This window comes from Haladaptatus salinisoli, assembly GCF_020614375.1.
GTDB lineage: Archaea > Halobacteriota > Halobacteria > Halobacteriales > Haladaptataceae > Haladaptatus > Haladaptatus salinisoli.
Map to the genome: position 1 here is coordinate 928,669 of NZ_CP085327.1, position 57,100 is coordinate 985,768.

52 protein-coding genes and 3 pseudogenes (2 of these 55 running past the window's edge) are annotated in these 57,100 nt (G+C 62.7%); 40 read left to right on the forward strand and 15 right to left on the reverse strand.

Going from position 1 to position 57,100, the window contains the following annotated elements; all coding sequences use genetic code 11:
• The 16 genes from LIX00_RS05185 to LIX00_RS05260 all read left to right on the forward strand — a co-directional run.
• On the forward strand, positions 1-1,377 hold the 3' portion of the coding sequence (locus LIX00_RS05185) for a flippase activity-associated protein Agl23 (RefSeq protein WP_227355140.1). It extends 375 nt beyond the left edge of the window; 1,377 of the gene's 1,752 nt are visible here — the last part of the coding sequence; its start codon lies off the left edge, out of view; it ends in the stop codon at positions 1,375-1,377.
• A 64-nt stretch (positions 1,378-1,441) separates the two neighbouring features.
• Positions 1,442-2,641: a 5-(carboxyamino)imidazole ribonucleotide synthase gene (locus LIX00_RS05190; RefSeq protein WP_227355141.1), complete on the forward strand. Its 1,200-nt coding sequence runs from the start codon at positions 1,442-1,444 to the stop codon at positions 2,639-2,641.
• The gene (purE, locus tag LIX00_RS05195) at positions 2,638-3,258 is read left to right on the forward strand and encodes a 5-(carboxyamino)imidazole ribonucleotide mutase (protein ID WP_227355142.1); all 621 of its coding nucleotides are present in this window, start codon (positions 2,638-2,640) and stop codon (positions 3,256-3,258) included. The genes LIX00_RS05190 and purE overlap by 4 nt, the downstream gene beginning before the upstream one ends.
• 186 nt (positions 3,259-3,444) lie before the next feature.
• Entirely contained in the window at positions 3,445-3,852 is a 408-nt protein-coding gene (locus LIX00_RS05200; RefSeq protein ID WP_227355143.1) for an NADH-quinone oxidoreductase subunit A, read from the forward strand.
• Positions 3,849-4,550 carry an NADH-quinone oxidoreductase subunit B gene (locus tag LIX00_RS05205; protein WP_227355144.1) on the forward strand — a complete coding sequence of 234 codons (702 nt, stop codon included), beginning with the start codon at positions 3,849-3,851 and terminating at the stop codon, positions 4,548-4,550. The genes LIX00_RS05200 and LIX00_RS05205 overlap by 4 nt, the downstream gene beginning before the upstream one ends.
• Positions 4,547-6,208: an NADH-quinone oxidoreductase subunit D gene (locus tag LIX00_RS05210; RefSeq protein WP_227355145.1), complete on the forward strand. Its 1,662-nt coding sequence runs from the start codon at positions 4,547-4,549 to the stop codon at positions 6,206-6,208. Before LIX00_RS05205 ends, LIX00_RS05210 begins: the two co-directional genes overlap by 4 nt.
• The gene (locus LIX00_RS05215; RefSeq protein ID WP_227355146.1) at positions 6,205-7,299 is read left to right on the forward strand and encodes a complex I subunit 1/NuoH family protein; all 1,095 of its coding nucleotides are present in this window, start codon (positions 6,205-6,207) and stop codon (positions 7,297-7,299) included. The genes LIX00_RS05210 and LIX00_RS05215 overlap by 4 nt, the downstream gene beginning before the upstream one ends.
• Entirely contained in the window at positions 7,296-7,757 is a 462-nt protein-coding gene (locus LIX00_RS05220) for a NuoI/complex I 23 kDa subunit family protein (protein ID WP_227355147.1), read from the forward strand. Before LIX00_RS05215 ends, LIX00_RS05220 begins: the two co-directional genes overlap by 4 nt.
• Positions 7,758-7,813: 56 nt before the next feature.
• Complete coding sequence (locus tag LIX00_RS05225; protein WP_227355664.1) at positions 7,814-8,080, forward strand: NADH-quinone oxidoreductase subunit J; 267 nt, start codon at positions 7,814-7,816, stop codon at positions 8,078-8,080.
• Positions 8,077-8,430: a proton-conducting membrane transporter gene (locus LIX00_RS05230; RefSeq protein WP_227355148.1), complete on the forward strand. Its 354-nt coding sequence runs from the start codon at positions 8,077-8,079 to the stop codon at positions 8,428-8,430. Before LIX00_RS05225 ends, LIX00_RS05230 begins: the two co-directional genes overlap by 4 nt.
• Positions 8,430-8,735 (forward strand): NADH-quinone oxidoreductase subunit NuoK, encoded by a 306-nt coding sequence (nuoK, locus tag LIX00_RS05235; protein WP_227355149.1) that lies wholly within the window; start codon positions 8,430-8,432, stop codon positions 8,733-8,735. The genes LIX00_RS05230 and nuoK overlap by 1 nt, the downstream gene beginning before the upstream one ends.
• A 1-nt stretch (position 8,736) precedes the next feature.
• Complete coding sequence (nuoL, locus tag LIX00_RS05240) at positions 8,737-10,764, forward strand: NADH-quinone oxidoreductase subunit L (RefSeq protein WP_227355150.1); 2,028 nt, start codon at positions 8,737-8,739, stop codon at positions 10,762-10,764.
• A complete protein-coding gene (locus LIX00_RS05245) occupies positions 10,765-12,318 on the forward strand; it encodes a complex I subunit 4 family protein (protein ID WP_227355151.1) in 1,554 nt (517 codons plus the stop codon).
• Positions 12,318-13,811, forward strand: coding sequence for an NADH-quinone oxidoreductase subunit N (locus LIX00_RS05250; RefSeq protein WP_227355152.1), 1,494 nt, complete (start codon positions 12,318-12,320; stop codon positions 13,809-13,811). The genes LIX00_RS05245 and LIX00_RS05250 overlap by 1 nt, the downstream gene beginning before the upstream one ends.
• 171 nt (positions 13,812-13,982) lie before the next feature.
• Complete coding sequence (locus tag LIX00_RS05255) at positions 13,983-15,467, forward strand: DHH family phosphoesterase (protein WP_227355153.1); 1,485 nt, start codon at positions 13,983-13,985, stop codon at positions 15,465-15,467.
• A 143-nt stretch (positions 15,468-15,610) separates the two neighbouring features.
• Positions 15,611-16,363, forward strand: a complete 753-nt coding sequence (locus LIX00_RS05260; protein ID WP_227355665.1) for a CBS pair associated ParBc domain-containing protein — start codon at positions 15,611-15,613, stop codon at positions 16,361-16,363.
• A gap of 156 nt (positions 16,364-16,519) precedes the next feature.
• On the opposite strand, the gene LIX00_RS05265 is transcribed toward LIX00_RS05260, so the two are convergent.
• Entirely contained in the window at positions 16,520-16,786 is a 267-nt protein-coding gene (locus LIX00_RS05265) for a hypothetical protein (protein WP_227355154.1), read from the reverse strand.
• A 153-nt stretch (positions 16,787-16,939) separates the two neighbouring features.
• Between LIX00_RS05265 and LIX00_RS05270 the strand changes: the two genes are divergently transcribed.
• The 4 genes from LIX00_RS05270 (at position 16,940) to acs (ending at position 22,025) form a co-directional block, all read left to right on the forward strand.
• Complete coding sequence (locus tag LIX00_RS05270; RefSeq protein WP_227355155.1) at positions 16,940-17,317, forward strand: group I truncated hemoglobin; 378 nt, start codon at positions 16,940-16,942, stop codon at positions 17,315-17,317.
• A 26-nt stretch (positions 17,318-17,343) separates the two neighbouring features.
• The gene (locus LIX00_RS05275; RefSeq protein WP_227355156.1) at positions 17,344-19,044 is read left to right on the forward strand and encodes a methylmalonyl-CoA mutase family protein; all 1,701 of its coding nucleotides are present in this window, start codon (positions 17,344-17,346) and stop codon (positions 19,042-19,044) included.
• Between the two features lie 72 nt (positions 19,045-19,116).
• Complete coding sequence (locus LIX00_RS05280) at positions 19,117-19,875, forward strand: competence/damage-inducible protein A (protein ID WP_227355157.1); 759 nt, start codon at positions 19,117-19,119, stop codon at positions 19,873-19,875.
• A gap of 176 nt (positions 19,876-20,051) precedes the next feature.
• Complete coding sequence (gene acs, locus LIX00_RS05285) at positions 20,052-22,025, forward strand: acetate--CoA ligase (RefSeq protein WP_227355158.1); 1,974 nt, start codon at positions 20,052-20,054, stop codon at positions 22,023-22,025.
• 185 nt (positions 22,026-22,210) lie between these two features.
• On the opposite strand, the gene LIX00_RS05290 is transcribed toward acs, so the two are convergent.
• The 6 genes from LIX00_RS05290 to LIX00_RS05315 all read right to left on the reverse strand — a co-directional run bounded on the left by LIX00_RS05290 (position 22,211) and on the right by LIX00_RS05315 (position 26,117).
• Positions 22,211-22,432: a hypothetical protein gene (locus LIX00_RS05290; protein ID WP_227355159.1), complete on the reverse strand. Its 222-nt coding sequence runs from the start codon at positions 22,430-22,432 to the stop codon at positions 22,211-22,213.
• 153 nt (positions 22,433-22,585) lie between these two features.
• On the reverse strand, positions 22,586-22,984 hold the full coding sequence (locus LIX00_RS05295) for a universal stress protein (protein WP_227355160.1): 399 nt from the start codon (positions 22,982-22,984) through the stop codon (positions 22,586-22,588).
• Between the two features lie 24 nt (positions 22,985-23,008).
• Positions 23,009-23,272: a DUF7520 family protein gene (locus tag LIX00_RS05300; protein WP_227355161.1), complete on the reverse strand. Its 264-nt coding sequence runs from the start codon at positions 23,270-23,272 to the stop codon at positions 23,009-23,011.
• Between the two features lie 168 nt (positions 23,273-23,440).
• Positions 23,441-25,156, reverse strand: a complete 1,716-nt coding sequence (ctaD, locus tag LIX00_RS05305; RefSeq protein WP_368410734.1) for a cytochrome c oxidase subunit I — start codon at positions 25,154-25,156, stop codon at positions 23,441-23,443.
• Positions 25,157-25,475: 319 nt separating this feature from the next.
• Positions 25,476-25,703, reverse strand: a complete 228-nt coding sequence (locus tag LIX00_RS05310) for a DUF6684 family protein (protein ID WP_227355163.1) — start codon at positions 25,701-25,703, stop codon at positions 25,476-25,478.
• 48 nt (positions 25,704-25,751) lie between these two features.
• The gene (locus LIX00_RS05315; protein WP_227355164.1) at positions 25,752-26,117 is read right to left on the reverse strand and encodes a DUF7541 family protein; all 366 of its coding nucleotides are present in this window, start codon (positions 26,115-26,117) and stop codon (positions 25,752-25,754) included.
• Positions 26,118-26,405: 288 nt separating this feature from the next.
• Between LIX00_RS05315 and LIX00_RS05320 the strand changes: the two genes are divergently transcribed.
• A complete protein-coding gene (locus LIX00_RS05320; protein ID WP_227355165.1) occupies positions 26,406-28,337 on the forward strand; it encodes an alkaline phosphatase D family protein in 1,932 nt (643 codons plus the stop codon).
• 369 nt (positions 28,338-28,706) lie between these two features.
• On the opposite strand, the gene LIX00_RS05325 is transcribed toward LIX00_RS05320, so the two are convergent.
• A complete protein-coding gene (locus LIX00_RS05325; protein WP_227355166.1) occupies positions 28,707-29,900 on the reverse strand; it encodes an MFS transporter in 1,194 nt (397 codons plus the stop codon).
• A 108-nt stretch (positions 29,901-30,008) separates the two neighbouring features.
• A complete protein-coding gene (locus tag LIX00_RS05330; RefSeq protein WP_227355167.1) occupies positions 30,009-30,701 on the reverse strand; it encodes a glycosyltransferase in 693 nt (230 codons plus the stop codon).
• A gap of 220 nt (positions 30,702-30,921) precedes the next feature.
• Here LIX00_RS05330 and LIX00_RS05335 point away from each other — a divergent pair, with 220 nt between their 5' ends.
• The 5 genes from LIX00_RS05335 (at position 30,922) to LIX00_RS05355 (ending at position 37,590) form a co-directional block, all read left to right on the forward strand.
• A complete protein-coding gene (locus LIX00_RS05335; RefSeq protein WP_227355168.1) occupies positions 30,922-33,084 on the forward strand; it encodes a bacterio-opsin activator domain-containing protein in 2,163 nt (720 codons plus the stop codon).
• 60 nt (positions 33,085-33,144) lie between these two features.
• On the forward strand, positions 33,145-33,486 hold the full coding sequence (locus tag LIX00_RS05340) for a DUF7344 domain-containing protein (RefSeq protein WP_227355169.1): 342 nt from the start codon (positions 33,145-33,147) through the stop codon (positions 33,484-33,486).
• 140 nt (positions 33,487-33,626) lie between these two features.
• The gene (locus LIX00_RS05345; protein ID WP_227355170.1) at positions 33,627-34,202 is read left to right on the forward strand and encodes a cupin domain-containing protein; all 576 of its coding nucleotides are present in this window, start codon (positions 33,627-33,629) and stop codon (positions 34,200-34,202) included.
• Positions 34,203-34,419: 217 nt separating this feature from the next.
• Positions 34,420-35,115 (forward strand): hypothetical protein, encoded by a 696-nt coding sequence (locus tag LIX00_RS05350; protein ID WP_227355171.1) that lies wholly within the window; start codon positions 34,420-34,422, stop codon positions 35,113-35,115.
• A 1,446-nt stretch (positions 35,116-36,561) separates the two neighbouring features.
• Positions 36,562-37,590 (forward strand): DUF7972 family membrane protein, encoded by a 1,029-nt coding sequence (locus tag LIX00_RS05355; RefSeq protein ID WP_227355172.1) that lies wholly within the window; start codon positions 36,562-36,564, stop codon positions 37,588-37,590.
• A gap of 31 nt (positions 37,591-37,621) precedes the next feature.
• Here the strand turns inward: LIX00_RS05355 and LIX00_RS05360 are convergent, their stop codons facing one another.
• The 3 genes from LIX00_RS05360 to LIX00_RS05370 all read right to left on the reverse strand — a co-directional run bounded on the left by LIX00_RS05360 (position 37,622) and on the right by LIX00_RS05370 (position 39,928).
• Entirely contained in the window at positions 37,622-37,810 is a 189-nt protein-coding gene (locus LIX00_RS05360; RefSeq protein WP_227355173.1) for a DUF4177 domain-containing protein, read from the reverse strand.
• Between the two features lie 424 nt (positions 37,811-38,234).
• Positions 38,235-39,317, reverse strand: a complete 1,083-nt coding sequence (locus LIX00_RS05365; RefSeq protein WP_227355174.1) for a DUF7972 family membrane protein — start codon at positions 39,315-39,317, stop codon at positions 38,235-38,237.
• Positions 39,318-39,598: 281 nt separating this feature from the next.
• Positions 39,599-39,928, reverse strand: a complete 330-nt coding sequence (locus LIX00_RS05370; protein WP_227355175.1) for a hypothetical protein — start codon at positions 39,926-39,928, stop codon at positions 39,599-39,601.
• Positions 39,929-40,008: 80 nt separating this feature from the next.
• On the opposite strand from LIX00_RS05370, the pseudogene LIX00_RS05375 reads away from it, so the two are divergent.
• The 3 genes and pseudogenes from LIX00_RS05375 to LIX00_RS05385 form a co-directional block, all read left to right on the forward strand.
• A pseudogene (locus tag LIX00_RS05375) lies at positions 40,009-40,117 on the forward strand (S1C family serine protease); the annotation flags it as partial.
• Positions 40,118-40,248: 131 nt separating this feature from the next.
• Positions 40,249-41,325 (forward strand): DUF7972 family membrane protein, encoded by a 1,077-nt coding sequence (locus tag LIX00_RS05380; protein ID WP_227355176.1) that lies wholly within the window; start codon positions 40,249-40,251, stop codon positions 41,323-41,325.
• Positions 41,326-41,741: 416 nt separating this feature from the next.
• Positions 41,742-43,079, forward strand: coding sequence for an MFS transporter (locus LIX00_RS05385; RefSeq protein WP_227355177.1), 1,338 nt, complete (start codon positions 41,742-41,744; stop codon positions 43,077-43,079).
• A 51-nt stretch (positions 43,080-43,130) separates the two neighbouring features.
• Here LIX00_RS05385 and LIX00_RS05390 read toward each other — a convergent pair whose 3' ends face one another.
• Entirely contained in the window at positions 43,131-43,574 is a 444-nt protein-coding gene (locus LIX00_RS05390) for a universal stress protein (RefSeq protein ID WP_227355178.1), read from the reverse strand.
• Between the two features lie 496 nt (positions 43,575-44,070).
• Here LIX00_RS05390 and LIX00_RS05395 point away from each other — a divergent pair, with 496 nt between their 5' ends.
• Positions 44,071-45,042, forward strand: a complete 972-nt coding sequence (locus LIX00_RS05395) for an asparaginase (RefSeq protein WP_227355179.1) — start codon at positions 44,071-44,073, stop codon at positions 45,040-45,042.
• Here the strand turns inward: LIX00_RS05395 and LIX00_RS26100 are convergent.
• Positions 45,039-45,257 (reverse strand): annotated as a pseudogene (locus LIX00_RS26100) (polysaccharide deacetylase family protein); the annotation flags it as partial. The gene LIX00_RS05395 and the pseudogene LIX00_RS26100 overlap by 4 nt on opposite strands.
• 301 nt (positions 45,258-45,558) lie before the next feature.
• Here LIX00_RS26100 and LIX00_RS05405 point away from each other — a divergent pair.
• The 3 genes from LIX00_RS05405 (at position 45,559) to LIX00_RS25935 (ending at position 48,602) form a co-directional block, all read left to right on the forward strand.
• Positions 45,559-45,858 carry a glycosyltransferase family 2 protein gene (locus LIX00_RS05405; protein ID WP_227355181.1) on the forward strand — a complete coding sequence of 100 codons (300 nt, stop codon included), beginning with the start codon at positions 45,559-45,561 and terminating at the stop codon, positions 45,856-45,858.
• A 265-nt stretch (positions 45,859-46,123) separates the two neighbouring features.
• The gene (locus LIX00_RS05410; RefSeq protein ID WP_227355182.1) at positions 46,124-48,418 is read left to right on the forward strand and encodes an ATP-binding protein; all 2,295 of its coding nucleotides are present in this window, start codon (positions 46,124-46,126) and stop codon (positions 48,416-48,418) included.
• 55 nt (positions 48,419-48,473) lie between these two features.
• Positions 48,474-48,602 carry a hypothetical protein gene (locus tag LIX00_RS25935; protein WP_255679352.1) on the forward strand — a complete coding sequence of 43 codons (129 nt, stop codon included), beginning with the start codon at positions 48,474-48,476 and terminating at the stop codon, positions 48,600-48,602.
• 552 nt (positions 48,603-49,154) lie between these two features.
• On the opposite strand, the pseudogene LIX00_RS05415 reads toward LIX00_RS25935, so the two are convergent.
• Positions 49,155-49,676, reverse strand: a pseudogene (locus tag LIX00_RS05415) (secretion system protein); the annotation flags it as partial.
• Positions 49,677-49,839: 163 nt separating this feature from the next.
• Here LIX00_RS05415 and LIX00_RS05420 point away from each other — a divergent pair.
• From LIX00_RS05420 to LIX00_RS05455, 7 genes are all read left to right on the forward strand, one after another.
• Complete coding sequence (locus LIX00_RS05420) at positions 49,840-50,313, forward strand: site-specific integrase (protein ID WP_227355184.1); 474 nt, start codon at positions 49,840-49,842, stop codon at positions 50,311-50,313.
• On the forward strand, positions 50,310-51,401 hold the full coding sequence (locus tag LIX00_RS05425; RefSeq protein WP_227355185.1) for a tyrosine-type recombinase/integrase: 1,092 nt from the start codon (positions 50,310-50,312) through the stop codon (positions 51,399-51,401). The genes LIX00_RS05420 and LIX00_RS05425 overlap by 4 nt, the downstream gene beginning before the upstream one ends.
• Positions 51,402-51,740: 339 nt before the next feature.
• Positions 51,741-53,042 (forward strand): ABC transporter substrate-binding protein, encoded by a 1,302-nt coding sequence (locus tag LIX00_RS05435; RefSeq protein ID WP_227355186.1) that lies wholly within the window; start codon positions 51,741-51,743, stop codon positions 53,040-53,042.
• A gap of 20 nt (positions 53,043-53,062) precedes the next feature.
• Positions 53,063-54,052, forward strand: a complete 990-nt coding sequence (locus LIX00_RS05440) for a carbohydrate ABC transporter permease (protein ID WP_227355187.1) — start codon at positions 53,063-53,065, stop codon at positions 54,050-54,052.
• Positions 54,049-54,975 (forward strand): carbohydrate ABC transporter permease, encoded by a 927-nt coding sequence (locus LIX00_RS05445; protein ID WP_227355188.1) that lies wholly within the window; start codon positions 54,049-54,051, stop codon positions 54,973-54,975. Before LIX00_RS05440 ends, LIX00_RS05445 begins: the two co-directional genes overlap by 4 nt.
• 2 nt (positions 54,976-54,977) lie before the next feature.
• Positions 54,978-56,132: an ABC transporter ATP-binding protein gene (locus LIX00_RS05450; protein WP_227355189.1), complete on the forward strand. Its 1,155-nt coding sequence runs from the start codon at positions 54,978-54,980 to the stop codon at positions 56,130-56,132.
• A 342-nt stretch (positions 56,133-56,474) separates the two neighbouring features.
• Positions 56,475-57,100: the 5' portion of a hypothetical protein gene (locus LIX00_RS05455; RefSeq protein ID WP_227355190.1), read on the forward strand. The gene runs 1,165 nt beyond the window's last position; 626 of the gene's 1,791 nt are visible here — the first part of the coding sequence; its start codon is at positions 56,475-56,477; its stop codon lies beyond the right edge, outside the window.

Genomic DNA, 57,100 nt, shown 5'->3' on the forward strand with positions numbered 1-57,100 from the left:
CTGAATCCGATTCTCCTCTACTACTCGCGGTTCATGCGCAACGACGTGCTCCTCGCGGCGTTCATGCTGTTCGCCCTCGGGTTTTTCCTTCGCGCACGCGCGACGGGGAGGGCTCGGTACATCTACGCGGGGACGGCGATGCTGGCCCTCGGGTTCACGACGAAGGAGAACGTCCTCCTCTACGTCCTCTCGTGGCTCGGCGCTGGCGCGCTGTTGCTCGACCACCGACTGTTCCTCGCGCGCAACCACGGCCGGAGATGGACCGGCGCGTTCGTCGAGCGCGCGACTCGAAGCGGTCGGTGGCTGGCGCGGTTCGCCCCGCACATCGCGCTCGCGGTCGTCGAGTTCTTCGCCATCGTCGTCTACTTCTACGCGCCCCGAGCGCGCGGCGTCGAGGGGCCCGGACTGTGGAAGGCGTTCGGAAACCCGGCGATGTTCGGCGCCGTGGTGCGGGAAGCGACGGTGGGTTCGTGGAGCGAGTTCACCGGTCACTGGGTCAAGAGCCAAGGCCACTCGTACCTCCCCTACTTCGAGCACTTCGTGCGCGTGCTCGAACAGGGCGCGCTTCCGCTGGTCGTCTTCTCGGTGGTCGGATTCCTCGCGGCCCGGTACGTGGACGAACGCCCCCGCGACCTCGTCTCGTTCGCGTTCTACTGGGGCGCGGTCGGCGTCCTCGGCTACCCCCTCGTCACCGACATCAAGGCTGGATGGGTCACCGCCCACGTCGTCGCCCCGCTCGCGATCCCGGCGGCGGTCGGCGCCGCGCTCCTCTACCGGTGGGGACAGGAGGCCTACGAGGACGGCGACGACGCGGGAGCCGCCGCCGCCGCGCTCGTCGCACTGCTCGTCGTCGCGCAGGTCGCGTTTCCGGCGGTGAGCTTCGCGTATCTCCACCCGCAGGACCGGCACGTCCCCGGCCTGCTCGGCGGTCAGCAGGACAACTACATCGTGCAGTACGGCCAACCGGCGGACGGGATCGGTCCGGCGCTGGAGAAGATGCAGGCCGCCGCGAGGGCCAACGAGAACGGAACGGACGTGCTCTACTACGGATACGCGAACGAGCAGAGCGATTACATCTTCTTCGTCCCGGACGAGAGCGATAACGACCGCTGGCCCGCCGCGAGCGGCTGGTACAATCGCTTACCGCTGCCGTGGTACACCGAGTTGGCGAACGCGAGCGTCGACAGCACGATGCAAAGCGAGACGCTCGAAACCCGACGGCCGCCGGTCGTCATCACTCGAACGAAGAAGAAACCCGATATCGACGAGTATCTGAGCGGGTACGTGGCCTACGACCACGAACTCACGCTCCACGGGAGCGAAACGACCATCTACATCAAGCGGAGCGCGCTCCGCGAGGCGAACTCGACCGCATAAACGTGCATATTCTCCGTCGAGGTTGGCAAATTTTATGCACCCACAGCGATAACCGACGGACGACATGGTTACGGCTTCACCGCCAACGCTGGGCGTCGTCGGCGGCGGACAACTCGGTCGGATGCTGGCGGAGGCTGCCGCCCCGCTCGGCGTCGAACTGGTCGTGGTCGACCCGACCCCCGACTGTCCGGCGTCGCCGGTCGTCCGCGACCAGATCGTGGGCGACTTCGACGACCCGGACGCGGTTCGAGAACTCGCCGACCGCGCCGACGCGCTGACGTTCGAAATCGAACTCGCCGACCCCGACCTGCTCGACGCGGTCGCCGAGGAGTACGACGTGCCGGTTCACCCCGACCCCGACACGCTCCGGACGATACAGGACAAACTCGTCCAGAAGCGCGCGCTTCGGGAGCGAGGGATACCGGTGCCCGACTTCCGCCCCGTCGAGGACCGCGACGACCTGCTCGACGCGGGCGAGGCGTTCGGCTACCCGATGATGCTGAAAGCCCGCCGCGGCGGCTACGACGGGCGCGGAAACCTCCCCGTCGAGTCGCCGGACGAGGCGGACGACGCGCTCGCGGAGATGTCGGGCGAACTGATGGTCGAGGAGTTCGTCCCCTTCGAGCGCGAACTCTCGGTCATCGCCGCCAAGGGCGACGGCGAGGTGGCGACCTTCCCCGTCGGCGAGAACGTCCACGAGGACGAAATCCTCCGCGAAACGGTCGTTCCGGCGCGCACGTCCGAGCGGGTTCGGGAGCGCGCGGAGGCGGTCGCGCGCGACGTGCTCTCGGCGCTGTCCGGGCGCGGCGTGTACGGTATCGAGTTGTTCGAGCGCGAGGACGGCGCGATTTCGGTGAACGAGATAGCGCCCCGCCCCCACAACTCCGGCCACTACACCATCGAGGGGGCGCTGACCTCGCAGTTCGAACAGCACGTCCGCGGCGTCCTCGGCTATCCGCTCGGCGCGACCGACCTCCGGTGTCCCGTCGCGATGTCGAACGTGCTCGGCGACGTGGCGGAACCCCGCCCGGCCGACTGCTCCGGGTTCGAAGCGGTTCTCGCCGCGCGCGGCGCGTCCTTCCACTGGTACGGCAAGCGCGAGGTGCGCCCCCTCCGGAAGATGGGACACGTCACCCTCGTCGGCGATTCGCTCGCGAGCGAATCGCCGACCGGGGGGTCGTCCGCCGAGTCCGATGCCGAACCGTCCGTCAGCGACCTGCTGGCCGAAGTACGCTCGCTCACCGACTCGCTCACCTTCCGATGACCACCCCTGACTCAGTAACGAGCCTCGTCGAACAGTTCGAAGCCGAAGCGGAGCGCGACCGCCCCCCCGAAGCGACGCCGGAAGTGGGTATCGTCATGGGCAGCGACTCCGACCTCGACGTGATGTCGGGGGCGCACGACGCCCTCACGGAACTCGGCTTCGAGGAAGTGACCGACTACGACGACCCGCCGGAATCGCGGTTCACCTTCGAAACCTACGTCGTCTCGGCCCACCGCACCCCCGAACTGATGTACGCCTACGCGAGGACGGCGGAGGCCCGCGGGTTGGACGTCGTCATCGCCGGGGCGGGCGGAAAGTCGGCCGACCTGCCGAACATGACCGCCTCGCTCGCGTACCCCCTCCCGGTGGTCGGCGTTCCGGTGCAGGAGAAGTCCGTCTCGTCGGTCATCGGGATGCCGACGGGCGCGCCCATCGTCGCCGTGGACGCGGGCAAGTCGTTCAACGCCGCGCTCTCCGCGGTGCAGGTACTCGCCCGAGAGCACGACGAACTCCGGAAACGATTGGTTGCGTACCACGACGAGTTGCGAGAGAGCGTCGGAGAGGTGTCAAGAGATCTACACGAAACGGGGACGCCGGCGTTCCGCGATCGGTCGTAGCGTATCCATCTTCTTTCTCCTCCGCCCTGACGGCCGTACCGTTCGTCGCGAGAAATGTTCCGTTACGGAAAAGAAAGCGTCAGTTGCCGCGAGACGGTCGGAAGAGCCGCTGACCGGCCCAAATCGCAAGAATCAACGCTTATAGGGGTGCGCTCACAAAACACCGCCTGCTAGGAGAATACCGGTATGAATCCATGGGTAGCTATTGGCGCGCTCGCGCTGGTGGGGATCGCCATCCCGTTGAGTATGATGGCGATTTCGAGCCTCCTCAGGCCGAGCGTACCAGAACAAGGCAAATCCGCCACCTACGAGAGCGGTGAGGTCCCGACAGGGACGACGCGCATCCGGTTCAACATCCAGTACTACATGGTTGCGCTGCTGTTCGTCGTCTTCGACATCGAGACGGTTCTCATCTTCCCTTGGACCGTCATCTATCGAAACGCCATCGAAAGCGGTGTCGATCTGGCGACGATACTCGTCCCAATGTTGGTCTTCATCGGCGTTCTCGCCGTCGGGCTCGCGTGGGCCTGGCGCAACGGTGCGGTGCGGTGGGTTCGCAGCCCCCGCGGAACACAACGGAGTGCTGAACAATGAGCAACGAACCACGGGAGTTTATACAGGGTAGCACAGTCCCGCAGACGAAGACCCGTGAGGCGCGGAAAGGAGACGCCGACAACCGTTTCAACTCGAAACTGCGGGAAGCGTTCGGCGCGTCGCCGTTCATCCTCACGAAATTCGACAAGTTCATGAACTGGGTGCGGGGGTCGTCGATGTTCATGCTCCAGTTCGGTATCGCCTGCTGCAGCATCGAGATGATGCACACCTACGCCGTCAAACACGACTTGGACCGCTTCGGCTCGGGTGTGCCGCGCGCGTCGCCGCGACAGGCCGACGTGATGATCGTGCCGGGCACCATCGTCTCGAAGTTCGCGCCCCGAATGAAGCGCGTCTACGACCAGATGCCCGAACCCAAGTTCGTCGTGAACATGGGGTCGTGCGCCATCAGCGGCGGCCCGTTCCAGGAAGGGTACAACGTCATCAAGGGCGCGGAGGAGGTCATCCCCATCGACATCCACGTCCCCGGATGCCCGCCGCGCCCCGAGGCGCTCGTCTACGGCGTCGTGAAACTGCAAGAGCGCATCGCCAACGGCGAGAGCAGTCCGGTCGTCGTGAAGCCGTACGAACTGGAGCAGTTCAGCGACCTCGAACGCGACGAACTCGTCGAATCGCTCGCCGACCAGATCGACGAGGACTCCCTCGTCATGCGCTACAACTGGGCTGATTCGCCATGAGTTCGCAGGAAGAAGTACCGTCGACGGTCGAGAGCGTCGACGGCGACGAACTCGCGGCGTTGCTCGGCGACCACGTCGTCGGACGCGAGGAGCACCTGAACGCGCCGGGCTTCGTGATCCGGCCCGACGAGGTGCAGGACGCGCTCGCCCTCCTGCGCGACGAGGCCGGATTCGACCACCTCTCGATGGTGACCGCGCAGGACTACGAGGACCGCTACGAGACCATCTACCACCTGAAGAAGTACGACGACCCGACGCAGGAAGCGAGCGTCGTCGTGCCGACGCCCACTGACGCGCCGAAGAGCCAGACGGCCGAACCCGTCTACGCCACCGCGAACTGGCAGGAGCGAGAGGCGTACGACCTCGTCGGCATCGAGTACGACGGACACTCCGACCTGCGTCGCATCCTGCTGCCCGAGACGTGGCAGGGCCACCCGCTGTCCCGAAACTACGACCAGGACAGGCCCCAACTCGTCTCGTTCCAAGCGCACGAGAATCCGCTTCCGGGCGAGAGCCACCACGACGAGGACACGGACACGATGTTCCTCAACATCGGGCCGCACCACCCGGCCACGCACGGGGTGCTCCACCTCAAGACGACCCTCGACGGCGAGCAGGTGGCGGACGTCGACCCGGACATCGGCTACCTCCACCGCTGCGAGGAGCAGATGGCCCAGAACGGAACGTACCGACACCAGATAATGCCGTACCCCGACCGGTGGGACTACGCGTCGGCGGGCCTGCTCAACGAGTGGGCGTACGCGCGCGTGGCCGAGGACTTGAACGGTCTCGACGTGCCGGAGTACGCGCAGGTCATCCGGACGATGGGCGCGGAGCTGTGTCGCATCGCGTCGCACATGCTCGCGGTCGGAACGTTCGCGCTCGACATCTACGGCGACTTCACCGCCATCTTCATGTACGCGATGCGCGACCGGGAGGTCGTCCAGAACATCCTGGAGGACCTCACCGGCCAGCGCATGATGTTCAACTACTTCCGCCTCGGCGGGGTCGTCTGGGACATTCCGGAGCCGCGCGAGGAGTTCTTCGAGAAGATCCGCGACTTCCTCGACGGGCTTCCGGAGGCGCTCGACGAGTACCACGACCTTGTCACGAGCAACGAGATATTCCAGATTCGAACCATCGACACCGGCATCCTCGAACCCGAGACCGCGAAGGAGTACGGCGCGACGGGGCCGGTCGCCCGCGGGTCGGGCATCGACTACGACCTGCGCCGCGACGACCCCTACGGCTACTACGACCAGCTCGACTGGAACGTCGTCACCGAGGACGGCTGCGACAACTACTCGCGCTTCCTCGTCCGGATGCGCGAGGTCGAGGAGTCGGCGAAGATAATCGAACAGTGCGTCGAACTGCTCGAAGACTGGCCGGAAGACGACCGCGAGATCCAGTCGAACGTCCCCCGGACGCTCAAGCCGGACGCGGACACCGAAGTGTACCGCGCGGTCGAAGCCGCGAAGGGCGAACTCGGCATCTACATCCGGAGCGACGGGACGGACAAGCCGGGACGGTTCAAGATACGCAGTCCGTGTTTCTGTAACCTCTCGGCGCTCGGCGAGATGTCCAGAGGGGAGTACATCCCCGACCTCGTCGCCACGCTCGGCAGTCTCGACGTGATTCTCGGGGAGGTCGACCGATGAACTTCGTTCCGCTTCAAGGCGATAGTCCGGTGCTCCTCCCCGAGCAGATCGCCCGCGCGCTGGGCGGCCAGAACCCCAGCGCGCCGATAGAGCTGCTCTCGGCGCTCATCGCGGCGGCCGTCGTCGGCACTATCATGCTGACGATGACGGCGTTCGCGGGACCGTGGGCGAAGCGGAAGATCACCGCGGCGTTCACCGACCGCATCGCGGTCAACCGGGTCGGTCCGTTCGGCCTGCTCATCATCGTCGCGGACGCGGTTCGGCTGCTGTCGAAGGAGCTAATCATCCCGGATGGCGCGGACCGTCCCGCCTTCGACCTCGCGCCGCTCGTGATGGCGGGGTCGGCGCTTCTCGGCTTCGCGGTCATCCCGATGGGCTCCCTTTTCGGCATCAATCTGCAGCTCGCCGACCCCGAAACCGGGTTGGCGTACGTGTTCGCCGTGGCGTCCATCGCCACCCTCGGACTGACGATGGGCGGCTACGCGTCGAACAACAAGTACTCGCTTCTCGGCGCGCTCCGCGCCGTGGCGCAGAATATCGCCTACGAGATTCCGCTCGTCGTGACGGCGGCGTCCGTCGTCATCTTCGCGGGGTCGCTCCAGACGAGCCAGATCGTCGCACAGCAGCAACAGACGCTGGTGACCATCGCCGGCGTCAGCATTCCCGCGTGGTACGCGTTCGTCAATCCGTTCGCGTTCGTGCTGTTCATGGCGGCGAACCTCGCGGAGGTCGGACGCAACCCGTTCGACATCCCGGAAGCGCCGACGGAGATCGTCGCCGGGTACCAGACCGAGTACTCCAGCGTGTACTTCGTCCTCTTCTACCTCGGCGAGTTCCTGCACATCTTCCTCGGCGGAGCCATCATCGCCACGGTCTTCCTCGGCGGGCCGGACGGTCCCGCCTCCGGCTCCATCGGCTTCGTCTGGTTCACCGTCAAAATCTGGGCGGTGTTCCTGTTCACGCAGTGGGCGCGCTCGGCGATTCCGCGCGTTCGCATCGACCAACTCATCGAGATCGGCTGGAAGGGCATGCTCGTGCTTTCGTTCGCGAACTTGGTCCTCACGGCCATCATCGTAGGGGTGATGCTATGATCGGACTACTCAAAGGAATGGCAACGACGATGAAACACGCATTGGACGGGTCGACGTTCACGGTGGAGTATCCGGACGTCGCGCCCGAAGTGAGCCCGCGCTTCCGCGGCATCCACAAGTTCAGCCAGGAGCGCTGCATCTGGTGTCGCCAGTGCGAGAACGTCTGCCCGAACGACACCATCCAGATCGTGCAGGACGACCAGCGCAACGGCGAGCAGTACAACCTCCACGTCGGCCAGTGCATCTACTGCCGACTCTGCGAGGAGGTCTGTCCCGTCGACGCCATCCTCCTGACCCAGAACTTCGAGTTCACGGGCGATACGAAGGACGATCTGATCTACAACAAAGAACAGTTGAAGAACGTTCCGTGGTACAAAGACATCGACCCGCTGGAGTCGCGCGAACCCGACAGGGGCGCGTGGATCGGCGAGGGCGAGGGAGCGGTCGACTATCAGTGAACACGCCCGTCTCGAAATGTTAAAAGGGCGTTTCTCCAAACCATAAGGTGACTGAAATGGCATACGAGATGATCGCGTTCGGGCTGTTCGCCGCCATTACGGTGGCGAGTAGCTTGGGCGCTGTCCTGGTGCGGGACGTGTGGCATGCCGCGTTGCTGCTCGGCGTTTCGTTGCTGAGCTTCGCGGTGCACTACGTCATGTTGCAGGCGGAGTTCGTTGCGGCGATGCAGATCCTCGTCTACGTGGGCGGGGTTCTCATCCTGATAACGTTCGCCGTCATGCTCACACGTCGAGCAAGTACAGAGGAGGTGACCAACGTATGACGTCGCGGCCGCGGATGCGTGACCCGTCGAAGATGCTTCCCGGCATCGGCGCGCTCGCGCTGTTCGTCGTCCTCGCCGCGGTGTTCCTCGGCGCGTCGTTCGGCGCGCCGCAAGGCTTCCCGAACGGAGCCAACATCACGGCGAGCATCGGCTACGCGATGTTCAACATCTTCAACGTCGGCGGACAGAGCATCGTTCCGAGCGAGGGATTCCTCATCGCGTTCGAGATAATCGACCTCGTCCTCGTCGCCGCGCTGGCGGCGGCGGTGATGCTCGCCCGTCGCGAGGGCGTCGGCATCACGGAGTCGATCCGAACCGACGGCGGAAGAGACGAGGGAGGTGACGAGTGATGGCGGTGCCGGTCCAGTACTACCTACTGCTCTCGGCGGCCGTGTTCTGCACGGGGCTGTTCGGCATCCTCACCCGGAAGAACGCGCTGATGTTCCTCATCAGCGTCGAGTTGATGCTGAACGCCGCGAACATCAACCTCGTCGCGTTCTCCCACTACCACGGCAACCTGACCGGCCAGACCTTCAGCCTGTTCACGCTGGCGCTGGCCGCCGCGGAGGTCGCGGTGGGTATCGGCATCATCCTCGTGTTGTATCGCAACTTCAACGACGTGGACGTGACCCAAGCGACGACAATGAGGTGGTAAGATGGCGGCAACAGCATTCGAACTGGCACCGGTTATCGCACTCCTGCCGTTCGTATCGTTCCTGATCGCGCTGTTCGGCGGCGAGTTCGCCCGCAAGATGCTGCCGAAGGGCGGCGCGCTGCCGGGCATCGCCGCCACGGGCGGTTCGCTCCTCCTGTCGCTGTGGGTGCTGCTCACGGTGGCCGGCGGACGGAGCTACCATCAGACCATCGTGTGGGTGAACGGGCTCGAAACGTTCGACCTGCACTTCGGCATCTTCCTCGACCCGCTGTCGGCGATGATGCTCGTCATCGTCTCGCTGATCGCGTTCCTCGTCCACATCTTCAGCCTCGGCTACATGAACGACGAGGGCGAAACCGGCCTGCCGCGCTACTACGCCGGTCTCGGCCTGTTCACCTTCAGCATGCTCTCGTTCGTCTTCTCGGACAACCTGCTGATGGCGTTCATGTTCTTCGAACTCGTGGGGCTGTGTTCGTACCTGCTCATCGGGTTCTGGTTCCGCAACCCCGGCCCGGCGAGCGCCGCGAAGAAGGCGTTCCTCGTCACCCGCTTCGGTGACTACTTCTTCCTCATCGGCGTGGTGGCGGTGCTCGCCACGTTCGGGACGGCGCAGTTCGCGGGCGACCACTCGTTCGCGCACGTGGCCGAGCAGGCGCTCGCCGAGGGCGGCGCCGGCGACGTCACCACGTTCTTCGGCCTCGGGCCGCGGGCGTGGTTCTCCGTCATCGGCCTGCTCGTGCTGGGCGGCGTGGTCGGCAAATCCGCGCAGTTCCCGCTCCACACGTGGCTGCCGGACGCGATGGAAGGTCCGACGCCCGTCTCCGCGCTCATCCACGCGGCGACGATGGTCGCGGCGGGCGTCTACCTCGTCGCGCGGATGTACGGCTTCTACGCCCTGCTTCCGCAGGTGCTCGCCATCATCGCGTTCATCGGCGGATTCACCGCGCTGTTCGCGGCGACGATGGGCGTCGTCAAGCGGGAGATAAAGCAGGTGCTCGCGTACTCCACCATCTCGCAGTACGGCTACATGATGCTCGGACTGGGCGCGGGCGGCTACGTCGCGGCGACCTTCCACCTGATGACCCACGCCTTCTTCAAGGCGCTCCTGTTCCTCGGAGCGGGGTCGGTCATCATCGCCATGCACCACAACGAGAACATGTGGGACATGGGCGGTCTCAGGGAGAAGATGCCGGTCACCTACTGGACGTTCCTCTCCGGGTCGCTCGCGCTCGCGGGCATCGTTCCGTTCTCTGGCTTCTGGTCGAAAGACGAGGTGCTCTACGAGGCGCTCGTCCACGGAATCGGGAACCCGGTCCTGCTCGCGGCGTACGCGATGGGACTGCTCGCGGTGTTCTTCACCGGCTTCTACACGTTCCGGATGGTCTTTTTGACCTTCCACGGCGAACCGCGCACCGACACGGCGCGCGACCCGCACGGCGTCGGCTGGAACGTCAAGTTCCCGCTCGTCGTGCTCGGCATCCTTGCGGCGACGGCCGGTCTCGTCAACATGACGCCGGTCGCGCAGCTGACTGACGCGCACATCGAGTTCCTCCACTCGTGGCTCAACGGTCCGGTCGAGGCGACCGGCGCGCACCACTACGAGGAACTCGTCTCCCAGTTCGCCTACGGCGAACCGGCGGACGTCTCGGCGCTGATTCCCGGCGCGGTGTCGCTCGCCCTCGCCCTCGCGGGCATGGGGCTCGCGTGGACGCTCTACAACGTCCCCGAACCCGTCGAGCACACCGACAAATTGGGCGGCGCGAAGACGGTCCTGTTCAACAACTACTACCAGGACGAGTATCAGGTCTGGCTGGCGAGCGGCCTCACGCTCCCGCTCGCGCGAGCGGCGGACAAGTTCGACGCGGGCATCATCGACGGCGTGGTCAACGGCGTCTCCAGCGTGAGCCTGTTCGGCGGCAGCCGCGTGAAACGGATTCAGAGCGGCGTCGTGACGAACTACGCGCTCATGCTGGTGCTCGGGTTCGTCGTCCTGCTGCTCGTCGTCGGCTTCACGGGAGGTTGGTTCTAGATGATAATCGAAGCACTCATCGCGGTTTCACTGCTCAGCGCGTTCGCGGTGTTCCTCGCGCCCGACAAGGTCGCGGGAAAGCTGGCGTTCGTACTGAGTCTGCTCCCGCTCGGCGGGAGCCTCTGGATGTACAGTGCCTTCGAGGGGAGCGGAAACGCCCTGCTGAACGGCGAACTCGCCTTCGAAGAGACGTTCAGGTGGGTCACGCTCGGCCCCTACTCGCTGAACTGGCACGTCGGACTGGACGGCATCAGCATGCCGTTGCTGGTGCTGACGACGGTGCTCACGCCCCTCGCCATCCTTGCGGCGTGGACGCCCATCGACGAGCGACAGAGCCAGTTCTACGGTCTCATGCTGTTCATGGAGACGAGCCTCCTCGGCGTCTTCTCGGCGCTCGACTTCTTCGTCTGGTTCGTCTTCTGGGAGATGGTGCTGGTGCCGATGTACTTCCTCATCGGCGTCTGGGGCGGCCCGCGCCGCAAGTACGCGGCGATCAAGTTCTTCGTCTACACGAACATCGCCTCGCTGGTGATGTTCATCGGTTTCATCGCCCTCGTCTTCGGACTGGGCGACTCGGTGAACACGTTGGACATGCCCGCCATCGCGCAGGCGTTGAACGACGGCCAACTCAGCGGACTCGGCGGGGTGGACGCGAACACCCTGAAGGTCGTCGCGTTCTTCGCCATGTTCGCCGGATTCGGCGTGAAGGTGCCCATCGTCCCGTTCCACACGTGGCTGCCGGACGCCCACGTCGAAGCGCCGACGCCGGTGTCCATCATGTTGGCGGGCGTCCTGCTGAAGATGGGGACGTACGCGCTGCTCCGATTCAACTTCACGATGCTCCCCGGCGTGGCGAAGGACTACGCGCTCCTCATCGCCGTCGTGGCGGTCGTGAGCGTCATCTACGGCGCGATGCTCGCGCTGGCGCAGACCGACCTCAAACGCATCGTCGCGTACTCCTCGGTGTCGTCGATGGGGTACGTCATCCTCGGACTCGTTGCGTTCACGATGTACGGCGTCGGCGGCGCGACGTTCCAGATGATCGCGCACGGTCTCATCTCGGGGCTGATGTTCATGGCGGTCGGCGTCATCTACAACACGACCCACACCCGGATGGTCTCGGACATGTCCGGGCTGGCCGACAAGATGCCCGTGACGGTCGCGGTGTTCGTGGCGGGCGCGTTCGGCTACATGGGACTGCCCCTGATGGCCGGCTTCGCGGCGGAGTTCTTCATCTTCGTCGGCGCGTTCGAGTCGACCGTGCTCGCCGGCACCGCGCTGGGAACCCACGGTCTCGCGCTGTTCACGGCGGCGGCGATGTTCGGTATCGTCATCGTCGCGGGCTACCTGCTCTTCGCCATGCAGCGCACCCTGTTCGGTTCGTTCGACGTGGAAACCGACTACGAGGTCGGACGCGCCGCGTTCCACGACGTGGCACCCCTCGTGGTGCTCATCCTGCTCGTCATCCTGCTCGGCGTCCAGCCGGACATCTTCTACACGATGATCCAGGACGCCGTGGGTGAGATGGCCCTCGTCTCCGGAGGTGGTCACTGATGGCGCAACCGCTCGCGTGGCCGACGTGGTCCGCGATGGCTCCCGCCACCGTCCTCGGTCTGACGGCGCTCTTGCTGTTGGTCGTGGACAGCGTCCACCCCGACTCGACGAACCGCCCGCTCCTCGCGGGCATCTCGACCGCCGGGACGGTTATCGCCGGCGGTCTCGCGGCGTGGTTCCTCCTCGCCGGGACGGGCGAGGATCCGATTTCGCTGTACGACGGCGCGCTCGTCGTGGACACGATGAGCCTCTTCTTCGCGGTCATCTTCACCAGCGTCACCGCGCTGGTGTGCGTGGCGAGCTACGACTACCTGAGGGGTCACGCCTATCAGGCGGAGTACTACACGCTGGTCATCCTCGCGGCGACGGGGATGACGCTGATGGCGAGCGCGAACAGCCTCGCCACGGTGTTCGTCAGCATCGAGTTGTCGAGTCTCCCGTCGTTCGCGCTGGTCGCCATCCTGAAGAAGAACCGCGGGAGCGTCGAGGCGGGACTCAAGTACTTCCTCATCGGCGCGCTCTCGTCGGCCATCTTCGCCTACGGTATCAGCCTCGTCTACGCCGTCACCGGCCACCTGCAGTTGGGTCTGGTCGCGGCCAACCTCGGCGGGGCCGACCTCGCGGGCGTCCTCGGCATCGGCGTGCTGATGGTGCTCGGCGGCTTCGCGTTCAAGACCGCGAGCGTCCCGTTCCACTTCTGGGCCCCCGAGGCGTACGAGGGCGCACCCGCGCCCATCTCGGCGTTCCTCTCGTCGGCCTCGAAGGCCGCCGGGTTCGCCGTCGCGTTCCGCGTGTTCACCACCGCGTTCCCCATCGCCGAGGTGGCGACCACGGTGGACTGGGTGCTGGCGTTCCAGATTCTCGCCGTCGTCACGATGACGCTCGGCAACTTCGCCGCCGCGACGCAGGACACGGTCAAACGCATGCTCGCGTACTCCTCCATCGGACACGCGGGCTACGCGCTCATCGGGCTGGCCGCCCTCTCCGCCGACGGCGGGGCGAACGGCTTCGTCATGGGCGGCGCGATGATGCATCTGCTCGTCTACGGCTTCATGAACACGGGCGCGTTCCTGTTCATCGCGCTGGTCGAGCACTGGGAGGTCGGACGCACCTTCGAGGACTACAACGGACTGGCGACGAGAGCGCCGATGGCGTGCGTCGCCATGACCGCGTTCATGTTCAGCCTCGCGGGACTCCCGCCGTTCGCGGGCTTCTTCAGCAAGTACGTCCTGTTCGCCGGCGCGGTGCGGGCCGGCTTCTGGTGGCTCGCCGCGATCGGTGCCGTCAACAGCGCGCTGTCGCTGTACTACTACAGCCGCGTCGTCAGGGCGATGTGGATAGAAGAACCGGTGAACGAGTTCAACATCCGGAGCACGCCCACCGGCCTCTACGTCGCGGTGCTCGTCGCCGCCCTCGCGACGGTGCTCCTGCTCCCGGCGTTCAGCCCGGTGGCCGACACGGCCATCGACGCCGCCGCGACGCTGTTCGCCTGAGACGACCGCGAAACACCGTTCTCGATTTTTTAGCGTCGAACCGCGAGCGGCGGCGTTCGACGCCGTTTCCACCGCTTCGCTCCCTTTCGGATTCGTCTCCGTCGCGCTCGAAATCGCGCGTAGAGGGATTCCCAACAGGTTTTAGGCCTCCGGACAGCAATCGGTGGTAGAATGGTTTCGCGGCTCATGCTCGGCTGCGGTTCCGTCGGGCATGCAATCGTCGAGTCGGTGGCGGAACGTCCCGGAAGCATCGTCGTCGTGGACGACAGCGAGAGCCGCGTCGAAACGCTTCGAACCGAGGGCGTCTCGGCGACTCGGGGCGACCCCACCGACCCCGACGTCATCGCCGAGCGCCCGCTCGTGGACGTGGCGTTCGTCGCGGGAGACGACCCCGAGCGGAACCGGCGGGCGGCGCGAGCGCTCCGACAGGAGTACCCGAACGCCTATCTCGTCGCCTACACGGGCGACCGGCCGTCCGACGCGGCGCGCGACGAACTGGCCGACCTCGCCGACAGACTGATCGACCCCGGCGAGGCCATCGTCGAGCGCCTGCTGTCGATGACCAGCGAGGACGCGGCGTTTCGAACCCACGAACTCCAGCGCGCGCTCCGCGATATCGACGGGAAACTCGGCATCTTCATGCACGACAATCCCGACCCCGACGCCATCGCCAGCGCGGTCGCGCTGGCGGAGATAGCGGAGGCGGTCGGCACCGAAGCCGAGACGTGCTACTACGGGGCCATCTCCCACCAGGAGAACCGAGCGTTCGTCAACCTCCTCGACCTGAACCTCCGCAATCTCGACCCCGAAGACGACCTCTCGGAGTTCGCCGGCATCGCGCTCGTCGACCACTCGAGTCCGAGCGTCAACGACCAACTGCCCGAGGGCACGCCGGTCGACGTGGTCATCGACCACCACCCGCCGAACCACCCGGTCGAGGCGGAGTTCGTCGACCTCCGCAGCGGCGTCGGGGCGACGAGTTCCCTGCTCGCCGACCACCTCGAACACATCGGGGGCGACCCCGACGAGCGGGTCGCGACCGGTCTGCTGTACGGCATCCGCGTCGACACGAAGGACTTCACGCGCGAAGTGTCGGAGGCCGACTTCGAGGCGGCGGCGTTCCTGCTCCCCCACGCCGACACGAGCGTCCTGGAGCGCGTCGAGAGTCCGTCCATCAGCCCCGAAACGTTCGAAACCATCGCTCGCGCGATTCGGAACCGGGAGCTCGACAGGACGGTGCTGGCGAGTTGCGTCGGCGCGCTCTCCGACCGCGACGCCTTGGCGCAGGCCGCGGATCGCCTGCTCGACATGGAGGGCGTCAACGTCACGCTCGTCTTCGGGTTCACGAACGGCGTCGTCTACATCTCGGCGCGCGCCCGCGGGACGGACATCGACCTCGGCGAGACCATGCGGGCCGCCTTCGGACAGATCGGCAGCGCGGGCGGGCACGCCGACATGGCCGGCGCGCAGATTCCGCTCGGCCTGCTCGGCGAGGTCGAGGAGGAAGAGGAGGTGTCGCTCACCAGCATCGTCAGCGAAATCGTCATCGACCGCTTCTTCGAGACGGTTCGTTCCCGTCCCGACGTCGACGAGTACGGCACCGACCGGGAACGGGTCGCCTCCTTCGACATCAAACTCGCGGAGAGCGACGAGTAGCGGTCGGGAAGTTTTTTGTCCGATAGCGCGTGCGTATCCGCATGGACGAGGCCGAGGAGGAAGACCGTCGCCGCACGTCGCCCGACGTTCGAACCATCTCCGACGGCGGAACGGAGGGCATCAAACCGAAGGTCAAAGAGTACATGACCCGCGACGTGGCGACCGTCTCCCCCGATGCGACCGTCGAGGAGGTCGCCCGGCGCATCGCGGAGAGCGACGGACACAACGGATTCCCGGTGTGCGACGGGCGGCGCGTCGAGGGGTTCGTGAGCGCGCGCGACCTCCTCTTGGCGGACGACCAGGAGCCGATATTCAAGGTGATGAGTCAGGAACTCATCGTCGCCCATCCCGACCTCGACGTGAACGACGCGGCGCGCGTCATCCTCCGGTCGGGCATCCAGAAGCTCCCCGTGGTCGACGACGCGGGCAACCTCGTCGGCATCATCAGCAACACGGACGTCATCCGCAGCCAGATAGAGCGCGTCACGCCCGAGAAGGTGGGAAAGCTGATGCGCACGCTCGAATCCATCCACGACACCGAGGTGTCCCAGAAGCGGCGGAAGGTGCGCCTCGCCGACCTCGTGCCGACGCAGTCGAAGGTCTACGCCGACGAACTGGAGGGCCGGGTGTACGAGATGGAGCGCGGGTTGGCGGAACCGCTCGTCGTCATCGAGAACGGTCGAACCCTCCTGCTGGCGGACGGACACCATCGGGCGAAGGCCGCCGACAGGCTCGACATCGGGGAGATGGACGCCTACGTCATCGTCACCGACCACCGGGTCGAACTCGGAATGGCCGAGACGGCGGAGAAGGAGGGACTGGAGACCATCGACGACATCAAGGTGGTCGATTACGCCCGCCACCCGCTCGTGGAGACGACGAAGCGGTTGCAGTAGCTACTCGTACTCGGTGGGTTCCTCGGAAACCACCTCGGTCAGGGAGTCGTCTCGAACGAGAGGAGGGGAACGTCACGCACGTGGAACGGCGTCATCGGGCACTACTGACGGGTATTGGATGCCCACTCAACCGGCGGGAGAATCGCTCCTGCGACTCTACCACTGTTTCCACTTACCGATAACCGTGTCACTGGCCCCGTACGTGTGGGGATTGCGCAGCGTGTATCGAACCATCAGCCCGACGCCGAGGGCGAGGATCGCGATGCCGAAGGTCACGATAAGCGCGGGGACGTACGCGCCGAGCGGGGCTGACGGCCAGAAGAGCGCTTCCGAGAGAAATCGAACCCCGACGAGTCCGACGAGCGCGCCGAGGGCGAGCGACGCGTAGCAGAATGCGGCGAGAAACTTCGAGTTGGCGGTCATCGACGTTGGTTTTTCGCCGCGGTGCATACCCTTTGTGGTGACTGGGGCGTTTCGACCCGTCGCAGGCGCGAACGCCGTTATAAATTCTTCGCCGACTCCCCGGTGATTGGAACCGCCGCCGTTTCTTTTTATCGACGCGACCACTGCGTCGGTATGGCCGCGGAATCGCTCTACCGACGACTCGGCGAACGAGAAGGAATCGGAGCGGTCGTGGACGAGTTCTACGAGCGAGTGCTGTCGGACGAGGAACTGCGACCGTTCTTCGAGGACGTGGATATGCGCGAACAGCGAGGCCACCAGACGCGGTTCCTCGTGACCGCCGCGGGAGGCCCGGAACTGTACGACGGCGAAGACATGGAGGCGGCGCACGACCACCTCGACGTCGGACACGTCGATTTCAGTCGAATCGAGGTGCACCTGGCGGACGCCCTGCGGGAGTTCGACGCGAGCGACGAGGACGTGGACGCGGTCGTCGCCGAAATCGAGTCGTTCCGCGGACCGATAGTCGAAAACCGCCCACCGAATCCTTAATGGATTCCCCGGCAGAAATTACGAGCATGTACGACGAGGACGACCTGCGGGAGATTCAGCAGGACCGAGAGGAGTGGGAGGACGACACCCTCTCGCCCGTGCTGGAGCGGTTCGGCGAGCGAAAAGACCGCTTCGCGACGGTCTCGAATCTGGAGGTGGACCGCCTCTACGACCCGACGGACGTGGCCGATTTCGACTACGAGGACGACCTCGGCTTCCCCGGCGAGGAACCCTACACCCGCGGCGTCTACCCGACGATGTACCGCGGGCGGACGTGGACGATGCGCCAGTTCGCCGGCTTCGGCACGGCCGAGGAGACGAACGAGCGGTTCCACTACCTCATCGACAACGGACAGACCGGGCTCTCGACGGCCTTCGACATGCCGAGCCTGATGGGTAAGGACTCGGACGACCCGCTCTCGGACGGCGAGGTCGGCAAGGAGGGCGTTGCGGTCGACACCCTCCGCGACATGGAGATACTCTTCGACGGCATCGAGTTGGACGAGGTCTCGACCAGCTTCACCATCAACCCGAGCGCGCCGGTCGTCTTCGCCATGTACGTCGCGCTGGCCGACAACCGCGGCGTCCCCCGCGAGAAGCTCCGCGGCACCTTCCAGAACGACATGCTGAAGGAGTTCATCGCGCAGAAGGAGTGGGTCGTCCCGCCGGAGCCGAGCCTCGACGTCGTCACGGACACGGTGGAGTTCGCGGTCGAGGAGACGCCGAACATCAAACCCATCTCCATCTCGGGCTACCACATCCGCGAGGCCGGTTCGACCGCGGTGCAGGAACTCGCCTTCACGCTCGCGGACGGCTTCGCCTACGTCGAGGACGCGATGGAGCGCGGACTGGACGTGGACGAGTTCGCCCCGCAGCTCTCCTTTTTCTTCAACTCGCACAACTCGCTGTTCGAGGAGGTCGCCAAGTTCCGCGCGGCGCGGCGCATCTACGCGACCGTGATGGACGAGTGGTACGGCGCGGAGGATCCGAAATCGAAGCAGCTCAAGTTCCACACGCAGACCGCCGGGCAGTCGCTCACCGCACAACAGCCGCTCAACAACATCGTCCGCGTGACGATTCAGGCGCTCGCCGGCGTCCTCGGCGGCACGCAGAGCCTCCACACCAACAGCTTCGACGAAGCCCTCGCGCTCCCGAGCGAGGAGGCGGTTCGCGTCGCCCTGCGAACCCAGCAGATAATCGCGGAGGAGAGCGGCGCGGCGGACATCATCGACCCCTTGGGCGGGAGCTTCGCCGTCGAATCGCTCACCGACGAGGTCGAGGAGGAGACGATGGCGTACATCGAGGAGATAAAGGAGATGGGCGACGGCTCGGTGCGGGACGGCGTCCTCGAGGGCATCGACCGGGGCTACTTCCACCGCGAGATTCAGGAAGCCTCCTACGAGTACCAGGAGCGCGTCGAGGAGGGCGAGGAAGTCGTCGTCGGCGTCAACCGGTACGAGATAGAGGAGGACACGAGACCCGACATCCTCCAGGTGGACGAGGAGACCCAGGACCGACAGCTCGCGCGGCTGGCGGAGGTCAAAGACGAGCGCGACGACGACGCGGTCGACGCCGCCCTCGACGACCTGCGCGACGCCATCGAGAACGACGAGAACGTCATGCCCGCCATCGTGGACTCGGTGAAAGCCTACGCGACGATGGGCGAGATAATGCGGGTGTTCGAGGCGGAACACGGTTCGTACCAGGAGAAGATCGGACTGGCCTGAACCGCCCGCGATTTTACGGGACGCGACGCTCGCGGGAGATTTATGCGTCGAGGGCGACTCTCGAGACTAGCTATGGAGGTCGCACTTCTCACGGTCGGCGACGAAATTCTCGCCGGGGACACGGTGAACACCAACGCGTCGTGGTTGGCCGCGCGGATTCACGAGCGGGGAGGGTCGGTTCGGCGAATCCTGACCGTACCGGACGATTCCGAGGTCATCGCCCGGCGCGTCCGCGATTGGCGCGCGGCGTTCGACGCCGTCGTGGTCACGGGCGGAATCGGCGGGACGCCGGACGACGTGACGATGGAGGCCGTCGCGAACGCCCTCGACCTGACCCTCGTCGTGTCCGAGCCAGAGCGAGAGCGACTCCTGGAGAAGGCGCGCGCGTTCGAAACGGAGAACCCCGAACTCGCCGAGGAGTACGACTTCGACTTCGATGTCGACGCGGCGGCCGCTCTCCCGGCGGGCGGTCGTCCGCTCGCCACGGACGCGGGCTGGGCCCCCGGTTGCGTCGTCGAAAACGTGTACGTCCTGCCCGGCGTCCCCCGCGAGATGAGGGCGATGTTCGACCTCGTCGCGGACGAGTTCGCCGGCGACGTGGTCGCCGAGACGCTCTACACGCCGACGCCGGAGGGCGCGCTCGGCGACGTCCTCGAGACGGTTCGAGAGCGGTTCGACGTGACGGTCGGGAGCTACCCGGGGCGGGACGACGACCCGGGTCGCCTGAAGGTCACCGCCGAGAACTCCGCCGAGGTCGCCGCCGCGACCGAGTGGCTTCGGGATCGTCTCGAAGTGGTCGCGCCCGTCGAAGACGACTCGGACGGCGGATGAACCCCGTCGCCGGGGTCGCGCCCGACCGTCGACGGCGCGATTTCGTCGACGTCGTCGAACCGCGCCGTCGACGGTCGAGACGCGGTCTGATCGGTCCGACGACTTATTCTTCGGGTGCGAGTCGGTGAAGGTTGCAAATCTTTATGCCGCTCCTGAAAGCACGATAGCATGGATACATGCCAGACGATACCGTGGAACTCGAAGCTCGGCTCGAAGAGGCGGAATCGTTCGAGCCACCGGAATCGTTCGTCGAGCAGGCGAACGTCTCCGACGAGGGAATCTACGACGAGTTCGAGGAGAACTGGCCGGAGTGCTGGGAGCGCGCGGCGGACCTGCTCGACTGGGACGAGGAGTACGACACCGTGCTGGACGACGGCGACGCGCCGTTCTACGAGTGGTTCACGGACGGGTCGTTGAACGCCTCCGCGAACTGCCTCGACCGCCACCTGGACGAGCGCGGCGACGAAGCCGCCATCGAGTGGATCGGCGAACTCGGCGAGACGCGGACCTACACCTACGAGGAGCTCCACCGCGAGGTCAACGAGTGCGCGGCGGCGCTCCGCGAGTTGGGCGTCGGCGAGGACGACGTGGTGACGATGTACATGCCGATGGTGCCCGAACTCCCCGTCGCCATGCTCGCCTGCGCGCGCATCGGCGCGCCGCACTCGGTGGTGTTCGCCGGCTTCTCCGCCGACGCGCTGGCGACCCGGATGGAGAGCGCGGAGTCCGAGTACCTCATCACCTGCGACGGCTACTACCGCCGCGGCGACCCGCTCCACCACAAGGAGAAAGCGGACGAGGGGCTCTCGCAAGTCGACCACGACGTGGCGGGCGTCGTGGTCGTCGACCGACTCGGCGACGAGTACGACCACCCGATGGATAACGGCGAGCACGACTACGGCGACCTCGTCGCCGAACAGGAGGGTGCGACGGTCGATCCGGTCGAGCGCGACGCCGAGGACATGTTGTTCCTGATGTACACCTCGGGGACGACCGGCGAGCCGAAAGGCGTCAAGCACACCACCGCGGGCTACCTCTCCTACGTGGCGTGGACCTCGCGAGCGGTGCTCGACGTGAAACCCGACGATACCTACTGGTGTTCGGCGGACATCGGTTGGATCACCGGCCACTCGTACATCGTCTACGGGCCGCTCGCGCTCGGGACGACCAGCGTCATGTACGAAGGGACGCCGGACTACCCCGAGAAGGACCGCCTCTGGGAGATCGTCGATGAGTACGACGTCGATATCTTCTACACTGCGCCGACGGCGATCCGCGCGTTCATGAAGTGGGGGAGCGAGTATCCGGAACAGCACGACCTCTCCTCGCTGCGCCTGCTCGGCACGGTCGGCGAGCCCATCAACCCCCGCGCGTGGAAGTGGTACTACAAGCACATCGGCGGGGAGGACTGTCCCATCGTGGACACGTGGTGGCAGACCGAGACCGGCGGCATGATGGTCACGACCCTCCCGGGGATCAACACGATGAAACCCGGCAGCGCCGGCCCGCCGCTCCCCGGCGTCGACGCGAAAGTCGTCGATACCGCGGGCGAGGAGGTCGGCGCGGGACGCGCGGGCTACCTCACGATTCAGAAGCCGTGGCCGGGGATGCTCCGCACGGTCTACAAGAACGACGACCGCTACATCAGCGAGTACTGGGCCGAGTACTCCGACCCCGACGCGGACGAGTGGGTGTACTTCCCCGAGGACGGGGCGAAGTTGGACGAGGACGGCTACATCACCGTCCTCGGGCGCGTCGACGACGTGCTCAACGTCTCGGGCCACCGCCTCGGAACGATGGAAATCGAATCCGCCATCGTCGGCGTCGAGGGCGTCGCCGAAGCCGCCGTCGTCGGCGGCGACCACGAGGTGAAAGGCGAGGCGGTGTACGCCTACGTCATCACCGAGGAGGGCTCCGACGGCGACGACGAGATGCGCGACCGCATCGTGGCGGGCGTCGAGGACGCAATCGGTCCCATCGCCCGTCCCGAAGAAGTCGTCTTCACGCCCGAACTGCCGAAGACGCGCTCCGGCAAGATCATGCGCCGACTGCTGGAGGACATCGCCAACGAGGACGAGTTGGGCGACACATCGACCCTGCGGAACCCGGACGTGGTCGAGGACATCCAGCGGAAGGTGCAGGGCGACTAGCGCGTCGCGGAACTTCGAAGGGCGACGTATTTTTTCTCGACGTTCCGTATCCGGTTCGACGAAAACGCGTCTTCTCCGGCGTCGCAACCTCACCGCCACGCGCTCGCGGCGCGAGTAGCAGCGGACAGTAGCGCGAGTTCTTTATTCGGAGACGCCCGCGGAACTCGCGATGAGCGGTGTGACAGTCACTCGTCGGTCGTCTGGTGTAGCCCGAACGCGCACTCCAAACCGAACACGACGAGAGCCATCGTGAGGGCCTGAACGAGGAAGAACTCGTCACCCAACAGGAGACCCGCTGCGAGAACGCCGACGCCTCCCGACGTCCCTAAGAAGATCGCATACCTCACGCGCGAAAGTCCCCGCAACCACTCATCAGTGCGATTGTAGAGACGTTTCACGGCAGCCATAGTAACGAGAAGGTGGCACCGGGAAAATACGTTACGGAAGCGCGAACCCACCGAACCGAGCGCCCCGGTTTCGGACGACGATACCGCGCTACCATCTACCGGTGGTGTCGGATACCGGTACGCTCCGCATTTGCTATCGCTCGGAGACCGCCGCTACCGCTGTCCTTCGCCCGCGACGAGCACCGGCCGCTTCGCGTTCAGGATGACCGACTGCGCGACGCTTCCGAACAGGGCTTTCCCGGCGGGCGACCGCTTGCGACCGCCGACGCAGATGCAGTCGACGTCCCGCTCTTGGGCCACGTCGAGGATGGTGTCGGCCGGGCTGCCGCTCGTCTCGACCAAGTCGGTGTCGATGCCCGCCTCTTCGAGCGTCTCCTGCGCTCGGCGGACGCTCGCGACCTGCAAGGCGGACGCGCCGCTGGAGTTGTCGGTGAACGAGTAGAGGAGCGTGGCTCGGATAGCGGACGACGCCTCCGGCAGGTCGGCGACCGCGGTGGCCTGTGCCGTCGCGCGCGATTCGTTTTCGTCCAGCGCGATGAGGACGTGATACATAGTGGAACGTCCGTCGGATTCGGCTTAGCCCTTGGGGTGGTCGTCGTAGCGCTCTGCGACGAGCACGACCAGAGAGAGCAGGACGCCGAGGAACAGGCCGATGGTCACCATCCCGAAGATGGCCAACCCGACCGGCGTCGGCTGTAGCTCGACGAGACCGAGCAGGGAGACGGGTCGGAGGTCGTCCGGGCCGAACGTTCCGAGCAGGACGCCGACGACCCCAGCGAACGAAACCAAAAAGACGTACAACCCGAGAACGAGGGTACGACCCTGGAATCGAGATGGCACGGACGAATCTTACGACGGGGCAAGGATTAGCCTTTTCATCCGCTCGCACCTAGGTGGCGTATGTCCGAAAAAGAACTGCTGTTGGTCGTCCTCGGTGGCATCGCCGTGCTCATGTTCGCGATGGGAATCATCCTCGCGACGACGTGACGAAAAACGCGTTCGATTCGCTTACTCTTCCGGTTCGAGCTGCTCGCTACCGCCGTCCGCGAGCGCGGTCTCGCGCTTCTTCTCGAACCACGTCCACTCGTTCGAGCGCAAGCCGTCGTCTTCGAGGTGCCACGGGTCGGCGCTCTTGACTGGGGGTCCTTCGAGCCACGACTGGACGATGTTCCAGACGAAGATGAGCTGACCGATACCCATGACGAACGCGCCGAGGGTGGCGACTTGGTGCCACGTGGCGAACTGCGGGAGGTAGGTCGCGTACCGCCGGGGCATGCCGCCGTAGCCGAGGAACAGCATGGCGAAGAACGTCAGGTTCGAACCGACCATGGTCAGCCAGAAGTGCATGTGCGCGAGCTTCTTCTGGTACATCTTGCCGGTGTAGATGGGGAACCAGTAGTAGATGCCCGCGAAGCCGGCGACGGCGATGGCACCCATCACGATGTAGTGGAAGTGGCCGACGACGTAGTAGGTGTCGTGGAGCACGAGGTCGACGGGAATCGACGCCAGGAAGACGCCGGTGACGCCGCCGATGATGAAGTTCTGCACGAAGCCGAGACAGAACAGCATCGGCGCGGTGAGGCGGAGCCGGCCGTTCCACATCGTGGTGATCCAGTTGAACACTTTCACCGCGCTCGGGATGGCGATGGCCATCGACACCGCCATGAAGCTCACCCGCAGGCGCGGGTCGATGCCGGTGGCGAACATGTGGTGGGCCCAGACGCCGAACGAGAGGACGCCGATGGCGAGCGTCGAATAAACGACGAACTTGAACCCGAACAGCTTCCGCCCCGCGAACCGAGGCAGGATGAGGCTGACGAGGCCCATCGGCGGGAGGACGAGGATGTACACCTCGGGGTGGCCGAAGAACCAGAAGAGGTGCTGCCACAGAATCGGCCCGCCGCCTTCGGGAGAGAAGAACGTGGTGCCGAAGTTGCGGTCCAACAGGAGCATGATGAGCGCGCTGCCCAGCAGCGGGAACGAGAACAAGATGAGTCCCGACTGCGTGAGGATGGTCCACGAGAAGATGTCGAGGTTCGGCCAACCCACGTTCTCGCCTCGCTCGGCGAAGATGGTGGCGATGAAGTTGATGGCACCCATCGTCGCCGACACGCCGGTCAGGTGGAGGCCGAGGAGCATCAGGTCGACGCCGGGGCTCGCCATCGCCTGACAGCTAGCCCCCTGTCCGCAGGCCGATAGCGGCGTGTACATCGTCCAACTCGTCTGGGACGGGGCGACGCCAGGGATGAAAAAGCCCGCCCAGATGAGCAGCGCTCCCGGCGGGAGGAGCCAGAAGGCGATGGCGTTGATGCGCGGGAACGCCATGTCGTCCGCTCCGATGAGCAGCGGGATGAAGTAGTTCGAGAACGCCGCGATGATGGGCGTCCCGAACAGGAACAGCATGGTGATGCCGTGCGTGGTGAGCAGCGAGTTGTAGAAGTTCGCGTTGAAGATGTTGATCCCCGGTGCGGCGAGTTCGGCGCGCATGAGGAGCACCGCGAGACCGCCCCACGCGAAGGCGAGGATACCGTACGTCCCGTACAGTATTCCGATGTCCTTGTGGTCGACGGTCGTCAGCCAGCGAATGATTCCGGCGGGCTTCTCCTCGTGCGCCTGCCCGGTTCGGTCTCCGTATCCGTAGCCCCCTCCGCTGAGGGGTGTGTAGGACCGCCAGTCCTCGATACGGGCGATGAACGTGGCGACTGCGAGTAGAAACACCCCCATGACGACGGTGAGCGCTATTTGCCCAGTAGCTGCCATGCGAGAGCGTCGGGACTACAGGGTAAAGAAAGGTTAGGTTACGGCTCGGCGGGGAGCGGAAACGATAGCATACGACAGCTGATACCGCACGACACGGCCGAGGTGCCCGGCGCGAGTACCGACGAGCGAGGCGGGCGCGAGGCGAGTCGATTACTCCCGAGACTATCGACGGAAACGGCTCTAGCGAAACCGTAAGTACGACCGTACCGAACCGGGAGAGTCACGAATCCGCGCGCATCGCTCCGAGCGCGGCTCGGTGCGCGTCGTTGGCGCAAAAAAAGGATTAGGCGCCGCCCGGGCCCTCGATTTTGATCGCCGCGACGTACGTCAACAGGGCGAGCGCGACGAAGGGGACCACCAGCAGTCCCCAGCCGATTACGTCGATGAAGAAGCTTCCCTTCCACGGGGTGACGACGATGAAGAGGACGAGGAAGAACGCCATGATTCCGAGTGGGACGACGTTGACCGTGAGGTCCAGGATGGTTTCCCGGTCGAAGACTCGTTCTGCCATAGTGTGAGAACGTAGAGAACAGGGCGTCAAATAGGTTTGTGATTCGACTCAGATCGCCTGCGGTTGCCAGAGCGCCCCCGCGATGCCGCCGACGAGCAGGACGACGCCGCCGACGAGGATGGCCGTGCCGCGCAGCCTGATGGATCCGGTCGTCAGCGTCCAGAGGGCACCGCCGACCAGGAACGCCACCCCGGCCGAGACGACGAGTCCCTTCCACGGATTGCGGATGTACTCCGACTCGCGGAGGATGCCGACGACGCTCCCGACGAACATCAGCATGCCGCCGACCGCGACGGGAAAGAGAACCTCTGCCATCACGATGCCGACCTCGAACAGCGCGAGACCGAACGCGACGAACAGCGGCCACGGGCTGGATTTTCGGTACTGGTCGGAGAGTCCCGGTTGTTCGTCCATGCGCTGGCTTGGGGCTTCAGCGGTTTGACCGTTGCGTCTTTCGACGCCCGCGGTTCGTCACGCTCTCCGAGGTCGATCGTTGCGTCGTTGATCAACGACGCAGCAAGGCGATCCGTATCGAATATAAAACCGAACGGACGGTAGAATCATCGTCTATCGAGACGTACATAGCGATCTTACCACTATAATGTAAATATATTTCAAACTCCGTCAATGATTGGAAATTCGACGATAGAAGCATATTATAAAGGCTCATGATTCTACTATCAATTTCCTCGAATGCGTAAAATGACGGAAATTGATAGCGGAAGTGAGACGCGCGCGCAACAAAACGAATCCCTCTCTTCCAAGCGTCGGGAGTTCCTCCAGACGGCAACGGGCGTGGTCGGGCTTACGGCGTTCGGAACGATGGGACTCGCCGCGGCGAACCGCGACACCGCCGGTCGATTCGGCGACGACCCGTTCAAACTCGGCGTCGCTTCCGGCGACCCCCTCCCGGACTCGGTCGTACTCTGGACGCGCCTCGCACCCGAACCCCTCGAGGCCGACGGCGGAATGCCCGATACAAAGGTGCCCGTCACGTGGAAAGTAGCCGCTCGCGAAAACATGCGGCAGGTCGTGAAAGCCGGTACGGCGTACGCCCGCCCCGAGCACGCCCACTCCGTACACGTCGAAACCGAGGGACTCGAGCCAAACACCGAATACTATTACCAGTTTCAGGTCGGCGCTGCTAAAAGTCCGGTCGGCCGGACGAAGACCGCACCGGCACCCGACTCGAACGTCGACGAACTCAACTTCGCGTTCGCATCCTGTCAGAACTATCCGCACGGGTACTACACCTCCCACCAGCACCTTGCCGAAGAGGACCTCGACGTGGTATTCCACCTCGGCGATTACATCTACGAGGGAGACTCGGAGGGGCCGTTCGGCCGTGCCCACGAACCACCGCGAGAGATAGAGACTCTGGCCGACTATCGCATCCGACACGCGCAGTACAAGACCGATCCGAACCTCCAAGACGCCCACGCGGCGTTCCCCTGGTTCATCACGTGGGACGACCACGAAGTCGTGAACAACTACGCCGACGAAATCGATGAGGGAACGCCACCGGAGGAGTTCCGCAAGCGACGAGCCGCGGCCTACCAAGCCTACTGGGAGCACCAGCCGATACGCCGCTCTCGAATGCCCGACGGGCCCGATATGCCCCTCTATCGTCGGTTCAGGTTCGGACAGTTGGCCGAATTCAACATCCTCGACACCCGCCAGTACCGCGACGACCAGACTTCCTCCACCGAGAAGGCGAAGGATCCCGAACGAACCATCCTCGGCGACGAACAGGAACAGTGGCTGCTGGACGGGTTAGAGAACGCTACGTCCCGGTGGAACGTGCTCGCGAACCAAGTTCCCGTCGCGGCGACCGACGAAAACGCGGATCCGGACGACGTCGACTTCGGCGGCGGAGACAAGTGGGACGGATACCGGGCCGATCGCCAGACGCTGCTCGATGCGATGGCCGAGAACGACGATCTCAACCCGGTCGTCATCACCGGCGACGTTCACCGTAATTACGCCTACAATCTCAAAGCCGACTTTTCGAATCCCGACTCCGAAACGGTTGGAACCGAGTACGTCGGCACGTCGATCTCCTCGTTCGGGGACACGTCCGGGCTCACCCAGTACGGTTCGTCAGCGGGGGAACCTTGGCAGGAGTTCTTCAACGTCGATCGAGGCTACGTCCGCTGTACGCTCACGCCCGAGCAATGGCGGACCGACTACCGCGTCGTCTCGACCGTCGAAGAACCGACAGCGACGGTCGACACCCTCGCATCGTTCGTAACGGAGGCCGGTAATCCCGGCGCACAACTGATTTCGGAACGACCGGAGGAAGAACCCGTGGAAATCGCCGAAATTCGCCCCGATCAGGACGGGGATCTCACCAACGAGTACGTCGCGCTGAAAAACGAGGGCGACGACGACATCGATATGTCGGACTTCGTTCTCAGCTTCGAAGGCGGTCGGGCGCAAAACTACACGTTCGGTGACTTCACCCTCGGAGCGGGCGAGACGGTCACCGTCCGAAACGGAAGCGGCGAGGACACTCGGTCGACCCTCTACACCGGGTTCGACGGAGCGGTCTTAAACAACGGCGATCCCGACACCGTGGTCGTCGCTAACGACGAGGGAATCATCATCGACGAAGAGTCGTATCAGCCGCGATAAGGTCGACGCCGGAGCACGACCTATTTTTAACGGGCGCGAGTGAACGGAACGGCGCGCGCTCGAAGCGGAAGTACGTCGCGTTCACACCGTCGACATCGGCGTCATCACTCTTCCCTCGGGGGAAAAGAGGTATTGGCCTACTCGTCGGAACCCGGCGCGGCGGTTCGCGACGCGGGGAGAACGTCGGCGACTCCGCCGGCTCCGAAACGAGACGGAAGGACCGTCGAACCGATCCGTGGTATGCGGACGCGGACGCCCGTTGAGAGAATCCGCTCGCGTGCTCGTCACCGTTTCGCCGAAGCGGTCGTACCACGACCGTGGCAGCTCGCAGGCCGAGGTGCGAGGCGAGGAGCTCCGCCGTCCGCCCTTTCACCACCGCGGACTCGGCGTCTCGAACCGGTCGACTCGAAAAACGACCGGGAGGACGATCAGCGCGAGGGCGATTTCGACGCCGCCCGCGACCGCGAACGCGGCGACGTAGCCGAACCGGTCGGCCACCGCGCCGCCGACGAGGATGCCGGCCAAGAACCCGACGCTTCCGAACGCGTTGAACCCGGCCATCGCGACTCCCCGATCGCTGCTCGGGGCCAAGTCGGTGACCAGGGCCATCGTCGCCGGAGCCATCATCGCGCCGATGATTCCGACGAGAACCATCGCCAGCGCGGCCGCGCCCACCGACGGCGCGACGCCGACGCCGACGACCGCGACGCCGTACAGCGTCGACCCGGCGACGACGGGAATCGTTCGCCCGATGCGGTCGGAGACGACGCCGAATGGGTACTGGAGGAGCGCGAACGGCGCGAAAAAGAGCGCGAGCATGAGGCCGGTCGCCCCGGGGTCGAGGTCGAAAACCTGCCGAAAGTACAGCGTCCCGACGAGCGCGAAGAACCCGGCCGTCAGGCGGTCGATGAAGCCGAAGGCGTACGGGACGAGCAACAACGGCGTCTCCCGAATCCGGACGATGGCGGCCGAAAACCCCTCCCGGCGGGTGCTCGTCCCGTCGTCCTCGAGGACGACCGCCGCGACGACCGCGACGGCCAGCAACAGTCCGCCGGCGACGTACACGGGGACGAGCGGGCCGAGTTCGTAGAGTTGGCCGCCGAGCGGCGCTCCGAGCGCGGTTCCGCCGCCGATGGCGATGCCGGCCGCACCCATGTTCCGCCCGTGGCCGCCGTCGAGGTCCATCAGCATCGTAATCGAAAGCGAGAACGCGCCGATGGTCGCCGCACCTTGAAGGATTCTGAGCCCGAGCGCCGTCCCGAAGGTGGCCGCGTCGAGCGTCGGCAGCAGTCCGAGCAGGCCGTACCCGACGAAGCCGCCGACCGCCCCGGCGACGATGAACGGAACGCGCCGCCCCGTCGCGTCGCTCGCCGCACCCCAGAGACCGGCGAACGCGACGAACGCTGCGAACTCGGCGGCGAGGAACCACATGCTCGCCCGAAGCGCCTCCCCTCCGCCGAAGACGACGACCAGCGTATCGATGCCCGGGTACAGCAGCACCTGCGCGAGCAGGATGACGAAGATGGTTCCGGAGAGCGCGATACGATTTCGACGGGTGGACATGGTGCTCGATTCCTCCTTGGGAGGTGTGCTTGAAGACACTACCGTCACGTTCGTCAGTCGCCCCGCGACTCGGCGGGAGCTTCCCTCCTCGGCTCCTTCGAAACCCGCTCAGAACTCGTAGTCGCGGATCCGAAGCTCCCGGCCGTGTTTCGCTCTTAACTCTTCCCTGCCGGCCTCGACCCTCGCGCCGTCGCTCGTTACGCTGCCCCGTCGTCGATGATAGACGAACAGCGGCTCCGCGACGTGATAGCCGTCGAGGCCGGCGTCGAGGTACCGCAGCAACAGATCGTACTCCGCGAATATCATCTCCGGGTCGTACAGGCCGAACTCTCGGAGCTGTTCGGTTCGGTGCATCGTCCCGACTTTGACGGTGTTCAGGACGTTCGCCCCCGTATCGACGCGGACTCGTTCGCCGTCGGGAAATCGCTCGTAGTAATCGCTGTAGACGAAATCGATACCCGGTTCGGCCGCGAGGATATCCGACTGCCGCTCGACCAACGACGGAAGGAACTCGTCGTCCGCGTCGAGCACCACGAGATACTCGCCCCGCGCCTCCTCGATTCCGCGGTTGCAGGCTATCGTTCCGTCGCCGCTGTTTCGCTCGTTTTGCACGAGGCGCAGGTACGACGCGTCGAACTCCTCGACGATAGCCGCGGTTCCGTCGGTCGAACCGTCGTCGACGACGACGTGCTCGATTCTAGCCGCGTCGACGGTCTGTCGTCGGACGCTCCGGAGCGCCCGCTCGACGTGCTTCTCGGCGTCGTACGCCGCGGTGACGATAGAGACGGAAGGGCGTTTCATTTGGGGACCACTCCGAACGAACAGTCGTCGATAGTAATAGTTTAGCCACACCATCGAACCGATGGTTCCCCCGACGGCGACGCGATCCACCGCAACTGAACGACCATCGAACGACGGAGAGCGTCTCCGTCCGCGGTCGACCGGAGCGCCCTTTATCTCACACCGTTTTCGATGCCGTCGACGGCACGATTTAAGAGTTCGGAGACGCTGACTACGGGGTATGGCGAATCGAGGCGCTAACGAGCGGTTTCCGGTAGAAACCGTCCTTTCCGTCTTCACCGAGCGAAAAGACCCGACGACGCCGCTCACCGCATCCGAAGTCGCAACCGAGGTGGGGTGCGCCCGCCGCACCGCGTACGAAAAGCTTCGGGAGTTGACCGATCGAGGACGGCTCCGAACCAAGAAGGTCGGCGCTCACAGCCGAGTCTGGTGGCTCGCCCCGGACGCGGCGTCCGAGAACCGCCGTCCGCCGCTTTCGTCATCCAACCGCGCGCTCTTCGACCGGATGCTCGATGCGGTCTTCGTCTTGGATCGCAGGTGGCAGTTCCGGTACGTGAACGAACGGGCCGAAGAGGTGTTCGGCGACGCCGCGAACGAACTCGGCGACGCGAGCGTCTGGGACGCGTTTCCCCGTCCGGAGGAGGCGTTTCGGGCGGAGTACCGCGAGGCGATGGAGACGCGGACGCCGACGACCTTCGACTCCTATCACCCCGCGCTCGACACCTGGTTCGAACAGACCCTCTACCCGTTCGAGGCGGCCCTCGTCGTGCAGCTTCGCGACATCACCGACCGAAAACGGCGAGAACAGAACCTCTCCCGATATCGAGCCATCGTCGAGACGCTCTGGGACGGCGTGTACGCGCTCGATTCGGATCACGCTTTCACGCTCGTAAACGAGGCCTACGCCGACCTAACCGGCTACTCCCGGGAGGAACTGCTCGGCTCGCCGGCGACGGTCGTCCACAACGAGACCATCGACGACGCCGCTACCCAACTGAGTGCGGCGGTCGAGACGGGGTCGCAGGACGCGGCCACGCTCGAATTCGATCTCGAGCGCGCCGACGGAACCACCGTCCCGGTCGAAGCGAAGTTCGGCCCGTCTCCGATCGACGCGGAGCGCGGCGGGCGCGTGGGCGTCGTCCGCGACGTCACCGAACGGAACCGACGCGAACGGCGGTTGAAACGGCAGCGCGAGCAGCTATCGGCGCTCAACCATCTCCATCGGGTCGTCCAGGAGATCATCCAGTCGCTCGTCCAGCAATCGACGCGCGAGGAGATGCGCCGTCTAATCTGCGAGCGCCTCGCAACCGCCGAGCCCTACGGCGCCGCGTGGATCGGGCAGGTCGATTGGGTGGCCGAGGAGGTGAACGTGCTTTCGGAAGCGGGACTCCGCGCCGACCGGGACGACCGTTCGTTTTCGTTCGCCGACGGTGACGGTGACGGCGTACTTCCGAACGTCATCCAGAACCGGGAGGTGCGCGTTATCGACGAGCGCACGACGGCGTCCCGAATGTTCGATCGGTTTCCGGAGCTTCGGGATAACGTCGTCGCCGTCATGCCGCTCGTCTACGACGAGACCGTTTACGGAGTCTTGGGCGTCGCCACCGAGCGACCGGACGGATTCGACGGGTACGAGCGGACCGTAATCGAACAACTCGGCGAGATCACCGGGCACACGCTCAGCGCGCTCGATCGCAAAGAGGCGTTGATGGCCGACGACCGCGCCGAACTGGAGTTCTACCTTCGAGACGTGTTTCGGGAGTTCGACCTCCCCGAAACCGAGGGGACGATCACCTTCGACCGCGTGGTTCCGCTCGGAGACGACGCGTTTCTCGAGTACGGAACGGTTACCGAGGACGCCCTCGAAACGCTCCACGCGCTCGTCGACCAGCTACCCTACTTCGAGTCCGTCACCGTTTTCGACGGCGACTACGACCGTCCCCGTTTCGAACTCCGCCTCACCCGGCCCCCCGTCATCTCGTTGCTCGCGTCGCACGGGGGGCGGGTTCTGAGGGCGCGCATCAGGAACGGCGATTATCACATGACCGTGGAGATTCCGCAGAGCGCGGACGTTCGCCACGTCATCACCACCGTACAGAAGTTGTACCAGGGAATCGAAGTCGTCGCGCAGCGGTCGCAAACCGAGCCGCACTCCGAGAGCGAGACCAACCGCGCATCGCTCCTCGAGCAGTTGACCGAGCGCCAACGGGCGTCGCTCGAGGCCGCGTACTTCGCCGGCTACTTCGAGTGGCCGCGGGTGAGCACCGGCGAAAACGTGGCCAGCTCGCTCGATATCAAACCGCCGACGTTCCACAAGCACCTGCGGAAGGCCGAACGGACGGTCGTGCGAGGGCTCCTCACGGGTCGAACGGACCATCGGTGACGCGGGGCTAATTAATTTTCCCGACCGCTCTTGTGTTCGCCCTGATAACCATCGGGCAGTATGAGTCTTCAGAATCATCCCGAAACCGAGATGTTTCGCGACGCGCTCGCAAAAACGAACGATTCGACGTCCCGGTCGATAGACGCGCTCAGCGGCGTCTGGTCGAACGAGCGATGTCGCGCCGTCCTCGCCTACCTTCGCTCCCGCTCCGGAACGGCGACCGTGGACGAACTCCGTGACCATCTCGTCTCCTCTCAGCCGCCTCGATCCGACGGTCGTCGGAACGTCGAACTCGACCTCCGGCACAACGTGCTTCCGCGACTCGTCGATCACGGCTTGATCGACCGTTCGGCGGACGACCGGTATCGGATACGAGTGGGGGGTTCGGATTCGACCGGGTAGAAATTGGAACCGCCAGCCGCGTATCGCCGGTGACCCCGTAACTTCCCCACCGACGAACTGCTACTCCCCGAACCAGGTCGACGTGGCGGCCACCGGAATCTATGGTGGCGTCGAACCTACCACAGTCGGAGGAGCAGAGAATGGGAGGGCCAGAAACGGCGTTGGAAAATCCGGCGACTGGGGAACGAATCGAACTGCGAACGACCGCGGGCGATTCGGCCGGGAACGGGGTCGCGTTCGACTACTACCTTCGCCCGGGCGGGTTCGCGGTGGGAAAAATCGACCACGTTCATCCCCGACAGGAAGAACGCTTCGACGTTCGAGCGGGGAAACTCGGCGTTCGCATCGACGGCGACGAGTGGACGGCGACCCCCGGTACTCGCTTCGCCGTCCTTTCCGGGACGCCCCACACCGTCTGGAACGACGGCCCGGACGAGATGCACGCCGTCGTCGAGATTCGTCCGGCGCTCGCCATCGAAACGTTCTTCGAGACCATGTACGGCCTCGCTCGAGACGGGAAGACGAACGGGATGGGGCTTCCGCACCCGCTCCAATTGGCGGTGATCGCGAACGAATTTCGGGACGAGTTCCGCTTCGGCCGCGTTCCGATTCCGCTCCAGAACGCCCTCACTGCGGCGGTCGCGCCGGTCGGACGACTGGCGGGCTATCGCGCTCGGTATCCGCGCTACGCTGCCTCCGCGTCCGAAGACGGATAGCGGGAGAGAGGTCGAGAGAGCGGGATTCTACCGGATGGGCGAGCACGGAACCGTCGCTGAGTCGACCCGCCCGCCCCGCTGCCTAGATGTCAAGAACTGGCCTCGCTGAACTCACCGATAGTCGACGGAGACCGACAGTCGCGCCGAGTAAAAAAGTGCGTACGGAGCACGGAAGTGACTCGGAAGGTACTTTCGCCTAGCGTTCGAGCGAACACGCATGATAGAAACTCCACTACTCGTCGGAGGAATCGGTACCGGATTCCTGGTCGGGGGGATTTTCGGAGCCAGACACGCGTTCGAGGCAGACCACGTTGCCGCTGTGGCCACGCTCGTCGAGGATAGACAGCACCCGGCGTCCACCGGCGCAGCCTGGGGGGTCGGCCATTCCCTTCCGATTCTCCTTCTGGGCGCCCTCTTCCTCGCGCTGGATCTGCGGATTTCGGACGACATCGCGACTGCGTTCGAACTCCTCGTCGTCGTCATCCTCGTCGCGCTCGGCCTTCGGGTTCTCGCCGGGCGCGAGGCGCTCGGGATCACGATCGTAAGACACGTACACAGCGGCGGGAACCGCCCGGATAGCGCCCATCGCCATATCGCGCTAGGTGACGAACGGATAGGACTCCTCCACTCGCACGAGAATGAAGAATCGTTGGCCGTCGGAATCGTACACGGACTCGCAGGGAGCGGTGGTGTCGTTGTCGCCCTCGCAGCAACATCCCCGACGGTCGCTGGTGGTGCGGCCTTCCTATTTGGATTCTCGATTGCGAGCGTCGTTGCAATGGGTGTCGGCGCGTGGGTTTGGGGCCGAGCAATCGGGCAGGCGCGGAAGCTACGAATCCTGGCGGGCGTGGCGAGCATCGGGGTCGGACTGCTGTTGTTCGCGGAAATAGTCGGGTTCGCACCCTCCCTCTGATCGGATAGTTCGTGTCTTCCCGTACGTACGTCGCAGCGATTACCGCCTTCTCGATAACGAGTGCGTTCTCTCTACACCACGCCGTTTGTGACGGTACTTCGGCAGTCCATTCACTCATTACCGAATGGAGAACGCGAAGTGGCAGGAGGTGGTGGCCGACCAACTTGGGGTGTATAGGTGAACTACTCCCCGTTGGGTTCCGGAAGAAAATACCTCAGAAAATAAACAGTATGGAATATATTCGGTCGGAAACTGCGGTATGGCTCGTGAGCTGTCCTTCGAAAATTTCCTGAAGGAGTTAGGTGCGCGACTCGGTGCTGCAGCAGTCGTCGTGGGCGTATTCTTCGGTCTCGGTTACGTCAACCGAACCGATCTCCTCGGTCTTTCCAGCCGTCTCGGAACTCAGCGCACGTTCTTCGTTGTCGGTTTCGTGTCAGTTGGAATCCTTCCGTGGGGTGGGTTTTACTCCAGCAATACGGAGGTTGATTTCGCACCTACTGCTATGGGAAACATCGAACGTGCTTCCTACCTTTGGTCGATACGGAGCGTGAATACATCAAAAAGCGCGTTCAGAGACCGAAGTGTGCGTCGCGCTCGACGACTGTGAATCCTCGCGTCGTGAACACATCGTCGCGGTACCGTTCCGTGAAAAACTGCCGTAGGATGCGTCGTAGCCCGAAGCGCCGATCCGATGTATACTCAACATCGATGATAGTCTGATCGTTGCCGCTACTGGCGGCACAAAATCGACAACGCTCTATTGGCAGCTGGATTTAGCCGTCACGACAGTTCCGCATACTTTTCGAATATGTTTACAAATATCCCGATTCATCTTCACATCGTTGGTGAAAATTGAGATCAGATGATGGACTTGGAATCTACGTTCACAGCGAGACGCTCGACAAACTTGTCATCGTAGTCTGTAGCAGTGAGGAATGCTGTCTCCCCGACAGGGAATGAACCGGTAACGCTTGTCTGCCCAGCCTTGACCGGCTCTGACCAATAATCTGACCCACTCGATTGAATTACTGCCAATTCTCGCACACCGAGGTTAGTCGTTGCGGCCTGCGTCAAACCGATGCTTATCGTCGCATGTTGAGTTGTCCACGATTCTGCTGGCTTTAAGCTTTTGAACACACGTGATTCTGAAAGAGCAGGAGCCTTAATCGTCGGAGAAATACTGAGACAGCCCCCACAAAAGATCTCTCCCATAAGTACTCCCGCTGCGAGGAATTGGCGTCGGTTCATCGAATTACATCGCTTAGAGACGGCATCTTCTTCAAAACCAAACATCGTGATTTCCTCTCGGTTCTAAATAACAGGTCCATCGTCACGAGTGTTATGCTTTCACCGACAACCCTCTGTTAGTGAATTCTGTCAGTGATCAAACAGTTAGAGTCATCTCCTTCGAATGACCTTTCCGGTTGAATAGTGAATACAGATCGTATGAGTGGATCAGGTAACACGATGCGAGAGCGGATCGGTAGCCGTCGGGATCGGATATATCTCTACATTTTGCTTAATCTCGACCGTAGAATATTAACAGTTGCACTATCCGGCGGGTTGTTCCTTGTGTTCCTCATAGCTGGTGAATACAGTGTTCCTCCGTTTCGGATGTATATGCGGAGTATGGGGCCAACTCGGTATCTCTTCCAAGCATTCGTCGGGGCGCTTATTACCGGCCTCACACTCGTTGTCACCATCAATCAACTCGTCCTTTCGCAGGAACTCGGTCCGCTTGGAAGTCAACGGGAACGCATGAGTGGAGCGATGGGGTTTCGAGGAGACGTCGAAGGTATCCTCGAATCGGTTAGTCCACCCGAACCGGAGGCATTTCTCCAGGCACTCATCGACAATAGCCGTGAGAGAGCACAAACGCTCCGAGAGACCGTTTCCGAGAATCCGAACGACGATCTCGTCAAGTACACGAATCAGGTCACCAACGACATCATCGAGAACGCAGAGGTCGTAACCGATGAGCTAGAGGATAGGGATTTCGGTGAATATGCAGTTGTCAAAGCAGCCCTTGATTACAACTACTCGTATAAGATTTATCAGATACGACGCCTCAGAGATAAATACGCCGACGATCTTTCTGATGAAGAATTGTCTTTGCTTATTGACCTCCTCAAAATCTTCACGTTTTTTGGTTCCGCTCGAGAACACATCAAAACGTTGTATTTTCAATGGGAATTGGTTGACCTTTCCCGAGGCATCATCTACTCGTCAATTCCTGCAATTGCAGTAACCGGGACAATTGCGCTGTACCTCGCACCGGCATCGTTTTCCGGCATAACTTTCGGTATCGATAATCTCATTTGGATCGTCAGCGCTGGCGCGGCGATCGGGACATTTCCGTTTTTCTTTCTCTCAGCCTACATCCTTCGCCTCGCGACAATCGCAAAGCGTACACTCGCGATTGGTCCATTCATCCTCCGTAGCTCTGAGCGTTCTTCCGAGATCGAATGGGAGTGATCTCCGCAACTCTCTTCAACAAATGCGTTCGCTACGAGTCGGTTGGACGGTAGAACACGAAAAGCAACGATGAACTGTCAATTCTGATCGAATCGATCAGTTCCCATCCCTCACTCGCGTATTCATTGAGTATTTCGTTGATTTTTCGTCGCTCATCTTGAAGTTCTGTTGGAGAAATAGACACCGGTTCCACCCGATACTCGTACTGCTGGTTCGCCATATCTCATGTAATGACTGAAAAGGCAAAAGTATTCGATAAACGACGCCCCCTATCGTCGAGATAACTTCCGTAGAAATAACCGCGGTTCAGAATCGGAAGAACCGCTTCAAATGAACCGTACCCTCGTTTTTCGCTCTACGAGTGCCCAAGGGACCGCCGCCGATTTTGATTCATTTCTGCTACGACGCTAGTCCCCTTCTCAGCGCTCGCCGACGGTGTCACCCCGTTCTCGACCAAGTGTCTCCCGTTATTCATCGTCCGGCTATTAATTCAGTATAAATTCGATTTCCGCTAGGAAAGCATGGATCTCGCTATCCTCATCGCGCTCTGTTTGACCTTTCCTCGGTCGTAGAACGTGTATTCCTACTTTGAAAAACTCCCGCAGCTTTCAGTTCGCGCTCGCAAGCCCGTTTCGACATAAATATCACTTTTCCGATCGAATCTCGCTTGACTCCTCGTGGCGAATTTTCTCTAACTGCTGTGTTTCCCGAAGAATGAACGGCCCGATCGCGAGTGTACGCTTCATCACCGTTAAGACGCGAAGGAGGTAGGCGAGCAACACGGCGAATGGGACGAGTGTGAGTACAAAAAGGACACTGACGACGAGGTAAGCGGTGCTGACGCCGAACACCGTGCCAACAATTTTCGAGGCGTCGAACTCGAGCATCATATAGCCCGCGATCGCCAGCGCTGGCATCGCTCCATACAGTACGCCTCGCGAGATATTGATGATCTCCCACTGGACGTATAGGGTCTTGAAGTGTTCACGCGCTGGGCCGAAAAACTGAAGCGATTCGATCAAGTCGTCAAATGCCTCGTTCGCCTCGGTTGAGAGCGAATCTGCGTACTTGTTCTGGAGGGTTCGCGCAGCGAATATTTTCCACGAGTAATTATAGTTCAGGACGGGGAGGAGCGTCTCGAACGAGCCAAACTTTGCATCTGCTAGGTCGTCAGTGATAGTTTGGCTGTGCTCAATGAGTCCATCCGTGTATTCAGTAACCTCTTCAAGCTGTTCGGAGTTGGCGGTTCCAGTGACCGCATTGTTGAGCGTCTTCGCACGCGTATCAGCCGTTTCGATGAGCGTCCGGAGGAATCGAGAGGGTTCGACCGGAGCCACGCCGATTCCCGCCGCTTCCTCTACGTCCTCGCGAAATTCGGTTTCATTCGTCATACGCTCGCGCTGTTGACCGAGTGGACCGATCTCCTCGGCGAGTACGAATTGGGAGATGGATAGGACGAGGGTAACACTCGTAACAACGGCAATAACCATCGAGCCGAACAGTGACACTACTCCACTGGTCGTAGCAAGTTTCTGCGGTGTACTGGGGCCAAATAGGTGGGAAACAAGGAGAAGTATATACGTGCTTACGAGAATGACACCGGTGACGAGCCAGCGGTTCGCGCTGATTAGGAACCATATCTTTACGCGGGTTTCACCGACGCGCTCACGCATCGTATCGGCTGGTCGTGAGACGGTGTCCGTGTTGCTGCTCATATACTGCGTCATACGCTAACTCGTGAATTAAATACCATGATATCGAACAGCGAGGGGACAATTTCGGTAGTTTCGCCCTGGTTTTTCGGCATTCTACTTCAAACAGATCGTCTCTCGCGACATTACTACCAGTATTTCAAATATTTGCAGAGTGCATCGAGGATCAGTCGGACGCTGCAAACGATAGGTTCGTCACCACAGTTACAATTGGTACTGGACTTTTTGCTTCGAGAAGGTGTACGTAAAGGGTTCAGTCCAACGACCCCCGCAGCGACGAACACGGAGACAGCGGGTCACAGAGGAAGTCCTCCAAGCGACTCAGGCACGAAAGGGAGTGCGAGGGTGAACTCTCCGAACGCAAAGGCGTACATCGCCATTGACTCGGTATAACCGACGAGTAGCGTCCAGTCGACCATCCCAGCGAGCGAGGAGTTGCCAGTGAACGCCCGAACAAACGTCACCGACCTACCACCGTTCTCGCCCTCTTTGTCGGTGACGAGTGTATTCAACTCGATAGACGAGTATCCCAGGCATATCGCGGTGATGCCCGCTAGAAGGACGGCAAACCGCGTCAAACCGCCCGCGATTTGAGTAACAACACCGAGAACTGCATAAAATTCCACCGCCAATCATCCCTCCCAGTACAATTGAAATCGCCTCCGTTAGTCCGAAGCTCCCGTTACCCTTACCGAATCCGAATGCGAACTTCGCTATACCCGATACAATTCGAACAGATGTACCGGTGAACCTGGGGTAACAGCGGCGGCCCACCCGTCACGCTTGATGGCGAAGTTGTCGGCGTCGTTAACTCTGTTCTCTTTGGAATCCGTTGACTCTGATTCACTGCGGGTAGCTGACGAATTAGCGCGTACAATTCGTGCAGCCAGCCACAGAATCAGCGGCGCATTGCATACTTATCCGTCGTCCCCTTGGTATCACCAACATGAGCGCGGACGAGTACGGTTCCGGCGCTAACGGGCGGATCGACGAGCAGGTGAGTGAAAGCGATCTCGTCCATGAACGCCCCCGCGAGTCGCTGATGAAACGGTGGGTGTTACTCGACGGAAATCGGTACACGATCGCGGGGTTATTCTCGATCATCGTCTTTGGTACGTGTACGATAATCGGCTTGGCCGGCTACATTCCGGTCACCGAATCTAACACCGCGACGACGCTTGTTGCCGCGATCGTCGGCGGGACGCTGCCTTTCATTACGATCGTGCTCGCGATCAATCAGCTCGTGCTCTCCCAGGAACTCGGCTGGCCGGGCGATCTTGCGGAGCGGTTCGAAGGGATGACGACGTTTCGCCGAGAGATCGAAACGCTAACTGAAACGCCGGTGAGTCCGGCGGCACCCGCTGACTTTCTTCGACTCATCGTCGATACCGTCATCGATCGGTCTGAGAAACTGCGCTCGGTTTCGGATCGAATGACTGATCCTAATCGCGCTACAGCCGTCAATGATTTTGTCGAAGCAGTCACGACCGAAGGCGAACTCGTCACCGAATCGCTCGAAGGCGCTGATTTCGGCACGTTCGACGCGCTATCGTCGATCCTTGGTCACTTCAACGGTACGCACCTATACGCAGCCCGGTGGATTCGAACACACTACACCGATGAGCTTTCGGAGGACGCCCTCGAGACGTTCGACCAACTCGTTGAGTTGCTCGGCTACCTCGCGATCGCTCGCCAGACGTTCAAGACGCTGTATATGCAGCACGAACTCGCCAATCTCTCGAAGGTGCTACTGATCGTCGGCTTCCCGACGTTGCTCGGTGGTGGAATTTTCATGATGACCTACCCATCGATCGTCCAGACCATCGGCGCGCCGGCACTGCTCGTGCTTATCGTCAGCGTCGCCGTCACCTTCGTCTTCCTCCCATTTATCGTCCTCCTAGTGTACACATTCCGGATTGCTTCAATCGCGGCTCGAACTGCCGACTTTGGTCCGTTCGTACCCCGCGTCGATTTCGAAGGGGAGAAAGTGGGTCCTCAGGAGACGACAAAGGAATACGACTGAATCGTTCCTCCGATCGACGTTGGGAGCGACTTCCTCACAGAGACGCTCCGTCGACGACCGTGCACCCTCCGTCGATAGGCAGGGTGCACAACCACGGACTCTCGAATCGGCGGGGGGAGAGTAACGTCTCTGGACGTCGTTCCCCTAGCCGTCGAAGGATAATCCATTTGATAAAGCGCCAATCTACGCCAGTTTATCACTACCGACGAGGAACTGAAAATGCTGATTTCGAGTTCTGACAAACTGACACTCAAAAAATAATTCGACAAAGACAAGGGGCCGTCGCCGTGATCAAAATGTACGAAGATGACTCCAAGAAATATCCATAGAGAGCGATGGCAATGCTGCACGCCCGAAGGTACCGATGGAGGTCCAGTCGCGTATCGGAGACAACGGAAGCCCATCCGAACCGAATAATGACCGAAGCAGGGCAATCAGCGGACGACCTCAACGTTACGGGGACGCCCAAACGGGGCCTCGTCATGTCCACACTGGTCTTCTATGCGGGCCTCACCACCATCGTCTTCTACGGCGCGGCAGGACCGATACTAGAAGAGCACCTGGCACTCGCAGGTGTACTCCACGGACTCTTGCTCGGTTCACCGCATCTCAGTAAAGCCATCCTCAGAATTCCGTTCGGTGCGTGGGTGGACGAGGTCGGCGGACGGAAACCGCTTCTCATCCTCATGACCTCGACGATCGTGGGGACAGTGGGCCTGGTCATCACGCTGTTTTTGACCTATCCGGAGAACTTCGATATGAGTCTCTACCCTATCCTGGTGATCTTCGGATTCCTGGCGGGTGCAGGCGGTGCGACGTTCTCCGCCGGAATCACACAGACCTCCTACTGGTACCCCAGTGACAAACAGGGGTTCGCACTCGGCGCGTTCGCCGGTGTCGGCAACATCGGTCCGGGAATGGTCGTCTACGTCCTTCCCGTCCTCATCGGTATCTGGGGGCTGACCATGGCGTACTCGGCGTGGTTGGTGTTCCTTCTCGTTGTCACCGCAATTTATGCCGTGTACGCCGTCGACCCGTACTACTTCCAACTCCGCGAGAGAGGCAAAACTCCGGAGGAATCACAGGAGATAGCCGAGGAGCTCGGTCAAGATATCTTCCCCTCAGGAGGCGCGTGGGACTCGCTGAAGATATCCGCGAGAAACCGCCGAACGTGGATCCTCGTCTTCCTCTACACCGTCTCCTTCGGTGGCGGGTTCACTTCCCTCTCAGCCTGGTTCCCGACCTATTGGGAACAGTTCCACGAACTCACGCTCACCACGGCGGGCCTCTTAGCGGGAATCTTCATCGTCTACGGTTCGCTCATCCGAGTTCCTGCCGGCAGCGTCAGTGACCGCTTCGGCGGTGAAATCGTCGCTATCGTGAGTTTCGCCGTGATGGCGCTCGGCGGTGCAATCATGACCGTCGCCACCGGCTTTTGGCCGGCTATCCTCGGGATGATGGTGCTCGGGACCGGGATGGGCTTTGCCAACGCGGCGGTGTTCGAGCTCGTGCCGAAGTTCGTCCCGGAGGCCGTCGGTGGGGCCTCGGGCTGGATCAGCGGCATCGGGGGCGGTGGCACGCTCGTCATCCTTCCGCTAATGGGACTCTTTGTCGACACGTACGGACACATCGGCTACGCGAGAGGCTTTGCCGTCTTCATCGTCCTGAGTGTACTCTGCGTCGTCGCTGCAGCAGCGCTCAAATGGCTGATTTCGGAGCCCGAAGAAACCGCTGCCGAAGCGGCTCTCCACTAATCACGCTCCTCTCACCTAGGGAACGAGTACGGTGTCCCTGTCCGTCCCTTATTATTCGGGGTCTCGGTGAACCGTTAGCACGGGGATCTCGGAATGACGCACAACGTTTTCGGTGACGCTTCCGAGGAGGGCTCGTTTGACGCCAGTTCTCCCGTGGGTTCCCATAACGATAACATCGATATCGTGGTTCTCTGCGTAGCTGAGAATATCGTCGTGCGGGTTTCCGCGGCGAACGGCCGCTGCCGTCTCGATATTCCGTTCCCTAGCTTGTTCGACGATAGCTTTCGTCGCCTCTTGCCCTCGCTTTTCAAGTGCCTCCAAGAGATCGTCCAAGCCGGAGAATCCTTCTCCCATTCCCGAGACGGACGTCGGTTGATCGACGATGTAGAGCACGTGAAGCGTGGCGTCGTGGGCTTCGGCGAGATCGAGCGCCATCTCCACCGCGGGCTTGGCTGGGTCGCTACCGTCCGTCGGGATGAGAATTCGGTCGAACACGCTCGAACGTTCTTTGTCCGCACGGATAACGTTGGTTACAGGGGTCTACCAGCCCCCTGACGAGATTACTCGCTGACACAGCACGCCGTTCCACCCTATCGCTCACTCAGCGATTCGAGCTGAGATCACGACCGAGAGACGTACTAACGGGTTCGCGACGCTGTTCCTACCGACGGGGTTCGCACGAGCGCACCCGTTACGTGCGACTGGCGATCGCCACTACCCGTCCTCTCTCCCTCGCGGGCTATCGATTACATCGCTGATTTCCCCAGCCCCGATGCGCGAGTATCCCCTTGCTCGCGCACGAAGCGCACTTCTGAGATGGCAAACGCACGCTCTGCAGGCAGCGCACCGATATCGTCACGCTCCCGCGGCGTCGACAGGACCCGAGAACCGAATCGAGAGGAACGCCGAGCACTCGAACGGCCTCGCCACGACCGACGCGCGCTGAAACCCCGCACCGATTCTTTTTCCCCTGCGAGACGTACCGTCGCTCATGAACGTGTCCGTGCTCAGCACCGGCGGGACGATCGCCAGTACGTCGGGCGAAGACGGTGCGGTGCCGACGGAGAGCGGCGACCGACTCGTCGAGGCCGCACCCGAACTGGACGCGGTCGACGGCCTCGAAGTCGAGCAGGTCGCCCAGATCCCGAGCTACGAGATGGACGCGGAGACGCTCAAAACGATCGCCGACAGCGTCCGCGACGCTGTCGGCGACCCGGCCGTCGACGCGGTCGTCGTCACGCACGGCACGGACACGATGGAGGAGACGGCGTACTACCTCGACGCCACCTTGCAACCGGAGACGCCGGTGTTCCTCACCGGGGCGCAGCGGCGTCCGGACGAGGTGTCCGCGGACGGGCCGGCGAACCTCGTCACGGCGTTCGAGGCGGCCAGAACCTTCGCGAACGAGGAGTGGGGCGGAACGTTCGTCGCGTTCGACGGGACGATTCACGCCGCCAGATTCGCGACGAAAGTCCACACGTCCGCGCTCGACGCGTTCGACTCCCCCGGCGTCGGCCCGGTCGCCACGGTCGACCGCGAGGGCGTTCGAATCCTCCGCCGACCGCGAAGCGAAACGACGCCTCTCGAGAACGGATCGCTCGACCCGTCGGTGTACGTGCTACGGAGCGGGGCGGGCGTCGACGAGACGCTGGGGAAGGCGGCCGTCGACCGGGGGGCGGACGGACTCGTCGTCGAAGGGACCGGACTCGGAAACGTCACCGCCGAACTCGGGGGGTTCGTCCGAGCGACGGTCGACGACGGGGTTCCGGTCGTCGTGACGTCGCGGTGCGTCGCCGGCCGAACCGCGCCGGTCTACGGGGGGACGGGCGGCGGGGCGAAGCTTCGGGAGTACGGCGCGATGTTCGCGGCGGACCTGTCGGCGCAGAAGGCGCGCCTCAAGCTAACGCTCGCGCTGTCCGAACGCGACGACCTCGAATCGATTCGAGCGCCGTTCGAGGACTAGATGTACTCGCCGTCGCTCTCGTAGACGGACGGGTCGTCCTCGTACTTTCGGGCGACGGTTTCGAGCGTTTGGAACTCGGCGTCCTCGTGGTCTTTCACGTGCTGGATGAACTCCTCGAGGAGCGGAATCATGTGGGGCTTGCCGTGGACGTCCGGATGGATGGTCAGCGTGTACACGCCCGCACCGCGGCGGTTACAGAGGAAGTCGAACTGCGCCCGGACGAACTCGATCGCGCGAGACGACTGGTCGAGACCGGTCACGTTCGCCCCCTCGAAGTAGCGGTCGAACAGCCGGGTACCGGCACCGCACCCCGCGACCAGGACCTCTCGGCCGCGGTACTTTTTGGCCGATTCGAGTCGCTCCTCGACGGCGGCCTCCCCGAACGGGTGGTGCTCGTACATCGCGTCCTTGCGCTCCTTACTGCTCATGAATCCCGTTCGAGCGCCGTCTCCTTAGCTCTCCGTCGGGGCACAGCCGTTTAGTTTTCCTCGGCCGAACGACCGCCGGGGGAGTCAGATGGGTGGAGAAACGGTGTCCGTCGTCGTACCGACGTACCACCGCAACGACCGACTTCGCGAAGCCCTCGACAGCGTCGCCGACCAGACGCACCGACCCGCCGAGGTCATCGTCGTCGACGGAACCGAGGAGGCGCGAGCCCGGTCGGTCGTCGAGCGCTTCGACCGCGAGCGCGCCGCCGTCGACTCGTTCGCTCGCGCGGCCTACCACACGCCCGAGGACGAACCGAGGTACGTTCGAGACGCGGTCGCGTCGCTGTTCGGTCGGCCCGGTTTGCGAGTCGTCGACGCGCTAACCTAGTCCGTCGGCGGTCCGCGAACGGTACGGTTCCGACCCTCGCGACCATCGACGATTTCGGGAATCGAATTCGAGGATAATCGCCGACTTCGACCGTTCCTCCGGCGTTTCCTCGGGGAAACGACCGAGATATTTAACCACGTCAAGTTACTACTAACGGTAGCGCGGTAGAGCGCTCGTACGACGGCGCAGAACCGCGATACGGAGCGTTCGAGAGGCGCGAAAACGCACCCGCAGCATCCCGAAATACAACTGCTGCACCGATACCATGTCGATTCAGTACAACACCACGCAAGACGACGCTGCACAGCTACTGGCGGCCGAGACCGAAGCCGACGTGACGGCCGCGCTGACCGAGTTCCCCTTCGAGACCGCCGTCTGGAAGCCGCTCGGCGGCATCGAGAACAACTACGGAATCGTCGAGAACCAGCAGGCCGACCCGATGGCCGCGATGACGGAACTCGTCGTCAACAGCATCGACGCCATCCTCCTGAAGAACTACCACGAGCGCGTCGGCGACGAGTACACCGGCGACGAGTTCGGGACGCTCGAAGCGGCCGCCGACGCGCTCGTCGACCCTAACGAGGAGGAGATACGACTCGCGGCCGACGGGGCGGGAGACGAGTCGGTCTCGCTGACGCTCTCCGACACCGGTTGCGGACAGCCGCCGGAGCGGTTCGAGGAGACGTTCCTCGGCTTCCTCCAGCCCGGAAAGATAAAACAGGAGTACGAGTTCCTCCAGGGGAAGTACGGGATGGGGAGCTCCGGCGTCCTCCCCTTCTGCGGCACGCAGGGGTACAAGCTCGTGTTGTCGGCGGGCGTCGAGCGCCCCGAGGAGTGGAGTTGGACGCTGATTCGAAAGAACAAGGCGAAGGACCGCTACGAGTACCTCACGCTCGGCGGCGACGTGCCGACCTTCAGCGGGACGGTCGACGGCCGTTCCGCCGGCACCGTCATCAAGCTGTTCGACTACAACGCGGAGGCGGGGTCGCGGTTCACCACCACGTTTCGATACCGGCTCGAACGGTACCTGCTCGATTCGCCGGTGCCGCTGACGTTCGAGGACGACCGCGGCGAGTCGCCGGACGCGGCGACCACGCGCGGCCTGTTCTCGACGCTCGACGCGTACGAGGAGTTGATCGCCGCCGACCAGACCATCGCGTACGATTTCGAGGACCCGACGCTCGGCACCCGCGACGTTCGCATCGTCCTCTTCGAGGACGACGACGCGCTGGACGACCTCGGAAGCGCGGACGAGTTCGAACACGAACGCGGATACGACCCCGTGACGGCGAAAAACCGGCACTTCGTCGGCGGCGAGAAGCACCGCGAGCAGGCCGTCTTCTTCGCCATCAACGGGCAGACGCACGGCGACCAGGGTCGAACGTTCATCAGGAATCGGTGCAGTCTACCGCACGTCGCGGGCGACGTCCTCGTGTTCGTCGACTTCTCCGACCTCGACGATTCGAGCGTCGTCGACCTGTTCCCCGCGTCGCGCGACCGACTGCGGAACAGCTCCGTCGGACGCACGCTGAAACGCGAACTGGAATCGCTCGTCGCGTCGAACGACATCCTCGTCGACGAGGAGCAGCGTCGGCGGCAACGACTCCCGGGCGACGATTCCGACGAACTCGTGGAGGACGTGCTGATGACGATTCTCGAGCGCAATCCGGCGCTCCAACGGTACTTCGCCACCGGCGACCGCATCGAACCGCCGCGGGTTCGCGACGCCGCCGTCGGCGACGAACCGGACCACCGATACCCGGAGACGCTCGACCTCATCGAAACGTATCACGGGCCGAACGACTACGAGGTCTGGGACCCCGATTCCAGCGGCGACGCCGAGTTCGTGAAGGAGGTGCCGGTCGACGGACGGGCGAGGCAGCGACTCGTCCTCGACGCGCCGAACGACTTCCTCATACGGGACGACCCCGGTTCGGTCGCGGTCTCCCCGAGCGATGTCGTCAAATCCACGCGACTGCTCAACGGCGTTCTCACGCTCACGCTGAAACCCGGCGAGGACGCGACGCCCGGCGAGCGAACGTCGGTCCGCGTCGAGGCGCGTCCCGCGGGAACCGACGGCGAGGAGACGCTCGAACGGCGATTCGCGGTCGAGTACGTCGAGGCGAACGACGACCGCGGTCGAACGCGCGCCGCGGCGAACGCGCACGGGGCGGCCCCGGAGGACATGATACTGCCGAACACGCATCCGATTCACGAGGAGGACTGGGACTCGTACGACCGCGCCTTCGACGAGGACACCGTCGTCCAGGTGATGGACTACGACGACGAGTTGGACCTCCACATCAACATGGACGCGGCGCCGCTCCGGCAGTTCTTCACGGCGCACACCTTGACGGACGCCGGGAAGGAGTACGTGAAACGCGTGTACAAGACCGGTATCACGCTGTACGCGGTCGCGCAGTACATGGAACTCCACGAGGAGTTCGACGAGGACGACGTGGACGTTTCAGAAATCGTGAGCGCGGCGATGCGCGGCACGGGACAGATACTCCTCGACCAAGCGATCAGCGACGACCGACTGGAAGAACTCACCGTGTGAACTACCGTAGGGACACGCTCCGGCGCTCCTCTCTACGCGGACGGAACGTATCGAGATGCGCCTTCCTGCGGCGAAGGCGACCCTCGCGTCGGTCGGCGAGACTCCGGCGGTCTTCGACTTCCGCGGCCGAAACGCCGCGACGGCCAGGTCGGGTATCGACGAGTTCCTCCTCTGTGCGTGTTAGCTCCCCACAAAGCATTTACCGAACCCGACGAACGTAACTCTCGTGACGAGAAGCCTGCTCCCCTGATTGAGGTTGGGTCCGGCGCCATCACGCTGACCCCCTCCTCGTCACGCCTCTGACTTCCTGTTCGCGCCGGAAACCCGAGAGCCGACGCCCGAGCGTTTCGAACGAAAGCTGCATGGCGCAGGGAGAGCGTCGATGGGTGGGTTGTCACAAAGTGCTGAGCTACGGTTCGACCGCGTCCGCGCGTTCTCCCTACAACCGTAGATTAGAGACGAGGCGCGAGTAGCTATCGGCGGCTATCCGAAGCGATATTTATACCCGAACGGGGGGACGGTCGCGCCCCTTCGGCTAGGGAGCGAAAGCGAGGGGGTACGGGTAAGCCGGCGGGCGGCGGTGGCGCGCCGGCGCTCGTCCCGTCGGCCTCGAGGCCCCTCGCGGCGTTCGTCGCCTACGGCCGCTGGCGGCTTGGGCCGTCGGGCGACCGGAGGTTGCGTCCCCGACCGTCGGATTCTGGTGTTTTCGAGTTCGAGACGGGGCGTATCGCCAGATTCAACCGCGCACCTCCCGCGAGACGCGTTCGACCGTCGCCGCCTCGTTGTTCTGCAGGTCGGCGAGGAACGAGAACAGGTCCTCGAAGTCGGTCACGCCCTCGCGTTCCAGATACTGAACGTAGCGATGTTTGCGGTGGAACTCCGCTTCGACCGCCTCGATGCTCCTGTCGGTTCGGTCGGCGAGTCGGCGGAAGAACTGGAATCCGATTTCGCGCTCGTCGTCCCCGAGTTGCGCGTGGTCGTACTCCACGTGGAACGTACCGTCGTGGTCGCGCCACGCGATGGTGTTCCAGTGAATCGTCGTCCCGTCCTTGCGAATCGTTCCGCAGCGACCGTCGAGCGTCTCGAACGTCGATTCGCTCACGATTTCGACGACCTCGCCCACGTATCGCTTCCCGTCGACGTGCCGCGGGAAGACGACGAGGTCGATTTCGCGCAGGAGATACGCCGGCAGTCCCTGTTCGACCACCCGATTGACGAGCTTCTCGACGTTCTCGGCGTGCGTGGTTCCGATGAGGCCAACGCGAATGAGAATCATTCTTACTAAATCGCACCTCCAATTCCAAACACCACTCTTTGTTGTTCACACTGAAGTTGAAATAGGAAACCGAGGCCACTAGCGCGTACCACGTTTATTTGCGGCCGTCACCTGTTGACGGCCGCGACACAGTGGCCGGTGAACCATGTCTCGAACACAATCACCAGACCCGATGGATCGGATGGGCGTCTACAAAAAACTGGACGACGTTCCTTCTGAGCGACGGTTCGAACAGTATTACGACCAATACGAAGGCAACGATACCTATGAAACCTTTCTGACCGAGTTTCTCTTCGAGAAATTCGACTCAGACCGGACGAAAGAGAAGTATCGACTGGCTGGACGACGGTGGAAGGCACATATCGCTACACGCGGACGACACCACGCACTCGCACGTCCTGCCGATGTGGAAGCGTGGATGGCCGACCTGCTCGATCAAGTATCACTCAATACGGTGTACAACATCTACTGGGTGAAGCTTGAACGGTTCTATCAATGGCTTCAGAACCATCCTAATCACCCGCATACGTATCATCCCGTTTTGATGGCTGCTGCGAATTTCGACCACGCTGGTATCGTCTGGGAGAAGAAAATCAGCCGCGGGAGAAAACGCGAATGACCGACGATTTAGACGCGAAGCGAAAGCGGCTGGCCGATGCGTTCGAATTGGATCTCGATCCACTAGCGGAGTACGAGCAGATGTTTGAATCAGCAGGCGTTGATCCGTTCGAGTTGTTCGTCAATGATGTTCTTGACGCAAAGGCTGTCGCACCACGAACGTGCGACGACTATCACCGAGTGTTCAGGCAGTGGCGATCGCATATGCAGGGGCAGGATCGTCATCCTGCGTGCCCGACTGCACAGCATCTCCGGTCGTTTATCGAGCAAGAGCGTGATGAGAAGGGAAATCATCCGGATACAGTGCAGGAGAAACTCCGTAAACTCGAAGAGGTGTATCGGTATTGGCAGACCGCTCCGAGCTTTCCACACTCTTCGGAGTACAATCCATTCACCATCATCAAGCAGACAGTGTCGCTGGATGCTCCCGAGAAGAAGCCACTCCCGCGAATTCCACTTGTGGAACTTCGAGAGTTCGTCGGTCGTATCGGGACATTACGTGATTTAGCCATCATCCTCGTACAACTCAAACTCGGACTTCGCGCTACGGAGGTCTGCAATCTGGTTCTCGGTGAAATGGATCTCCGAGACGATAATCTTCGGAATCACTACACCCTCAGTAGCCATTGGATGCTAGACGGACGCCCGAATGGGGTGTACATCCCCCACGACCGATACGGGAACAAATCCGGTCGTCCTCGAGTATTACCACTCGATACGGAAGTCCAAGACGTTCTCACGCGGTATCTGCTCGTTCGTCCTGACAATGGCACACCGTGGGTGTTTCTCAGCGAAAAGGGCCACCAGTTGAATCGAAACGATATAAATCAGATTTGGCGGAATGTGTTTCATCCAGAGTATGCTGAGACAGAACACCATCGTCCTGTCTTGAGCCATTACGGACGACATCGATTTACGACCTTTTGGCGTATTAAACAGGATTTGCCACGTCCCCTCGTGAAGTATCTGCGTGGTGATCGACCTGATAGTGAGTCAATTACTGATTGTGCTGGGATTGACGACTACATTCACACATACTACGAGGATATCGAAGCAGTGTATCGTCAAGAAATCTATCAACTCCTATAGCTGGTTTCGACCATCGTCACGCGCTTGTAGTCGCTCTCGTAGTCGCGGGTGGTGAGCGAGACGCCCGTCCCGTGCGGCAGGCGGACCTTGCGCGACCCTTCGCCGATGCTGTTAGGGCGGTCGTGGTAGGGGATGAACGGTATGTAGGCGTTCTAAAGTCGGTATGTACTATTCAGAGTCAACCGGCCGCTTGAACTGAACGACCCCTTGCGTCGAGGCTGGAAACGGAAAACCCAGACCCGACGACGACCGTTCCGACGCGATGGCCAAAAGATATTAGGTTGTTAAGATGGTTTCTATGTTATCATTTCCCTAGGGGGTAGGGAAGGGGGTTCCACGATGGTTCGACCAGCCACCGAGAGAAACGGCATCACGCGGAGAACGTATTTGAAAGGCACCGGCGGCGCCCTCGGACTCGCCGCGCTCACCGGTTCCGGGGTTCGAGCCCAACAGGGAGGCGGTTCGAACACGCTGGAGATCGTTCACTGGTGGACGGCCGGCGGGGAAAAGCAGGCGATTCAGGCGCTGCTCGACGGGTACAAGCGAAAGTATCCCGACGTCCAAGTGCAGAACAACCCGGCTCCAGGGGGTGCAGGGAGCGCCCTCGACACGGTGATTCAAAACAGGGTGCTCAACCAGAATCCACCGAGCACGTTCCAGATCTGGCCCGGGCAATCGCTCGCACCGTACGTACAGGGAAACGTCCTCAACGATATCGGCGATAGCGTGTGGACGCAGCAGGTCGAGAGTGCGTACCTGGAGAGCGTCAGGAACGCGGCGAAGCCGGCGGGCAACTACGTCGCAGTTCCCTTGAACATCCACCGCCTGAACAACCTGTTTTACAACGCGGACATCGTCGAGCGAGCGGGGGTCGATCCGGGATCGATCAACGACCCGGCGGCGCTGAGCAACGCGCTCGATACGGTGTCCTCGCAGACGAACGCGACGCCGCTGGCCCACTCGACCCAGGAAGCGTGGACGACGCTCCAGCTCTGGGAGACCGTTTTCATCGGTCAGCACGGGAGCGAAGCCTTCCTCGACCTCGTCGGCGGGAACGCCGGGCAGCACCAAGGTCAGATCAGGCAGTCGCTGCAGCAGGTAAAGCAGTACCGCAGACACTTCAACCGGGACGCCGGCTCCATTTCTTGGGACCAGGCGAACAGCAAGGTCATAAACGGGGAGGCCGCGTTCGTCCAGCAGGGAGATTGGGCGGCCGGTCAGTACGAAGCCGCACAAAACTTCGGCTACCAACAGCAGTGGGATTACGTGCCGTTCCCGGGAACGAACGGCGTGTACTCGATGGTGATGGACTCGTTCGTATACCCGAAGAACAATCCCTCGCCGGACGCGACCGAGAAGTTCCTCGACTACTGCTCGACCGTCGACGCGCAGCGTCGATTCAACCCCGTCAAGGGGTCGATTCCGCCTCGAACGGACGTCCCGACGGCTCCGTTCGGCCCGTTCCTCCGGTCGCAAATCCAGGACTTCAAGAACTCGCAGAGTCAGCCGACGACCATTGCGCACGGGTCGGCGGTCGTCCCCGAGGTGAAGAGCAACATGGAAGAAGCGTTCGCGGGGTTCACCGAGAGTTGGAACGTCGATTCCACCGCCACGCGCATCCGGGACGCGTTCCAAGCGTAACCCCTACTCCCGCTATCGCGATGAAAAAGATACTCGCTCGGCTGCGTACCCGATTCTCCGACCCCGACGGTGCTCGACCCGACGGCGGGACGGCGCCCGCGAAGTCGACGCGACTCTCGAATCTACGAGGAGGAACCAAGGGTGATTTCGTCCGCGGACTCGCCTTCTGGCTCCCGCCTGCCCTGTTGATGGGGCTGTTCGTGTACGGCGCGGTGAGTTGGAACGCGCTCATTTCGCTTACGGACTGGGCGGGTTTCGGAACGCCCGACTACGGCTCGCTCGACTTCGAGATGTACGGTCGGATGGCTTCGGACGGTTCGTTTATCAGCGCCGCGCGCAACACGGTCGTGCTGCTCGTCGCGTTCACGGCGGTGTCATTGGCGGTCGGTCTCGTGCTCGCGATTCTCGTCGATCAGGACATCCGAGGGAAGAACGCCGTCCGGACGATCTACTTGTTGCCGATGAGCCTCTCGTTCGTGGTTACGGCCATTTTCTGGGCGTGGATGTACAATCCGACGAGCGGAATGATCAACGTCCTGCTCCGTTCAGTCGGACTTGGCTTCTTCGCGAACGATTGGATCAGCGACCCTCGAACGAAGCTCGCGGCGGTCATCTTCGCGTTAATGTGGCAGTTCAGCGGTTACTGCATGGTCGTCTATCTGGCCGGCCTGCGAGCGATTCCGGACGAACAGTTCGAGGCCGCCAGGATAGACGGGGCGAGTACGATTCGAATGTATCGACGGGTGATCGTCCCGCAGCTCCGAGCGTCGACGCTGAGCGGGGCCATCGTGCTGATGGTGTTCGCGCTCAAGGCGTTCGACTTCCTGTTCGTCATGTTCGGAGATACGCCGGGGCCGTCCGCGGATATTCTGGCCGTAATGATGTTCCGCGAAGCGTTCAGTTCGACGAACTGGGCCTACGGCTCCGCCATCGCGACCGTCCTGTTCGTCGTGGCGCTCATCATCATCGGACCCTATCTGCTGTACCAGTACCAGCGGGGGGAGCTATGAGCCTCGGCGAGCGGTTCGGCGGGGGGACACGGCTTCGAGAGCGGTTCTCGTTCGTCGCGTCATGGCGCGCCGCCCTCTACGCGTTTCTCCTCGGGATGGTGCTGTTTTACCTGGCGCCGCTGGAGAGCGGGTTCGTGACCGCGTTTAAGACCCAGGCAGCGTTCTTCGAGTCGACTCCGTTCGTACCGCCGTCGCCCGCCGGTTTCACCCTCGAACCGTGGTATCAGGCCTGGGGGCGGCTGCAGGGACCGCTCGGGAACGCGCGCGGAGCAATAGTGAACAGCCTCGTACTCGCCATCCCGGCGACGGTGCTCTCGGGACTGCTCGGTTCGCTCGCGGGGTACGGCCTGACGAACCTCGACTGGCGGGGCCAGACGGGAGTGTTCCTGCTCTTCGTCGCCGGCGTGTTCATTCCGTACCAGTCGGTGCTGGTGCCGCTGACGCGGTTCTGGACCATCGTCGACACGCCGTCGCTCCTCTCCGCGATTCCCGTCCTCGCGAGCCGGACGGAGCTGATAGAACTCATCGTCACCCATACGGCGTACGGCATCCCGATCTGTACGATCCTCTTTCGCTCGTACTACTCGAACTTCGACGAGCGGATGCTGGAGGCGGCCCGATTGGACGGCGCATCAGCGTTCCGAATTTACCGACGGATCATCCTCCCGCTCTCCGCGCCGATGTTCGCGGTCGTGTTCATCTATCAGTTCACGCAGATATGGAACGACCTCCTGTTCGCGTTGGTGCTCGTCTCGAATCCGCAGAACGAGGTCGTCACCCTCGCGCTGAACAAGTTCCAGGGGTCGATGGTGCAACAGTACAATCTCCAGATGGCGGGCGCGTTCATCGCCGCGTTTCCGACGCTGCTCGTCTACGTTCTATTCGGCGAACAGTTCGCGGAAGGTGTAACGGGAGAAACCTAATCATGGCAGTACTCACGCTCGAACACGTCACGAAAGCGTTCACGGGTAGCAAGAAAGACGTCGTCGCCGTCGACGACGTGTCGATCGACATCGCCGACGGTGAGTTCCTCGTCCTCGTCGGCCCGTCCGGTTGCGGAAAGACGACGGTGCTGCGGATGATAGCGGGGTTAGAAGTGCCGACCGACGGCGAGATTCGTCTCGACGGGAAAGTCATCAACGACGAATCTCCGAAGAACCGGAACATCGCTATGGTGTTCCAGAACTACGCGCTGTATCCGCACATGACCGTGCGCGAGAACATGCGGTTCGGTCTCGAGGAATCCGCGGATATCCCGGACGCGGAGATGGAACGAAAGGTGCGAGAGACCGCGGAACTGCTCGACATCGGCGAGTTGCTCGACCGAAAGCCCAAGGAGCTCTCCGGGGGTCAACAACAGCGCGTGGCGCTCGGCCGCGCCATCGTCCGCGACCCCGCGGTGTTCCTGCTCGACGAACCGCTGTCGAACCTCGATGCGAAGCTTCGCGCGCACATGCGCACTGAGCTTCAGCGCATCCAAGAGGAGCTACGCGTGACGACCGTCTTCGTCACCCACGATCAGACGGAAGCGATGACGATGGGAGACCGCATCGCCGTGCTGAGCGACGGCGAACTCCAACAGATAGGAACGCCGCTGGAATGTTATCACACGCCCGCGAACCGGTTCGTCGCCGAATTCATCGGTAGCCCTTCGATGAACTTCTTCGAGATGGAAGTGCAGGGGTCGCGGCTCGTCTCGCGGGCGGTCGGCGGTCGGTTCGAGTACCACGTCTCGGAGCAAACGAGGGAGACCATCGGCGATAGGGCCGAGGTGGTTCTCGGAGTCCGTCCGGAGGACATCATCGTGTCAGACGACGCCGACGGGAGACACGCGTTCGAGGCCGTCGTGGACGTCGTCGAGCCGATGGGCAACGAGAACAACGTTTACCTGACGTTCGACGGTGAGAACACGAACCCCGAGACGTTCATCGCCACCGTCGACGGGTTCAAGCAGATAAGCGCCGGTCAGCCCGCAACCGTGCACATCCCCGAGGACGCCATCAGTATCTTCGACGCGACGACCGGTGAAACGCTCAGGCACAGGGTTTTGACGGGCGATTTATCGGTTACACTCACTTGACGCATCGTTCACGGGACAGGGAGAGGTGCGACTCCGGGGTACTCGCTCGAGAGTAGGCGGCGACTAACCGGCGGAGTCGGCCGCGGTCAGCGCGACTGACGTCGGAAATCCGTCACCCGCGAGCGGCGGCGTTCGCCGCTCGCGGCTCGCCGAGTCGCGGGCGTGGTCGCATCCCTGCTCTCCTGTATCGACGGATTCTAATCGCGATGTTTCGATTTTTCTCCCATTTTCTGTAAAGTTTCGAGAACTCCGTTTTCACCGCACTTCGAACGAAGAATCGACATTATCATCCGACTTGTTGTGAGTTAATTATAAGGTATCGATCGACAATGTTTCGTTTGTATGGGAGACAAAAACAGTGACTTCGGTACCGAACAAAACAAGGCGGACGATCAGTGGTCGACGACTCGGCGGCGCGCGCTCCAACTCGCGGGCGTCGGCGTCGGAGGGGTGGCGGTGCCGGGGTTCGGATCGATCGACGTTCGAGCGGCGTCGGAGTGCGCCGAGGGGCCGTTCGAACGCACCTACTCCGGTGCGACGGTGAATCTGGCGCGGTTGGAGTCGAAGCGAGGGAAGGGGAAGCGAGCGGTCGATTCGGGCGCGAAATCCCCGGCGGGTGAGAAGGAGTTGGAGAAGCTACGGGCGGAGGCCGAGCGCGGCGGGCATAGCGAACCGTCGGGGCGAGCGCAGCGGGCCGCGGGGACGGGCGACGAGCTATCGATCCGAACCGAGTACGACGGCGTCAACGCGGAGGGGACGCGGGGCGGCGTCCCCTCCGATTCGCAGATCGCCGCGGGTCGCGGGAAGGTCGTCCACGCGCTCAACCAGCAGGTCGCCATCTTCAACAAACGCTCCGGAAACCAGCAGCTGAAGGTACGACTGGAGGATATCTTCCGACCGGTCATCGACGAACCGGAGGGCGGCTTCGCCTACGGTTACCCTTTCGTCTTCGACCCGCGGGCGCGGTA

What these genes read in the sequence shown, in the direction of transcription:
- LIX00_RS05225 (WP_227355664.1), top strand. Translation starts at nt 7,814, where the DNA reads ATGGCATACGAGATGATCGCGTTCGGGCTGTTCGCCGCCATTACGGTG.
- LIX00_RS05365 (WP_227355174.1), bottom strand. Translation starts at nt 39,317, where the DNA reads ATGACGCAGTATATGAGCAGCAACACGGACACCGTCTCACGACCAGCC.
- LIX00_RS25935 (WP_255679352.1), top strand. Translation starts at nt 48,474, where the DNA reads ATGCGCCTTCCTGCGGCGAAGGCGACCCTCGCGTCGGTCGGCGAGACT.
- LIX00_RS05205 (WP_227355144.1), top strand. Translation starts at nt 3,849, where the DNA reads ATGAGCAACGAACCACGGGAGTTTATACAGGGTAGCACAGTCCCGCAG.
- LIX00_RS05405 (WP_227355181.1), top strand. Translation starts at nt 45,559, where the DNA reads ATGGGTGGAGAAACGGTGTCCGTCGTCGTACCGACGTACCACCGCAAC.
- LIX00_RS05355 (WP_227355172.1), top strand. Translation starts at nt 36,562, where the DNA reads ATGAGTGGATCAGGTAACACGATGCGAGAGCGGATCGGTAGCCGTCGG.
- LIX00_RS05275 (WP_227355156.1), top strand. Translation starts at nt 17,344, where the DNA reads ATGTACGACGAGGACGACCTGCGGGAGATTCAGCAGGACCGAGAGGAG.
- LIX00_RS05380 (WP_227355176.1), top strand. Translation starts at nt 40,249, where the DNA reads ATGAGCGCGGACGAGTACGGTTCCGGCGCTAACGGGCGGATCGACGAG.
- LIX00_RS05280 (WP_227355157.1), top strand. Translation starts at nt 19,117, where the DNA reads ATGGAGGTCGCACTTCTCACGGTCGGCGACGAAATTCTCGCCGGGGAC.
- LIX00_RS05435 (WP_227355186.1), top strand. Translation starts at nt 51,741, where the DNA reads ATGGTTCGACCAGCCACCGAGAGAAACGGCATCACGCGGAGAACGTAT.
- purE (WP_227355142.1), top strand. Translation starts at nt 2,638, where the DNA reads ATGACCACCCCTGACTCAGTAACGAGCCTCGTCGAACAGTTCGAAGCC.
- LIX00_RS05320 (WP_227355165.1), top strand. Translation starts at nt 26,406, where the DNA reads ATGACGGAAATTGATAGCGGAAGTGAGACGCGCGCGCAACAAAACGAA.
- LIX00_RS05265 (WP_227355154.1), bottom strand. Translation starts at nt 16,786, where the DNA reads ATGACCGCCAACTCGAAGTTTCTCGCCGCATTCTGCTACGCGTCGCTC.
- LIX00_RS05445 (WP_227355188.1), top strand. Translation starts at nt 54,049, where the DNA reads ATGAGCCTCGGCGAGCGGTTCGGCGGGGGGACACGGCTTCGAGAGCGG.
- LIX00_RS05260 (WP_227355665.1), top strand. Translation starts at nt 15,611, where the DNA reads ATGACCCGCGACGTGGCGACCGTCTCCCCCGATGCGACCGTCGAGGAG.
- LIX00_RS05250 (WP_227355152.1), top strand. Translation starts at nt 12,318, where the DNA reads ATGGCGCAACCGCTCGCGTGGCCGACGTGGTCCGCGATGGCTCCCGCC.
- LIX00_RS05335 (WP_227355168.1), top strand. Translation starts at nt 30,922, where the DNA reads ATGGCGAATCGAGGCGCTAACGAGCGGTTTCCGGTAGAAACCGTCCTT.
- LIX00_RS05425 (WP_227355185.1), top strand. Translation starts at nt 50,310, where the DNA reads ATGACCGACGATTTAGACGCGAAGCGAAAGCGGCTGGCCGATGCGTTC.
- LIX00_RS05330 (WP_227355167.1), bottom strand. Translation starts at nt 30,701, where the DNA reads ATGAAACGCCCTTCCGTCTCTATCGTCACCGCGGCGTACGACGCCGAG.
- LIX00_RS05360 (WP_227355173.1), bottom strand. Translation starts at nt 37,810, where the DNA reads ATGGCGAACCAGCAGTACGAGTATCGGGTGGAACCGGTGTCTATTTCT.
- LIX00_RS05210 (WP_227355145.1), top strand. Translation starts at nt 4,547, where the DNA reads ATGAGTTCGCAGGAAGAAGTACCGTCGACGGTCGAGAGCGTCGACGGC.
- LIX00_RS05325 (WP_227355166.1), bottom strand. Translation starts at nt 29,900, where the DNA reads ATGTCCACCCGTCGAAATCGTATCGCGCTCTCCGGAACCATCTTCGTC.
- LIX00_RS05255 (WP_227355153.1), top strand. Translation starts at nt 13,983, where the DNA reads ATGGTTTCGCGGCTCATGCTCGGCTGCGGTTCCGTCGGGCATGCAATC.
- LIX00_RS05345 (WP_227355170.1), top strand. Translation starts at nt 33,627, where the DNA reads ATGGGAGGGCCAGAAACGGCGTTGGAAAATCCGGCGACTGGGGAACGA.
- LIX00_RS05420 (WP_227355184.1), top strand. Translation starts at nt 49,840, where the DNA reads ATGTCTCGAACACAATCACCAGACCCGATGGATCGGATGGGCGTCTAC.
- nuoL (WP_227355150.1), top strand. Translation starts at nt 8,737, where the DNA reads ATGGCGGCAACAGCATTCGAACTGGCACCGGTTATCGCACTCCTGCCG.
- LIX00_RS05230 (WP_227355148.1), top strand. Translation starts at nt 8,077, where the DNA reads ATGACGTCGCGGCCGCGGATGCGTGACCCGTCGAAGATGCTTCCCGGC.
- LIX00_RS05350 (WP_227355171.1), top strand. Translation starts at nt 34,420, where the DNA reads ATGATAGAAACTCCACTACTCGTCGGAGGAATCGGTACCGGATTCCTG.
- LIX00_RS05270 (WP_227355155.1), top strand. Translation starts at nt 16,940, where the DNA reads ATGGCCGCGGAATCGCTCTACCGACGACTCGGCGAACGAGAAGGAATC.
- LIX00_RS05410 (WP_227355182.1), top strand. Translation starts at nt 46,124, where the DNA reads ATGTCGATTCAGTACAACACCACGCAAGACGACGCTGCACAGCTACTG.
- LIX00_RS05215 (WP_227355146.1), top strand. Translation starts at nt 6,205, where the DNA reads ATGAACTTCGTTCCGCTTCAAGGCGATAGTCCGGTGCTCCTCCCCGAG.
- LIX00_RS05450 (WP_227355189.1), top strand. Translation starts at nt 54,978, where the DNA reads ATGGCAGTACTCACGCTCGAACACGTCACGAAAGCGTTCACGGGTAGC.
- LIX00_RS05190 (WP_227355141.1), top strand. Translation starts at nt 1,442, where the DNA reads ATGGTTACGGCTTCACCGCCAACGCTGGGCGTCGTCGGCGGCGGACAA.
- LIX00_RS05340 (WP_227355169.1), top strand. Translation starts at nt 33,145, where the DNA reads ATGAGTCTTCAGAATCATCCCGAAACCGAGATGTTTCGCGACGCGCTC.
- LIX00_RS05440 (WP_227355187.1), top strand. Translation starts at nt 53,063, where the DNA reads ATGAAAAAGATACTCGCTCGGCTGCGTACCCGATTCTCCGACCCCGAC.
- LIX00_RS05395 (WP_227355179.1), top strand. Translation starts at nt 44,071, where the DNA reads ATGAACGTGTCCGTGCTCAGCACCGGCGGGACGATCGCCAGTACGTCG.
- LIX00_RS05245 (WP_227355151.1), top strand. Translation starts at nt 10,765, where the DNA reads ATGATAATCGAAGCACTCATCGCGGTTTCACTGCTCAGCGCGTTCGCG.
- LIX00_RS05220 (WP_227355147.1), top strand. Translation starts at nt 7,296, where the DNA reads ATGATCGGACTACTCAAAGGAATGGCAACGACGATGAAACACGCATTG.
- acs (WP_227355158.1), top strand. Translation starts at nt 20,052, where the DNA reads ATGCCAGACGATACCGTGGAACTCGAAGCTCGGCTCGAAGAGGCGGAA.
- LIX00_RS05290 (WP_227355159.1), bottom strand. Translation starts at nt 22,432, where the DNA reads ATGGCTGCCGTGAAACGTCTCTACAATCGCACTGATGAGTGGTTGCGG.
- LIX00_RS05315 (WP_227355164.1), bottom strand. Translation starts at nt 26,117, where the DNA reads ATGGACGAACAACCGGGACTCTCCGACCAGTACCGAAAATCCAGCCCG.
- LIX00_RS05295 (WP_227355160.1), bottom strand. Translation starts at nt 22,984, where the DNA reads ATGTATCACGTCCTCATCGCGCTGGACGAAAACGAATCGCGCGCGACG.
- LIX00_RS05200 (WP_227355143.1), top strand. Translation starts at nt 3,445, where the DNA reads ATGAATCCATGGGTAGCTATTGGCGCGCTCGCGCTGGTGGGGATCGCC.
- LIX00_RS05385 (WP_227355177.1), top strand. Translation starts at nt 41,742, where the DNA reads ATGACCGAAGCAGGGCAATCAGCGGACGACCTCAACGTTACGGGGACG.
- nuoK (WP_227355149.1), top strand. Translation starts at nt 8,430, where the DNA reads ATGGCGGTGCCGGTCCAGTACTACCTACTGCTCTCGGCGGCCGTGTTC.
- ctaD (WP_368410734.1), bottom strand. Translation starts at nt 25,156, where the DNA reads ATGGGGGTGTTTCTACTCGCAGTCGCCACGTTCATCGCCCGTATCGAG.
- LIX00_RS05310 (WP_227355163.1), bottom strand. Translation starts at nt 25,703, where the DNA reads ATGGCAGAACGAGTCTTCGACCGGGAAACCATCCTGGACCTCACGGTC.